The organism is Chloroflexota bacterium (genome assembly GCA_016235055.1).
Lineage (GTDB): Bacteria > Chloroflexota > Anaerolineae > JACRMK01 > JACRMK01 > JACRMK01.
Genome location: JACRMK010000066.1, coordinates 1 through 55,553, shown reverse-complemented (window position 1 = coordinate 55,553; position 55,553 = coordinate 1). Strand labels below are relative to the sequence as shown.

Annotated in this window: 57 protein-coding genes, 1 tRNA gene and 1 pseudogene (1 of these 59 running past the window's edge); 28 read left to right on the top strand and 31 right to left on the bottom strand. The window is 64.8% G+C overall.

The genetic code is table 11. The annotated features are described in order from the left end of the window. On the top strand, nt 1-204 hold the end of the coding sequence (locus HZB53_16665) for a ClbS/DfsB family four-helix bundle protein (protein ID MBI5879281.1). The gene continues 309 nt to the left of window position 1, outside the view; 204 of the gene's 513 nt are visible here — the last part of the coding sequence; its start codon lies beyond the left edge, outside the window; the stop codon is at nt 202-204. A 9-nt stretch (nt 205-213) separates the two neighbouring features. On the opposite strand, the gene HZB53_16660 is transcribed toward HZB53_16665, so the two are convergent. Next, nucleotides 214-1,356 carry a cation transporter gene (locus HZB53_16660; protein ID MBI5879280.1) on the bottom strand — a complete coding sequence of 381 codons (1,143 nt, stop codon included), beginning with the start codon at nt 1,354-1,356 and terminating at the stop codon, nt 214-216. Between the two features lie 238 nt (nt 1,357-1,594). Here HZB53_16660 and arfB point away from each other — a divergent pair, with 238 nt between their 5' ends. Next, nucleotides 1,595-2,023: an aminoacyl-tRNA hydrolase gene (gene arfB / locus HZB53_16655; GenBank protein ID MBI5879279.1), complete on the top strand. Its 429-nt coding sequence runs from the start codon at nt 1,595-1,597 to the stop codon at nt 2,021-2,023. A gap of 118 nt (nt 2,024-2,141) precedes the next feature. Continuing rightward, nucleotides 2,142-2,561, top strand: coding sequence for a VOC family protein (locus HZB53_16650; protein ID MBI5879278.1), 420 nt, complete (start codon nt 2,142-2,144; stop codon nt 2,559-2,561). A gap of 467 nt (nt 2,562-3,028) precedes the next feature. Here HZB53_16650 and typA read toward each other — a convergent pair whose 3' ends face one another. Next, on the bottom strand, nt 3,029-4,870 hold the full coding sequence (typA, locus tag HZB53_16645; protein MBI5879277.1) for a translational GTPase TypA: 1,842 nt from the start codon (nt 4,868-4,870) through the stop codon (nt 3,029-3,031). Nucleotides 4,871-5,264: 394 nt separating this feature from the next. On the opposite strand from typA, the gene HZB53_16640 reads away from it, so the two are divergent. From HZB53_16640 to HZB53_16620, 5 genes are all read left to right on the top strand, one after another. Further along, nucleotides 5,265-5,516 (top strand): hypothetical protein, encoded by a 252-nt coding sequence (locus HZB53_16640; protein ID MBI5879276.1) that lies wholly within the window; start codon nt 5,265-5,267, stop codon nt 5,514-5,516. 72 nt (nt 5,517-5,588) lie between these two features. After that, nucleotides 5,589-6,797, top strand: coding sequence for a DUF262 domain-containing protein (locus HZB53_16635; GenBank protein ID MBI5879275.1), 1,209 nt, complete (start codon nt 5,589-5,591; stop codon nt 6,795-6,797). An 847-nt stretch (nt 6,798-7,644) separates the two neighbouring features. After that, nucleotides 7,645-8,118 carry a MaoC family dehydratase gene (locus tag HZB53_16630; GenBank protein MBI5879274.1) on the top strand — a complete coding sequence of 158 codons (474 nt, stop codon included), beginning with the start codon at nt 7,645-7,647 and terminating at the stop codon, nt 8,116-8,118. Further along, nucleotides 8,115-9,014, top strand: a complete 900-nt coding sequence (locus HZB53_16625) for a CoA ester lyase (GenBank protein ID MBI5879273.1) — start codon at nt 8,115-8,117, stop codon at nt 9,012-9,014. Before HZB53_16630 ends, HZB53_16625 begins: the two co-directional genes overlap by 4 nt. Nucleotides 9,015-9,414: 400 nt before the next feature. Continuing rightward, on the top strand, nt 9,415-9,660 hold the full coding sequence (locus HZB53_16620; GenBank protein MBI5879272.1) for a DUF4926 domain-containing protein: 246 nt from the start codon (nt 9,415-9,417) through the stop codon (nt 9,658-9,660). A 93-nt stretch (nt 9,661-9,753) separates the two neighbouring features. On the opposite strand, the gene HZB53_16615 is transcribed toward HZB53_16620, so the two are convergent. The 8 genes from HZB53_16615 to HZB53_16580 form a co-directional block, all read right to left on the bottom strand. Continuing rightward, entirely contained in the window at nt 9,754-10,251 is a 498-nt protein-coding gene (locus tag HZB53_16615) for a biotin/lipoyl-binding protein (GenBank protein MBI5879271.1), read from the bottom strand. Further along, nucleotides 10,251-11,756, bottom strand: a complete 1,506-nt coding sequence (locus HZB53_16610; GenBank protein ID MBI5879270.1) for an acetyl-CoA carboxylase biotin carboxylase subunit — start codon at nt 11,754-11,756, stop codon at nt 10,251-10,253. Before HZB53_16610 ends, HZB53_16615 begins: the two co-directional genes overlap by 1 nt. Before the next feature lie 23 nt (nt 11,757-11,779). After that, nucleotides 11,780-12,184, bottom strand: coding sequence for a HEPN domain-containing protein (locus HZB53_16605; GenBank protein MBI5879269.1), 405 nt, complete (start codon nt 12,182-12,184; stop codon nt 11,780-11,782). Beyond that, nucleotides 12,171-12,506: a nucleotidyltransferase domain-containing protein gene (locus tag HZB53_16600; protein ID MBI5879268.1), complete on the bottom strand. Its 336-nt coding sequence runs from the start codon at nt 12,504-12,506 to the stop codon at nt 12,171-12,173. The genes HZB53_16605 and HZB53_16600 overlap by 14 nt, the downstream gene beginning before the upstream one ends. Before the next feature lie 63 nt (nt 12,507-12,569). Next, nucleotides 12,570-14,180 (bottom strand): methylcrotonoyl-CoA carboxylase, encoded by a 1,611-nt coding sequence (locus HZB53_16595; GenBank protein ID MBI5879267.1) that lies wholly within the window; start codon nt 14,178-14,180, stop codon nt 12,570-12,572. Between the two features lie 60 nt (nt 14,181-14,240). Beyond that, nucleotides 14,241-14,612 (bottom strand): transcriptional regulator, encoded by a 372-nt coding sequence (locus HZB53_16590; protein ID MBI5879266.1) that lies wholly within the window; start codon nt 14,610-14,612, stop codon nt 14,241-14,243. A gap of 6 nt (nt 14,613-14,618) precedes the next feature. Further along, entirely contained in the window at nt 14,619-14,912 is a 294-nt protein-coding gene (locus tag HZB53_16585; GenBank protein ID MBI5879265.1) for a type II toxin-antitoxin system HigB family toxin, read from the bottom strand. 145 nt (nt 14,913-15,057) lie between these two features. Further along, nucleotides 15,058-15,852, bottom strand: coding sequence for a cyclase family protein (locus tag HZB53_16580; protein ID MBI5879264.1), 795 nt, complete (start codon nt 15,850-15,852; stop codon nt 15,058-15,060). 19 nt (nt 15,853-15,871) lie between these two features. Between HZB53_16580 and HZB53_16575 the strand changes: the two genes are divergently transcribed. Next, nucleotides 15,872-16,042 (top strand): hypothetical protein, encoded by a 171-nt coding sequence (locus HZB53_16575; GenBank protein MBI5879263.1) that lies wholly within the window; start codon nt 15,872-15,874, stop codon nt 16,040-16,042. 5 nt (nt 16,043-16,047) lie between these two features. Here HZB53_16575 and HZB53_16570 read toward each other — a convergent pair whose 3' ends face one another. The 4 genes from HZB53_16570 to HZB53_16555 form a co-directional block, all read right to left on the bottom strand. Next, nucleotides 16,048-16,347 (bottom strand): GIY-YIG nuclease family protein, encoded by a 300-nt coding sequence (locus HZB53_16570; GenBank protein ID MBI5879262.1) that lies wholly within the window; start codon nt 16,345-16,347, stop codon nt 16,048-16,050. A 357-nt stretch (nt 16,348-16,704) separates the two neighbouring features. Further along, nucleotides 16,705-17,298: a cysteine hydrolase gene (locus HZB53_16565; protein MBI5879261.1), complete on the bottom strand. Its 594-nt coding sequence runs from the start codon at nt 17,296-17,298 to the stop codon at nt 16,705-16,707. A gap of 132 nt (nt 17,299-17,430) precedes the next feature. Beyond that, nucleotides 17,431-18,300, bottom strand: a complete 870-nt coding sequence (locus HZB53_16560) for a DMT family transporter (GenBank protein MBI5879260.1) — start codon at nt 18,298-18,300, stop codon at nt 17,431-17,433. Further along, entirely contained in the window at nt 18,297-18,623 is a 327-nt protein-coding gene (locus HZB53_16555) for a nuclear transport factor 2 family protein (protein MBI5879259.1), read from the bottom strand. The genes HZB53_16560 and HZB53_16555 overlap by 4 nt, the downstream gene beginning before the upstream one ends. A gap of 72 nt (nt 18,624-18,695) precedes the next feature. Here HZB53_16555 and HZB53_16550 point away from each other — a divergent pair, with 72 nt between their 5' ends. Both HZB53_16550 and HZB53_16545 read left to right on the top strand, forming a co-directional pair. Then, the gene (locus HZB53_16550; GenBank protein ID MBI5879258.1) at nt 18,696-19,949 is read left to right on the top strand and encodes an MFS transporter; all 1,254 of its coding nucleotides are present in this window, start codon (nt 18,696-18,698) and stop codon (nt 19,947-19,949) included. A 7-nt stretch (nt 19,950-19,956) separates the two neighbouring features. Beyond that, the gene (locus tag HZB53_16545; protein MBI5879257.1) at nt 19,957-21,210 is read left to right on the top strand and encodes an MFS transporter; all 1,254 of its coding nucleotides are present in this window, start codon (nt 19,957-19,959) and stop codon (nt 21,208-21,210) included. A 103-nt stretch (nt 21,211-21,313) separates the two neighbouring features. Here HZB53_16545 and HZB53_16540 read toward each other — a convergent pair whose 3' ends face one another. Both HZB53_16540 and HZB53_16535 read right to left on the bottom strand, forming a co-directional pair. Beyond that, a complete protein-coding gene (locus HZB53_16540) occupies nt 21,314-22,189 on the bottom strand; it encodes a class I SAM-dependent methyltransferase (GenBank protein MBI5879256.1) in 876 nt (291 codons plus the stop codon). Next, nucleotides 22,186-23,091, bottom strand: a complete 906-nt coding sequence (locus tag HZB53_16535; protein MBI5879255.1) for an alpha/beta hydrolase — start codon at nt 23,089-23,091, stop codon at nt 22,186-22,188. Before HZB53_16535 ends, HZB53_16540 begins: the two co-directional genes overlap by 4 nt. Before the next feature lie 288 nt (nt 23,092-23,379). On the opposite strand from HZB53_16535, the gene HZB53_16530 reads away from it, so the two are divergent. Then, complete coding sequence (locus HZB53_16530) at nt 23,380-24,525, top strand: alanine racemase (GenBank protein ID MBI5879254.1); 1,146 nt, start codon at nt 23,380-23,382, stop codon at nt 24,523-24,525. Between the two features lie 180 nt (nt 24,526-24,705). Here HZB53_16530 and HZB53_16525 read toward each other — a convergent pair whose 3' ends face one another. From HZB53_16525 to HZB53_16480, 10 genes and pseudogenes are all read right to left on the bottom strand, one after another. After that, nucleotides 24,706-25,008, bottom strand: coding sequence for a DUF2442 domain-containing protein (locus tag HZB53_16525; GenBank protein ID MBI5879253.1), 303 nt, complete (start codon nt 25,006-25,008; stop codon nt 24,706-24,708). Nucleotides 25,009-25,270: 262 nt separating this feature from the next. Next, nucleotides 25,271-26,128: an aldo/keto reductase gene (locus tag HZB53_16520; GenBank protein MBI5879252.1), complete on the bottom strand. Its 858-nt coding sequence runs from the start codon at nt 26,126-26,128 to the stop codon at nt 25,271-25,273. 65 nt (nt 26,129-26,193) lie between these two features. Then, on the bottom strand, nt 26,194-26,610 hold the full coding sequence (locus HZB53_16515; protein ID MBI5879251.1) for a nuclear transport factor 2 family protein: 417 nt from the start codon (nt 26,608-26,610) through the stop codon (nt 26,194-26,196). 39 nt (nt 26,611-26,649) lie between these two features. After that, nucleotides 26,650-26,959: pseudogene (locus HZB53_16510) on the bottom strand (DUF86 domain-containing protein). A 41-nt stretch (nt 26,960-27,000) separates the two neighbouring features. Further along, the gene (locus HZB53_16505; GenBank protein ID MBI5879250.1) at nt 27,001-27,294 is read right to left on the bottom strand and encodes a nucleotidyltransferase family protein; all 294 of its coding nucleotides are present in this window, start codon (nt 27,292-27,294) and stop codon (nt 27,001-27,003) included. A 91-nt stretch (nt 27,295-27,385) separates the two neighbouring features. Then, nucleotides 27,386-28,186, bottom strand: coding sequence for a hypothetical protein (locus HZB53_16500; GenBank protein ID MBI5879249.1), 801 nt, complete (start codon nt 28,184-28,186; stop codon nt 27,386-27,388). Between the two features lie 16 nt (nt 28,187-28,202). Continuing rightward, a complete protein-coding gene (locus HZB53_16495) occupies nt 28,203-28,934 on the bottom strand; it encodes a hypothetical protein (GenBank protein ID MBI5879248.1) in 732 nt (243 codons plus the stop codon). Further along, the gene (locus HZB53_16490; GenBank protein MBI5879247.1) at nt 28,931-29,758 is read right to left on the bottom strand and encodes an alpha/beta hydrolase; all 828 of its coding nucleotides are present in this window, start codon (nt 29,756-29,758) and stop codon (nt 28,931-28,933) included. Before HZB53_16490 ends, HZB53_16495 begins: the two co-directional genes overlap by 4 nt. 108 nt (nt 29,759-29,866) lie before the next feature. After that, nucleotides 29,867-31,312, bottom strand: coding sequence for an amidohydrolase family protein (locus HZB53_16485; GenBank protein MBI5879246.1), 1,446 nt, complete (start codon nt 31,310-31,312; stop codon nt 29,867-29,869). A 305-nt stretch (nt 31,313-31,617) separates the two neighbouring features. Next, complete coding sequence (locus tag HZB53_16480; protein MBI5879245.1) at nt 31,618-33,069, bottom strand: amidohydrolase family protein; 1,452 nt, start codon at nt 33,067-33,069, stop codon at nt 31,618-31,620. Nucleotides 33,070-33,460: 391 nt separating this feature from the next. Between HZB53_16480 and HZB53_16475 the strand changes: the two genes are divergently transcribed. From HZB53_16475 to HZB53_16435, 9 genes are all read left to right on the top strand, one after another. Then, nucleotides 33,461-34,318, top strand: coding sequence for a GNAT family N-acetyltransferase (locus HZB53_16475; protein MBI5879244.1), 858 nt, complete (start codon nt 33,461-33,463; stop codon nt 34,316-34,318). Between the two features lie 47 nt (nt 34,319-34,365). After that, nucleotides 34,366-35,712, top strand: coding sequence for a M20/M25/M40 family metallo-hydrolase (locus HZB53_16470; protein MBI5879243.1), 1,347 nt, complete (start codon nt 34,366-34,368; stop codon nt 35,710-35,712). Nucleotide 35,713: 1 nt separating this feature from the next. Continuing rightward, the gene (locus HZB53_16465; protein MBI5879242.1) at nt 35,714-36,109 is read left to right on the top strand and encodes a RidA family protein; all 396 of its coding nucleotides are present in this window, start codon (nt 35,714-35,716) and stop codon (nt 36,107-36,109) included. Next, nucleotides 36,106-37,101, top strand: a complete 996-nt coding sequence (locus tag HZB53_16460; GenBank protein MBI5879241.1) for an LLM class flavin-dependent oxidoreductase — start codon at nt 36,106-36,108, stop codon at nt 37,099-37,101. Before HZB53_16465 ends, HZB53_16460 begins: the two co-directional genes overlap by 4 nt. 10 nt (nt 37,102-37,111) lie before the next feature. Then, entirely contained in the window at nt 37,112-38,653 is a 1,542-nt protein-coding gene (locus HZB53_16455) for a serine/threonine protein kinase (GenBank protein ID MBI5879240.1), read from the top strand. Between the two features lie 36 nt (nt 38,654-38,689). Then, nucleotides 38,690-40,177, top strand: coding sequence for a serine/threonine protein kinase (locus HZB53_16450; GenBank protein MBI5879239.1), 1,488 nt, complete (start codon nt 38,690-38,692; stop codon nt 40,175-40,177). Between the two features lie 31 nt (nt 40,178-40,208). Next, a complete protein-coding gene (locus HZB53_16445; GenBank protein ID MBI5879238.1) occupies nt 40,209-42,431 on the top strand; it encodes a glycoside hydrolase in 2,223 nt (740 codons plus the stop codon). Nucleotides 42,432-42,614: 183 nt separating this feature from the next. Then, on the top strand, nt 42,615-43,466 hold the full coding sequence (locus HZB53_16440; protein ID MBI5879237.1) for an SDR family oxidoreductase: 852 nt from the start codon (nt 42,615-42,617) through the stop codon (nt 43,464-43,466). Between the two features lie 111 nt (nt 43,467-43,577). Next, nucleotides 43,578-44,717, top strand: a complete 1,140-nt coding sequence (locus tag HZB53_16435; GenBank protein ID MBI5879236.1) for a hypothetical protein — start codon at nt 43,578-43,580, stop codon at nt 44,715-44,717. 129 nt (nt 44,718-44,846) lie between these two features. Here HZB53_16435 and HZB53_16430 read toward each other — a convergent pair whose 3' ends face one another. Then, on the bottom strand, nt 44,847-46,223 hold the full coding sequence (locus HZB53_16430) for a beta-glucosidase (protein MBI5879235.1): 1,377 nt from the start codon (nt 46,221-46,223) through the stop codon (nt 44,847-44,849). A gap of 202 nt (nt 46,224-46,425) precedes the next feature. Next, a tRNA-Arg gene (locus tag HZB53_16425) sits at nt 46,426-46,499 on the bottom strand. A gap of 236 nt (nt 46,500-46,735) precedes the next feature. On the opposite strand from HZB53_16425, the gene rpsB reads away from it, so the two are divergent. The 7 genes from rpsB (at nt 46,736) to HZB53_16390 (ending at nt 53,719) form a co-directional block, all read left to right on the top strand. After that, entirely contained in the window at nt 46,736-47,602 is an 867-nt protein-coding gene (rpsB, locus tag HZB53_16420) for a 30S ribosomal protein S2 (GenBank protein ID MBI5879234.1), read from the top strand. Nucleotides 47,603-47,676: 74 nt separating this feature from the next. Further along, complete coding sequence (locus tag HZB53_16415) at nt 47,677-48,531, top strand: elongation factor Ts (GenBank protein ID MBI5879233.1); 855 nt, start codon at nt 47,677-47,679, stop codon at nt 48,529-48,531. A 96-nt stretch (nt 48,532-48,627) separates the two neighbouring features. After that, complete coding sequence (locus HZB53_16410) at nt 48,628-49,341, top strand: UMP kinase (protein MBI5879232.1); 714 nt, start codon at nt 48,628-48,630, stop codon at nt 49,339-49,341. 47 nt (nt 49,342-49,388) lie between these two features. Beyond that, nucleotides 49,389-49,946: a ribosome recycling factor gene (frr, locus tag HZB53_16405; protein MBI5879231.1), complete on the top strand. Its 558-nt coding sequence runs from the start codon at nt 49,389-49,391 to the stop codon at nt 49,944-49,946. Between the two features lie 258 nt (nt 49,947-50,204). Then, the gene (uppS, locus tag HZB53_16400; protein ID MBI5879230.1) at nt 50,205-50,966 is read left to right on the top strand and encodes a di-trans,poly-cis-decaprenylcistransferase; all 762 of its coding nucleotides are present in this window, start codon (nt 50,205-50,207) and stop codon (nt 50,964-50,966) included. 29 nt (nt 50,967-50,995) lie between these two features. Continuing rightward, entirely contained in the window at nt 50,996-51,799 is an 804-nt protein-coding gene (locus tag HZB53_16395) for a phosphatidate cytidylyltransferase (GenBank protein MBI5879229.1), read from the top strand. A gap of 12 nt (nt 51,800-51,811) precedes the next feature. Next, complete coding sequence (locus tag HZB53_16390) at nt 51,812-53,719, top strand: hypothetical protein (protein ID MBI5879228.1); 1,908 nt, start codon at nt 51,812-51,814, stop codon at nt 53,717-53,719. A 176-nt stretch (nt 53,720-53,895) separates the two neighbouring features. Here HZB53_16390 and HZB53_16385 read toward each other — a convergent pair whose 3' ends face one another. From HZB53_16385 to HZB53_16375, 3 genes are all read right to left on the bottom strand, one after another. After that, complete coding sequence (locus HZB53_16385; protein MBI5879227.1) at nt 53,896-54,288, bottom strand: PIN domain-containing protein; 393 nt, start codon at nt 54,286-54,288, stop codon at nt 53,896-53,898. Further along, complete coding sequence (locus tag HZB53_16380; GenBank protein ID MBI5879226.1) at nt 54,285-54,533, bottom strand: hypothetical protein; 249 nt, start codon at nt 54,531-54,533, stop codon at nt 54,285-54,287. The genes HZB53_16385 and HZB53_16380 overlap by 4 nt, the downstream gene beginning before the upstream one ends. A gap of 357 nt (nt 54,534-54,890) precedes the next feature. Beyond that, nucleotides 54,891-55,367, bottom strand: a complete 477-nt coding sequence (locus HZB53_16375; GenBank protein ID MBI5879225.1) for a hypothetical protein — start codon at nt 55,365-55,367, stop codon at nt 54,891-54,893. Nucleotides 55,368-55,553 lie beyond the last annotated feature (186 nt).

The following is a 55,553-nucleotide window of genomic DNA, read 5'->3' as shown; positions in this document are numbered from 1 at the left end:
GCCGCCGACCTGGAAGCGCGTGTCGCCGCGCTGAGTTACGCCGATCTCAACGACGCCGAGGCGAGCGCCTGGTTTGTCGTGCCGCGCTGGGGGCGTCCGCAGGCGCTCTGGCAGTGCATCGTCAACGACTCCGTCGAGCATCGCCAGCAGCACCTGCCTGACATCGAGCGCTGGCTGGCTGCGCGCGGGAAGGCCAGTCGATAACTGCCTGCTCTACATAGGGGAAAGTGCGCGCTGCTCGTGGTGCGCGTTAATGGCGTGAGTGTCTTCTCCGCCGTGCCCGCATGGATCGGCATGCACATTGATGCCGGTCAAGCGCGCCTGGCTGTGGAACAACGCGTGGCGCACTTCCTCGACGATCCGATGAGCCTCTCGCGTGGTCAGGTCTTCATCGATAGCGACATGCAACTCAGTGTGCAGCTTGTGCCCGACCCACCGCACGCGTACGGCATGCACATCCTGGACGCCGGGCACCCCGGCGGCGGTCTGTTCAATCGCGCTCACAACGGCCGGATCCACCGCATCCATGAGCCGGCGCCACATGATGACCGCCGTGTCCTTGACGATCAGTAGAATCGTGGCCGAAATCAACAAGCCGATAAGCGGATCAGCCAGCGGGAAGCCCATCAGACTGCCGACCGCTCCGAACAGGACGGCCAGCGAAGTCAGACCATCAATGCGTGCATGCTGACCGTCGGCAATCAGTGCGGCCGATCCGATCTCGCGCCCAACGCGGATGCGGAAGATGGCCACCGCTTCGTTGCCGATAAACCCGACAATCGCGGCCACGATGACCCATTCGACGTTACGCAGCGGCTCCGGGCTGACAAATTTGAGGTAGGTTTCGTAGCCCGCGATCACCGCGCTGGCAAAGATCATGCCAACGATGATGACTCCCGCGATGTCCTCGGCGCGTCCGTAGCCGTAGGTATAGCGCCGGCTTGCCGCGCGGCGCCCCAGCACAAACGCAATGCCGAGCGGCACGGCGGTCAGTGCGTCGGAGAAGTTGTGAATCGTGTCCGCCAGCAGGGCGACGCTTCCGCTAATCATGACGATCACCACTTGGAATACCGCGGTGATGCCCAGGCCAACCAGCGAGACTTTGAGCGCCCATATGCCGCGCGCGCTCGTTTCGAGCGCATTGTCGATATTCACTTCGCCGTGGCTATGGCCGTGCAGAAACGGGATCGCCTCGCGCAGAGTCGCCAGCACGCCGTGTCCGTGCGAGTGGCCGTGATCATGGCTATGCTCATGCGGGTGAGGATGGCCTTCGTCGTGTGGATGGGCGTGGCCGCCATCGTGTGGATGAGCATGGCCTTCGTCGTGTAAGTGGCTATGCTCCGGCATGTCGGACATGTGGTTCTCCAGGCTGCAATGGTCATAGTGAGCCAGCGTCACGCGGCATCTTATCACAAAGAAAAACCCAGGTCAATCACCTGGCCCGGTATTTCCCCGCAGGTTTGCTTTATGCAAACACTTATGCTACGCTTCGCGTGTTCGACGCACTCAAGTAGTGACGGCTCCATCGAGCACCTTCACCAACACCTACCCGACATCGAGCACCGGCTGGCCGCGCGCCGGCCCATGGTATAGCATGACTGAACTGCTGGAGATCACACCCGCGCTGTCCCTGCCGGCAACCGAGTTGCGCTTTCGTTTTGCGCGCAGCGGCGGTCCCGGCGGGCAGAACGTCAACAAGACGGCGACGCAGGTCGAGTTGCTGTTCGACGTGGCGCATTCGCCGTCGCTGTCCGACACGCAGCGCGACCTATTGCTCCGCAAGCTGGCGAACCGGATCGACGGCGACGGCGTGCTGCACCTCGTCTCGCACGCGACACGCAGCCAACTGGAAAACCGCGCGGACGCGACGGCGCGCTTCGTCGCGCTCGTGGCCGCCGCGCTGAAGCCGGCGAGGAAGCGCCGCCCAACCGCGCCGACCGGCGCCTCGCGCGAGCGGCGCATACAGGCGAAGAAGGAGCGCGGCCAGATCAAGGCCCGGCGGCGCGCGGCAGCAGACGATTAGTCCCAGGGCAAGCCTTGGGCATATACCAAAAGCCAACACCAAGACACAAAGTCACCAAGAACATTTCAGATTTCTTTGTGCCTTTGTGGCTTTGTGTTGAAGACTTACAGGAGTATCGATGCCGAGTAAGGCCGTTTCCGCCAACATCGTTTTCGTCTACTACAAGGACCTGGCGCGTGCGGCTGATTTCTACGCACGCGTGATGGGACTCGATCTGACCGTCGATCAGGGCTTTGCCAAGATCTTCCGCGTGACCGACCAGTCGTACATCGGCCTGGTGGACAGCGAGCACGGCACGCTGAAGGCGTCGGACACCAAGCCGGTCATCATCGCGTTCGTGACCGAGGACCCGGACGGCTGGTACGATCACCTCGTGGCGAACGGCGTGACGATCTTCATGCCGAAGTACGACAGCGACCGCTCGCAGGTGCGCGGCTTTATGGCGCAGGACCCGGAAGGGTACGTGCTGGAGTTCGAGTGGTTCAAGGAAACGGAGCGGAACCGCCGGATACTGGAAATCCTGCGCGCGCGAGGGTAAGACATAGCGCAAACCACAGAGGCACGGAGGCACAGAGAGAATCAGGTGTGTTTCATGCGCGAAGCATCTCGATTGTGGCGCAGCGAGGTGCGGAGATGCCATGGCCGTTGCAGATTCGAGATCCTTCGCGCGCGAAGTGCACCGGATTCAGGAGGCCATGCTTTTGCGCTGCTCAGAAACTTCATCGCCACTGAGGGCATGATCGCACACTCCAATTCGTCATGCCGGCATGTCGTTAGCCGGCATCCACGCCGACATCTGGCGCGCTTACAGGCCGTGATGCGCGCGCCTGGATTCCGGCTTTCGCCGGAATGACGACTCGCATAGGCCATGCTTAAGTTTCTGCCGCATCGCATACCGTGGGGCCGTATGGATATTCTCAGAATGACAGGCTAAAGAACAACAGCCCTCGCGGGGTTGACCCGGAGGGCTGTTTGGGATTTGGACATTGGGAGTTGGGATTTCCGTCAGGCGTTTTCCTGCTGGCGCTCCTGGCGGATCTTGCTCTGCTTGCGGTCCTCGGCATCCAATTGCCGCTTGCGCAGGCGGATGTTCTTTGGCGTGACCTCGACCAGTTCCTCGCTCGTGATATACTCCAGCGCATCGTCCAGGCTCATGATGAGCGGCGGCGTCAGGCGTTCCTGGATTTCCGAGTTGGACGAGCGCACGTTGGTCAGGTGCTTGGGCTTGGTCGGGTTGACGACCAGGTCGGAACCGCGCGCGTTCTGCCCGATGATCATGCCCTCGTACACTTCCGTGCCGGGGCCGATGAACAGCGTGCCACGCTCTTCGATGTTGTGCAGGGCGAAACCCGTGGTGGCACCCTCATCACCGGAGACGAGCGAGCCCATGGCGCGCTGCTCGATGACGCCGGCCAGTGGCCGGTAGCCAAAGAAGACTGAGTGCACGATGCCGGTGCCGCGCGTTTCCGTCAGCAGGCGGCCGCGGAAGCCGAGCAGGCCGCGCGTCGGCACCAGGTACTCGTATTGCATCTCGTTGTCGGACAGCGTGCTCACGTTCTGCAGCTCGCCGCGCCGCTGGCCCAGCAGCGAGACGACCGCGCCGGCATTGGCGCTCGGCACGCTGACGGTCACGTTCTCCCACGGCTCCATCATCTGCTTGTCGATCTCGCGCACGATCGCTTCCGGCTTGCTGACGTGGAACTCGTAGCCCTCGCGGCGCATCGTCTCGATCAGGATGGCGAGGTGCAGCTCGCCGCGCCCGGAGACGTAGAACGTGTCGGCCGTCTCGCCGTCGGCGACGCGCAGGGAGATGTTGCGCTCCAGTTCGGCGTACAGGCGCTCGCGAATCTTGCGCGAGGTGCCGTACTGCCCCTCGCGCCCGGCGAACGGCGACGTATTGACCGCGAACGCCATGCGCACCGTTGGCTCGTCCACCGTGATCGGCGGCAGGGCGAGCGGCTGCTCCGGGTCGGCGATCGTCTCGCCGATGTTCACATCCTGCAAGCCCATCACGCTGACGATGTCGCCCGCGCTCGCCACGTCGGCCTTGACGCGGATCAGCCCCTCGAACGCTCCGAGTTCGGCGACCTGCTCGTCGTGCTGCTCGCCGTGGATGTCGATGCGCTTCGCGCGCTGGCCCGCCTTGAGCGCGCCCGCGAACAAACGGCCGATCGCGATGCGGCCCTTGTATGTATCGTAGCCGATGTTGCTGACGAGCATTTGCGTTGGCGCGTCCGGGTCGGTCAGCGGCGCGGGGATCGTTTGCAGGATCGCATCGAACAGCGGCTGCAGGTCCGTGCCGGGCGCGGCCGGGTCGGACGTCGCGGTGCCGCGCACGGCGTCGGTGTAGAGCGTCACAAAGTCGGCCTGCTGCTCGGTCGCGCCGAGGTCGACGAACAGGTCGAACGTGGCGTTGAGCACGTGCGTTGGGCGCGCATGCGGGCGGTCGATCTTGTTGATGACCACGATGGCGCGCAGGCCCATGCCGAGCGCCTTGCGCAGCACGTACTTGGTCTGCGGCATGGGGCCGTCAATCGCGTCGACCAGCAGCAGCACGCCGTCAACCATATTGAGCACGCGCTCCACCTCGCCACCGAAGTCAGCGTGGCCCGGCGTGTCGACCAGGTTGATCTTGACGTCGCGATAGTGCACCGACGCGTTCTTGGCGAAGATCGTGATGCCGCGCTCGCGCTCCAGCGCGTTGGAGTCCATGATGCGCTCGGCGACGGCCTGCCCCTCGCGGAAGACGTGCGCCTGCTTGAGCATGGCGTCCACGAGCGTGGTCTTGCCGTGGTCGACGTGCGCCACGATGGCGATATTTCGGATGTCGGAACGGTGCTGCAACATGGGAGCCTCAGTAGCCAGTCGTCAGAAGACAGTGAACAGTGAACGGTGAACAGCGCGTAGGGACGGGTCTCTGACCCGTCCGGGTTGGCAGGCACAGAAAACGGTCGTGGCGCAACTGCCCACGACCGCGAGCCTTCACTAGCCATAGAATAGCACCAAATGGCAGCGCCGACAAAACGGCGCTTCCCGCGCGCTTCGGTTTAGGCAGACCCGAAGGGTTCCTGAGGGACCAATCGCGATAAGGCCGTGCCGGCGAAACCCTTCGGGTCTCGATATTTTGAGGGCTACCGGCACTCTGCTGGTAGCCCCACGAACGGCGTAATAGTTTGAGCGCCGGCGCAAAACGGCGTATACTGCTTGCCAACGGCATCGCACCGTTTACCGGGAGGGCATGATGAACGTCGGCCAGCGCAGGAAGCCATTGATCTCCTGTCGCGTCCATAACTGCAAGCGCCGCGCACGGTTGCTGGCGTGGCTGATGGCCGCGCGCAGGCGCATGCAGCACGCCGAAGACCGCGAGATCGTGCGCGAATGGTTAGACACAATCGAAGCATCTGGCACGATCTCGCTGGACGACATGGAGAAAGAACTGATTGCCGAATCTTTATGCCGATCGAGATTGGCTTGTGATGACTGTCTCCAGTGATATTTCGGGCACTCAGATAGGCTTGGCAATAGTCTCGAATGCCGTGCCATTTCACATTCAAGGGGCGAAACAATGGGACTGACAACCAAAACACTTTGTGAACTTCTTGACTACAAAGATTCCGAACGTCTTCAGTTGCCAGAAATTCAACGAGATTTTGTGTGGCCTAAGCAGAGCGTCAAACTCCTCTTTGATTCGCTCTATCGCGGCCTGCCGATTGGCCAAATGCTAGTTTGGAAACCCAAAACCGAGGTGAAAGGTAAGGCGTTCCACGGACAGAAACGTCGGCGGACCCCCAGCAAGCTCGACGGATTCTATGGCTATTTGCTCGATGGACAACAGCGGCTTACGGCGGTTTCACAGGTGCGAGACGCTTGCGACGAGTATCCTTTAATGTTCAATTTGTGGACTGATGGTGAACGTGAAGATAGCCGGTTTTATTGGGACAAGTTTCTAGACGACTCAGATCCTTGGTATGTATCCGTCGCAGATGTGTTGTCGAAGGATTTCGACGTCACGGCGCACCTGCACCGTCTGGAAGAAGACGACTATTATGAGGATCGGCATGCTGAGACCGTGCGCAAGATGCTCGCACAACTTCAAAACGTTCTCAACTATGTGATAAGCGTCATCGAATATGAATCGGACGACTATAGAGATGCAACCGAGTTGTTCATACGGTTCAATTCGACTGGCCGCAAACTGAACAAGAGCGATCTTGTCCTTGCTGAGTTAGCCAATCGCGTTGAGGGGCTGACCTCCAAAGAGATGTCTGATGTTCTTAGCAAGTATCGACCGCATTTTCAATTCAGCCGCTCATTTCTTATGCAATGTCTCGCGGCTGTGCATACAAATCGAATGAATTTCAGCAAGCCTGAAAAGCTCTTTGGCGACTCAAGCCCAAGCGATATCAGAGCCTCGTGGCACAGGACTGTTCGTGGCTTGGAGGATGTCATCGATTTTGTGACTGGGACCGTAAGATGGGATTCAGGGGCATGGGTTCCATCATTTAACGCTTTGATCCCACTCGTGTATATCAAAGCGCAAAAACGCGGGTGGACAAAGGCCGAGCGTGAAGTTGCTCGTAAGTGGCTTCTTCTTGCTGGCGTTCGCACATACTTTAGCGGCTCAGTGTATTCTGAGCTTGATCAGATCCTACGAAAACTTGAAGCCAATGCATCTGTTGATCAGTTGTGGGACATAACGCGCCGTTATCTTCGCAAACTCAGTGTCGATGATTTTGATACTAAGGGTTTGACCGGAAACAATCTGCCCACTTGAGTGCGAAAACGCCCGGAAATAGGCGTGTTTCGATGGATCCAATTTGCAAACTGGGCAAGTTATTTCCGGTCAAAGTCTAACAGCCGTAGTGGCTCCATCATGGCATTGTTCATCTCGATGCTTCGCAACCAAAACGGAAGCGACTGGGTCAATAGCACGCCACTAGATGGAAGTGTGATTGGACAGAATGCGAAATTGCAGGTTCATCACTTCTTTCCACGCGCACTCCTCAGTAGGCACGGATATCAATCTGGGACCATTAATATATTCGGCAACCTCACAATCATCCGTGCGGACACAAATCTGGATATAAGTATGGAAGAGCCGGCAACCTATCTTGACCGACTTACTTACGATCGAACGGAGTTGGAGAAGCAGTGTGTTCCACTGGACAGAAAGCTATGGCATGTGAAGAACTTCGACAGGTTCTTGCAAGCCAGAGATCGTCTCTTGGTTGAAAAGCTCAATTCCTTTCTTGGAGTCTAATGCTACTGCCATCTGTATGTTATACAACTTCGTGTCATTCGCGTCCTATCGCGGGTTTCGGTTCCAAGCGATTACGCGAACGAGTCCCACCGGCTGATCTCGTTTCGTGGTCTTCATGTTCTTTCGTGATAATCATGTTCCAAACGGTTTTGCTGAAGGGGCGCACTGAACCATGCCCATCAAATCCTTTGACGAACTGGCGGTCGGCGACGCGTTCCAGCACGCGATGGGAAGAAGCATTGGACCACGAGCGACACGAGATGCCGCGAAGCACGCGAAAGGGGCGCGCCGTTTCGTGTCATTCGCGTTCTTTCGTGGTATTCGTGTTCCAAACGGTTTTGCTGAAAGGGCGCACTGAACCATGCCCGGCAAATACTTTGACGAACTGACGGTCGGCGACGCGTTCCAACACGCGATGGGGCGCACCGTCTCCGAGATGGACAACGTGCTGTTCTCGTCGCTGACGATGAACACGCAGCCGTTGCACCTCAATGAGGACTTCGCCGCGCGCACGCCGTTTGGCCGCCGCATCATGAACGGCATCTTCACGCTCGGCCTGGCGGTCGGCATGACGGTGCCCGACCTGACCGAGGGCACGATCGTCGCGAACCTGTCGTACGAGAAGGTCGTTTACCCGCACCCGGTCTTCCACGGCGACACGCTCTACGTCTCCAGCGAGGTCGTCGAGAAGCGCGAGTCGCGCTCGCGGCCCGACTGCGGCGTGGTGCGCCTGCGCCACTTCGGCCGCAACCAGCACGGCGCGATTGTGCTCGAAGTCGAGCGCATGGTGCTGTTCTACAAGAAGCCCCGATCAACCGCAACGGACCTGCCATGACCCCACTGCCTGCCGTTCCCGCCGCCCGCCGCCCGCGCCGCTGCGTGCTGTTTATGCCGGGCGACGACGCGCACAAGATCGCCAAGGGCGCCGCGCTCGGCCCCGATTCCGTTATCATGGACATCGAGGACGGCACTGCGCTCAACCGCAAGCAAGCCGCGCGCGACACGATCCGCTCCGCGCTCGGCAGCGTGGCGTTCGGGCGCACCGAGAAACTGGTGCGCGTCAACGCGTTCGACACCGGCTGGACGCGCGAGGACATCCTGAGCACCGTCGCGGGCAAGCCCGACGGCTACGTTGTGCCGAAGGTCGAGTCGGCCGAGACGGTGCAGGCTGTCAGCGAGTGGATCGGGCAACTGGAGGCGCTGCACGGCTTCCCAGCCGGCGGCATCCGCCTGATCGCGATGATCGAGACGGCGCGCGGGGTGCTGAACGTCGCGCCGATTGCGGAGGCCGACCCGCGCGTGGACGCAATTCTGCTCGGCTCGGAGGATCTGGCGGGCGACCTGGGCGCGACGCGCACGCGTGAAGGCTGGGAGGTGTTCTACGCGCGCAGCGCGGTTGTGACGGCGGCGGCGGCTAACGGCCTGCAGGCGCTCGACGGCGTGTACGTCGACCTGCAGGATACCGACGGCCTGCGCGCCGAGTGCGGCCGGGTGCTGGGCATGGGCTACGGCGGCAAGTCGGCGATCCACCCGCGGCAGGTGCCCGTCATCATGGATGCGTTCACGCCGACCGCCGAGGACGTGGCGCGTGCGCAGGCGCTGATCGCGGCGTTCGAGGCGAACCAGCGCGCCGGCGCCGGCGCATTCGCGTACGAGGGGAAGATGGTGGACATGCCGATGCTGCGCGCCGCGCAAAAGGTGATCGCGCGGGCGGGCGCGGGCACCGGCTAGTGGCATGGAACCCATCACGGACGCCATGATATAATTGCCTTGTGCCCGAACTACTGCCGAACGCCGAAAACGCAGTTATTGACTCTCGGAAATTGAGGGATTACGTTCTCAATCCCGAGCATGCGGTCGGCAGACACAAGGCTGCATTCTTTCGTGCGATGGGCTATTCGAGAGATCGGTGGCACGAACTCGCTGATGACATTCGATCGCAGTTGATTACGCGCGGCGCCGAGCCGGGTAGCCCATCACTATTTGGGCGTAAGTTTACGATCACAGGACCCTTAGCCGGACCCAATGGAGCCGTGCGCCAGGTGACGGTCGTGTGGATATTTCGAGGGGATAATGGCTACGCCGAACTGGTGACGATTGAACCGGCACCGCGGTCAGATGAGAGGGAGCAATGAGCGACCAAATAGCGCTGCTTGAAGTGATTGTGGCTACGATAAGCGCTCCGGCGGATGGCGTGCTGGCGGGCGATATAGGCACCGTGGTCGAGATCTACACCGTCCCGACGCGGGCCTACGATGTTGAGTTTGTCAATCCCGATGGCTCCACGCGCGCGCTTTTGACGCTCGCGCCCGAGCAGGTGCGGCGGTTGTCTGCAACCGATGTGATGACGACACGTCCGATGGCGCTTGCGGTATAGAACTCGCCGCATCCGACACAAATATCTGCCCGGTGCGAAGGCACAAGGAACAGGTTTTCTTTGTGCCTTTGTGTCTTGGTGTTGTCATTTCTTCTAATCAAGCTCCACCAGCACCTGCCCTCGCTCGACGACCTGCCCAACGCTGACGAGCACCTTCTGCACCGTGCCCGCGCGCGGCGCGACGACCCGCATCTCCATCTTCATCGCTTCGAGCACGACGAGCGTCTGGCCGTGCGTGACCATGTCGCCCTCCGCGACATGCACGGCGACGACCTGCCCCGGCATCTGCGCCGTCAGGTCGCCCGCGCCGCCGGCGGCCTGCGCCCGGCGCGAGCCGCTGCGCTCCGCGAGCGCGAACTCAAACACGTCCGAGCCAACGGCCGCTAAGCGCCGGCCCCCATCGCGCACGACGTGCACGCGCCGCCGCGATCCGTAGAGGTCGAGCTCGAGTGTGGAACCCTCCATGTCGGCCATGCGCACCGCGACATCCTCGCCGCCGTCGATTGACACACGGTAAGCGTCGCCGTCGCGCTCGACGCGCTCGACGCGCACGACGCGCACGGTATCCACGACCTGGTAGCGGTATTCCATTAGCTGCCCCGCCCCAATCGGAAGCCGTCACTGACGCGCCATGGATTGTAAGCGTCGCCTTCGGCGGTCGCTGGCACTGCGGCTGGCCGCGCCTGCAACTCCGCGATGGCCGCTGCGATCAGCACCTCGTCGGGCAGGGGGGCGGCGGGCAGCGTCCAGTTGGCGAACTGCTCGTCGACGAACTGTGTGGTCGTCTCGCCGCGCCGGAACGCCGGATGGGCGAGCACGGCGCGCAGGAAGCGGATGTTGGTCGTCACGCCGATAATCGCATAGTCGGCCAGCGCGCGCTGCATGCGCGCCAGCGCGCCATCGCGTGTCTCGGCGTGCGCGATGACCTTGGCGATCAGCGGGTCGTAGAAGCGCGTCACGGCACGGCCGGTCGCGACGCCCGCATCGACGCGGATGCCGGGGCCGCGCGGCTCCTCGGCCAGCCGCACGTCGCCGATCGACGGCAGGAAGCCATTCGCGGGGTCTTCGGCGTAGACGCGGCACTCGATCGCGTGGCCGCGCCCGCGCACGTCGTCCTGCGCGAACCAGAGCGGCTCGCCCGAGGCGATGCGCAACTGCGCCTGCACCAGATCGATGCCGGTGATGGCTTCGGTGATCGGGTGTTCGACCTGCAGGCGCGTGTTCATTTCGAGGAAGTAGAAGCGCCGCTCGCTGTCCACCAGGAACTCGATCGTGCCGGCGTTGACGTAACCGCAGGCGCGCGCCGCCGCGACCGCCGCCGCGCCCATCTGCGCGCGCAGTTCCGGCGTCAGCAGCGGCGACGGCGTCTCCTCGATGATCTTCTGGTGGCGGCGCTGCACGGAGCACTCGCGCTCCAGCAGGTGCACGATGCCGCCGTGCGCGTCGGCCAGCACCTGAAACTCGACGTGGTGCGGCGCGACGAGCAGCTTCTCAAGGTAGACCGCCGCATCGCCGAACGCGTTGAGCGCCTCGCGGCGCGCCGATTCGAGCGCATCGGCCAGTCCGCCGGCGTCCGCGACGGTGCGCATGCCTTTGCCGCCGCCGCCGGCCGAGGCCTTGACGAGCACGGGGTAACCGAGCCGTTCCGCGGCCTCAACGAAGTCGCGGTCGTCGTCACGAGGGGCGGCGCGCTGGTAGCCGGGCACGGTCGGCACGCCGGCTGCCTGCATGAGCGCGCGCGCGCTGGTCTTGTCGCCCATCGCGCGGATCGCGGACGCAGGCGGCCCGACGAAGATCAGCCCGGCGTCGGCGACGGCCTGCGCGAACTCGGCGCGCTCGGCGAGGAAGCCGTAGCCGGGGTGGACCGCGTCGCAGCCACTGTCGCGCGCGGCCGCGATGATGCGCTCGATCTGGAGGTATGACTGCGCGGCGGGCGGTGGACCGATCAGTACCGCTTCGTCGGCGTGCGACAGGTGGAGCGCGTCGCGGTCGGCCTCGGAGTAGACGGCGACCGTCGCGATGCCCATTTCGCGGCAGGCGCGCGCGATGCGGACGGCGATCTCGCCGCGATTGGCAATCAGGAGCTTGCGGAACATGTGAGGTTGCGGCGCGCGCGACATCAGGGTGCAGCGGGAGGCGTTTTACGTCGGATCAGATCAGCGAGGTCGTTCACGATAGCGAAATCGGCGGCAAGTTGAGCAGACTCAAATGATGTCAGTACCCCGAGCGGATATCGTGATTCGATGTAGTATTCCGTGATGCGCTGGCAGGCGATCAGAAAGCGATCGAATTCCTGGTCGCGCGCGATCGCGTCCTGAACAAGGATTTCGAGATCGTGAGTCCGCCGCAGATTCCAGCCATGCGCCAGTAAGTAGCCCTTGAGGTATTTCTCTGCCGTTTGCTGGATTAGGAACGCAGAGACCGGCAAGCTTTCGCCCGCCGCCAGCAAAATCTCGGCGGCACGGAAGTCAACGTCGCCTTGAGCGTACCAACTGCCTGGAACGGCTGGATCAGCGTCGCTCATACAGGACGATGCCGCTGCGAAGAATGTCGGCGTAGAACGCGTCGCGCGCCGCGATGCGCGATGCCAACTCGTCCGGCGTCAACACCAGCGGCGAGAAGGGTACGCGGCGGTGAGCATCGGCGGCCAGCCGCCGGACATGCACCCGGCGTTCCAACGGCGGCTCGGTGGTATCCTTGACAATCAGCATGTCAACATCGCTATCGTCGTCAGGGTTACCGTGCGCCATGGAGCCGAACAGGATGATGCGCTCCGGTTGATAGGCGTCCACAATCCGGCGCACCAATTCGTCCAGCAGTGATTGGCGTTGGGTGAGCGTATACATCCGATGTTCTCTCGGGCCGATTGTAGCACGAGCGGCGCTTCGCCCCAAAGCGACATCGCAAGGTTACATCCGGAACACGCCGTAAGTCGTCGGCGCGATCGGCGCGTTGAGGCAGGCCGACAGCGCCAATGCCAGCACGCGGCGCGTCTCCGGTGGGTCCAAGATGCCATCGTCCCAGAGCCGCGCGGTCGAGTAGTACGGGCTGCCCTCGCGCTCGTACTTTTCGAGGGTCGGCCGGCGGAACTCGTCGGCCTCGGCGGGCAGCAGCGGCGGCTGGCTGCGCCGCGCCAGTTGATCCTGCTTGACGGTCAGCAGGACGTTGGCGGCCTGCTCGCCGCCCATGACGCTGATACGGCTGTTCGGCCACATCCAGAGGAAGCGCGGATCGTAGGCGCGGCCGCACATGCCGTAGTTGCCCGCGCCGAACGAGCCGCCGATCACGACCGTCAGCTTCGGCACATTGGCGTTGGCGACGGCATGCACCATCTTCGCGCCGTCGCGGGCGATGCCGCCGACCTCGTACTCCTTGCCGACCATGAAGCCGGTGATATTCTGCAGGAAGAGCAGGGGGATGCCGCGCGTGGTGCACAGTTCCACGAAGTGTGCGCCTTTCAGCGACGACTCGCTGAACAGCACGCCGTTGTTGGCAACGATGCCGAGCGGGTAGCCGTGGATGCGCGCGAAGCCGCAGACGAGCGTCGTGCCGTAGCGCGCCTTGAACTCGCGGAAGCGCGAGCCGTCCACCAGCCGGGCGATCACCTCGCGCACGTCGTAGAGCGCCTTCGGGTTGCGCGGCAGGACGCCGTACAACTCCTGCGGGTCGTAGCGCGGCTCCTCCGGCGGCGCGAGGTCGAGCGCGACCGGCTTGCGCGTGTTGAGTGTGGCGACGATGGCGCGCGCGATCTCGAGCGCGTGCGCGTCGTCCTCGGCGAAGTGGTCGGCCACGCCGCTCAGGCGCGTGTGCACGTCGGCGCCGCCCAACTCCTCGGCGCTGACGTCGACGCCGGTGGCGGCCTTCACCAGCGGCGGCCCGCCGATGAAGATCGTGCCGGTGCCTTTGACGATGATCGTCTCGTCGCTCATCGCCGGGACGTACGCGCCGCCTGCCGTGCAACTGCCCATCACGACCGCGATCTGCGCGATGCCTGCCGCCGAGAGCCGCGCCTGATTGAAGAAGATGCGCCCGAAGTCGTCGCGGTCGGGGAAGACCTCGTCCTGCATCGGCAGGAACGCGCCGCCCGAATCGACCAGGTAGAGGCACGGCAGGCGGTTCTGCGCGGCGACGTCCTGCGCGCGCAGGTGCTTCTTGACCGTCAGCGGGTAGTAGGTGCCGCCTTTGACCGTGGCGTCGTTGGCGACAATGACGACCTCGCACCCGGAGACGACGCCGATGCCGGTGACGATGCCGGCGCACGGCGCGTCGCCATCGTACATGCCGTCGGCGGCCAGCGGCGAGAGTTCGAGGAACGGCGCGCCGTCGTCGAGCAGGCGGTCGATGCGCTCGCGCACCGGCATTTTGCCCTGCTCGCGGTGTCGGGCATGCGCGGGGGCGTCGCCGCCCCGGCGCGCCTGCGCCAGCCGGTCGCGCAGTTCAGCGGCCAGCGCGCGGTGGTATGCCTCGTTGGCAACGAACTCGGCGTCGTCACTGCGGAGCGCGGAGGTGAGGAGATCCATGGGTCTACCGTTTAACGCCGTGCAGCACGATTGGCGAGCGCGTCCCCGTCAGCGCCCTTATCAGCGCAGATCGTATGGCTGTATCAGGACGTCGGCCGGGATGCCGAGTCCCCGTTTCAGCCGGCGAATCATGGGCAACGTCAGCCGCCGGCGGCGCGCCAGCACTTCCGATACGCGCGCGCGCGAGCCAAAATATGGCTCGAGATCGCGGCGCGTCAGGCCCCGGCTTTCCAGATAGTGCTGGATCGCTTCGATCGGATCGGGCGGTGGCACCGGATGATGCTCATCTTCATATACCGCGACCAGTGTCGTCAGCACATCAAGCGCGTCGCCGCGCGGTGTCCCGGGTGCGGCGTCCCACAGCGTCTCAATGGCGTGCAGAGCAGCATCGTAGTCTGCCTCATCGCGGATCGGGTGAATTTTCACTGTCATACGGCCTCAAATCTTGCCTGCATCAATCCGGTCATAATCGGCATGGGTGCCAATAAACCGAATAAACACGATGCCATGCTGGTAATTGAGCATGGTAACCAGGCGGTAGCTGTTTCCCTTGATATTAAATATGACGCGCTGATTAGCCAGCAGGCTGGCATTGCGGTAGTCATTTTTCACGTCCGCGGGCGTGCGCCAGACGGCGCTGCGCACCTGCGCATACCAGGCGCGCAATGGCTGTTCGGCGGCCGAGTGTCGTTGCCAGAATTCACGCAATGTCCTGCGTGCAATAATCCGCATGCCACCATTATATCGTGTTCCCAAAATGGGAACAAATCGCACAACGCGCTGATTGCACAGATCGAGACGCACGCGTGCACCGAGACACGAACGGTGTACAGCAGGGTATTTGCTCTGCGAGGCGCTTTCGCCAAACCATTCGGGTCTACGCCTGCTGGACGATCGCCACTGGCCGCACGGGCGAGCCGGTCGCGCCGCGAAACTTGAGCGGCAGGCAGACGCACACGAAAGAGTAAATACGCTCGCGGCTCAGGTCGTCGAGGTTGAGGTTCTCGATGATGTAGATGCCGCGCCGGGCCAGCAGTTCGAGGTGCCCCGGCAGGAGGCCGACCTCCGGGTCGCGTGCGCCGATCACGTCCCACGCCATGTTGTCCGCGCCGACGGCGACGACGCCGCGCTCCGCCGCCCAGAGCGACGCATCGCGCGCCATGCCGGCGCTGGCGAGATAGGCCGGTTCGTCGCCCCAGCGCCGCGCGTTGCCGACGCGCACCAGCAGGACATCGCCGCGCGCGACCGAAACGCCCTGCCGGGCAACGCACGCCTGCAGCTCGTTCGCATGCACCTCTTCGCGCGCGGGCAGTTCGTCCACGCCGCGCTGGGCGGCCACGTCGAGCAGGACGCCGCGCGCGACGATCGGCGCGATCTCCTCGACGCCGCCGCGCGTGAAGCCGGCCGGCGTTTGCACCTGCGGCGTGACGGCGATGCCGCCGCACAACGTCAGCGAGTCGGCCTGGTGCGCGTGCGCGTCGATGTGCGTGCCGGTGTGCTCCATCATCGACAACATGCCGGAGGCCGACGAGCGCGGCCCGTCGCGCTCCGGTGCGTAGGTGTCCTGGTGCCGGCGGTAGAGCGTGTAAAGGTAGCCCGGCTTGTGCGACGGGTGGACCGGCATACCGGCGTGGCGCGATTGTTCGAGGTCGAACACGCGCGCGCCCTGCATGAGGGAGATCAGGTCGGACATGGAAGTGTTCCTTGTGTATTCTTCGATTGATGGCTATGCGACATGGGTGATTGTAAGGTTGCGCGAATCACCAACCTGTCATCCTGAGCGCGAAGGCAACGCGCTGCCGTTCAAGAACGCCTCGCGCGCGAAGGACCTGAAATCTGCGAATGGCCGAATCTTCCCGTAACGGGCTCAGCCTTCATCGTCCAGCCACTCGACGCTCAAATCCTTCCACTCCGGATTGTTCGATTCGATCAGGGCGATCTTCTTTGCTCGCAGCCACCTTTTGATCTGTTTCTCGCGCGCGATCGCCGTTGCAGCGTCCTCGGCAATCTCGTAGTGAACCAGGTAGGTCGCGTTGTACGCGTTCGTATAACCCTTGATGAGTTTGCCCTTGTGCTCGCTGATCCGGCGCTTCAGGTCGTTCGTCATACCAACATACAGCGTCGTATGCGGCGGGTTGGTCATAATGTAGACGTAGTAGTTGCGCATGGCTGCAAGCTAATTCTACTCAGTGTGGTGCTTGGCTGAGAAGATTTTAGGTCCTTCGCGCGCGTGGCGGATGTGTAAAACAAGGTGTTGCCTTCGCGCTCAGGATGACACGATGGCGCGCGGCGGGTTGGTCATGATGTAGACGTAGTAGCTGCGCATGGCTGCAAACCAGTTCTACTCAGTGTGGTGCTTGACTGCGACGATTTTAGGTCCTTCGCGCGCATGGCGTGTTGGTAAGTGTGTCGTGCTGCTTTCGCGCTCAGGATGACAACCCGGCGCGTGGTGCTCGGCTCCTTCGCGCGCGTGACGCGGCTGAAAGTCGCGGTGCTGCCTTCACGCTCAGGATGGCGATCGTTTCTACTCGATTGTGAAGACGGCCGCGCGCTGCACGACGCCGTCGAGGTCGTTCACTACGTCGTCGGTCGTCACCGTCTGGAACGAGAGCCGGTCGTACATCTGCAGGGTCACGGCGTGGCGATCGGCGCTGTCGCCGCAGGCATCGCGCACGACCAGCGGCACGATGCGCCGCAGGTACGCCGAGGTCGCCGTGAACAGCACGCAGACCGAGGTCTCCAGCCCGGCGATCAGCGCGGCGCGGATGCCGTGCTGTGCCAGCAGGTCCGCGAGGCCGGTGCCGGCGAAGCCGTCGAACGTCTGCTTCTGGATGACCGGCTCACCGGGCAGCGGCGCGGCGAACGGCTCGAACGCGACCCCCGGCGTGCCGGCGATGCACGGCACCTGGCCGCGCCCCTCCGGGCGGTAGAACAGCATCCAGTCGCTGCGGTCGGGCTGGAAGATCGCCTGCGTGTGCACGACCAGCAGGCCGTGCCGCCGCGCCGTGGCGAGCAGAGCGTGGACGTTCTCCGGGAATACCGTCAATCCCGGCTCGTGCGCCAGCGGCTGCCAGAAGTCTTTCTGGATGTCGATCACGATCAGCGCCATGCGGGTCATTTGATCTTCTCCACGAAGGAACACGAAATCACACACAGAACACGATGCCCCACATACACATGGGCGATAGGGGCGCACGGCCGTGCGCCCCAACATGTTTGCCCAACCTGTGCGCCCCGACCATGCGCGCTTCTACGCGCGGCCGGTGGTGACGATGGCGACGCCGATCAGGACGGCCGCGCCGCCGGCCGCCTGCACCAGCGTCGGCTGGATGCCGAACAGCCCGAGTGACCAAAGAATCGCCACGACCGGGCTCAATGTCAACACCAGCGAGAAGACCGAGACCGGCATCCGCCGCAGCGTCAGGTAGTACAGCGACCGGCTGACGACCACGTCCAGCGTGCCGGTGAACACGACGAGCCCCCAGCCGGCCGGCTCGGCGGGTCCGCGCACGATGCCCTGCGCCAGCGCGCCGATGAAGAGGAACGCCGTCATCGTTGTTACGCGCCACAAGAAGAACTCGACGAAGTCGATGGGGCCGCCGTAGCGCTTGGTGATCGCGGCGTGCAGCGCATACAGGAACGTGCTGACGAGCACGAGCATTGCGCCTGCGCGCAAGTAGTCGCCCGGCTGGAAGGTGATAATGCCGACGCCCACGAGGCAGACCAGCGCACCGATCACCTGCCGCCATGCCAGCTTTTCGCGCAGCCAGATGACGCCGATCAGCACGCCGTAGATCACGGCGGTCTGCTGCAATAGCGAGGCGGTGCCCGGATCGATATAGAACACGGCCGTGTACGAGAGCGCGGTGCTCAGCGCCGGGAGCGAGCCGATCGTGAGGAAGAATCCGAGGTGCTTGCGCAACGTCTGGATTCGCAGCTTGCCCTGCGAAGCGGCGTAGACGATCATGATGACCGATGCGGTGCCGGTCACGAGCATGGCAGACGTCGTCGCCGGCAGGATGCCGGAGAGCGCGCGCGCGAACACGAAATGCAGGCCATCCACGGCCAGCAGGGCGGTGACCAGCAGCGGGACGGTGCGGTTGACAGTCGGGGAGTTCATCGGGACGTTCCGTTCTCGTTGGATGCGTGCAGGTGAAGGATGCGCCATGCGTCGCCGTTGCGGCGCAGGACGAAACTGCGGCGGCCGAGGCGCGCATCGCGCAGGTGGCACGTGACGAGCGCGGCATCGCCCCAGCTCTGCGCCTGCACGTCGGAAACCGGCAGGTCGATGTGATCAAGCCCCCGCGCGCGGGCGCGCTCGATCACGCGCGCGAATCCGGCGCGGATCGCGTCGCGGCCGGCCAGCCGCTCGGCGTGGTGCGCGGTCGGAAAGAAGCTGGTGGCATCCGCGTCAAAGCAGGCGATCATCGCGTCGAGATCCATACGCGCGAAGGCTGCGAGGAAACTATCTACGGTCGTTTGTGCATTCATGCCGGATTGTGTACACTTTCACACATGCAATTCGCGTCTGCGATTTCGCGCGGGGCGCGCGACTACCTGTCGCACGTGCGCAACTTCAGCCCCAATGCGCGCTACTTCCTCATCGCCAGCCTGTTCAACGGGCTGGTCTACAGCGTCTACAGCCTGCTGTTCAACTTCTACCTGGTCAGCCTCGGCTACCAGCAGGACTTCCTCGGTCTCTCGGCCAGCTTGAACCAACTGGTCGTGCTGCTGGCCTCGCTGCCGGGCGGCATGCTCGGCAACCGGATCGGCCGCCGCAACACGCTGCTGATCGGCATGGCCGGGAACATGCTCTCGTTCGTCGGCATGGTGCTGTTCACCAGTCAGGCCGGTTTGCTGCTGTCCAGCAGCCTGTATGGCGCGACCTTCGCCATCCTGATCGTGATGGGTTCGCCGTTCCTGATGGACAACAGCCGCCCGGCCGAGCGCCAGCACCTGTTCAGCATCTACGCCGCGATCAGCGCCGCGGCGGGCATGCTGGGCGGCTTCATCGGCGGCAACTTCCCGTCGCTGGCCGCTGGGTTCCTCGGCGTCGGCGCGCAGGCGCCGCAGGCGTATCAATCGGCGCTACTGGCCGTCATCGCGCTGCAGATGGTCGGCGTGCTGCCGCTGCTGCGCGTGCGCACAGTGGCCGGCGGCGAGAAGCGTGTGATGGCGAGCCCGCTCTCAGGCATACGCCAAGAACGGCGCCTGTTGCTGCGCCTGTTCTTGCCGGTCTTCGTGCTGTCGATCGGCGCCGGCCTGCTGATGCCGTTCGCCGGCGTCTTCATCCGCTCGCAGTACAATGCCAGCGACGCGCAGGTCGGACTGGTCTTCTCGCTCACGGCGGTCGTCTGCAGCACGGCGATCGCGTTCGGGCCGCTGACCGCTGCGCGCTTCGGCAAGATCCGCGCCGTCATCATCGAGGAAGCGCTGAGCGTCCCGATGCTGCTGCTGGCCGGCTTCTCGCCGTGGTTCGAGCTCGGCGTATTCGGCTGGCTGATGCGCATGGCGTTCATGCAGATGAACGGCCCGATCTTCAACACCTACCTGATGGAAGTGCTGCAGCCGGAAACGCGCACAACCGCCGCCAGCCTGAACCACATGATCTGGACCTTCGGCTCGGTGGTCTGCCCGGTGTTCGCCGGACTGATCCAGGTGCGCTATGGCTGGTCGCCGCTGGTGCTCGGCATGGCCGCGCTGTACGTGACCGGCATCGCCCTCAACTACAGCTTCTTTTGGAAGAGCGGCGCCGAACCGGCGGCCTGATGTGCGCATGAGCAATCTGTCCGCCGCCGTGTCGCGCGGCCTGCGCAACTACGGAATGCATCTGGCCGGGTTCAGCCGCAATGCGCGACTTTACCTGCTGGGCGCGTTCATCACCAGCATCGGCCTGCGGATCGTCGATGTCGTCTTTAATTTCTACCTGGTCAGCCTGGGTCACCGCGCGGATTTCGTCGGGCAAATGGCCAGCCTGCTGCAAGGCGTCATCTTCGTCATCGCGCTGCCCGCCAGCATTATCGCGGTGCGCATCGGGCTGCGGCGCGCGCTGGCCGTCTCGACCGTACTGATCGCGGCGGCGTTGTTCGGCCTGACGCTCGTCGTTGCGCCGGAAGGGATCGCGCTGATGTTGGTGCTGTACGGCGCGGGCCTGGCGATCATGGTCGTCGCGATGCTGCCGTTCCTGATGGAGAACAGCACGCCGGCCGAGCGCACTCACCTGTTCAGCATGAACCAGGCGGCCGTGATCGGCGCGGGCTTCGCCGGCGGATTCATCGGCGGGAACGCGCCGCAGTGGGCCGCGTCGCTCGGCGGCTTCCACGCCGACTCGCCGCAGGCGTATCAGGAGGCGCTGGCGGTGGCGGCGTGCTTCGTACTCGTCTCGCTGGGCGGGCTGGTGCTCATGTCGCCCGGACATAGCGGCCGCGCACAGGTGGCGCGCCGCGCCTTCTCCGGCGTGCGGGCCGACTGGCGGCTGATCGTCAAGATCCTGATCCCTAACCTGCTGATCAGCCTCGGCGCGGGCCTGCTGATCCCGTTCAACAACCTGTTTGCGCGCACCCGCTATGCGCTGACCGATGCGCAGGTCGGCACCATCTTCGCGCTGATGTCGTTGATGGGCGGCATCGCCATTGTGACCGGGCCGGTGCTGGCCAACCGCTTTGGCCGCATCCGCACGGTAGTGTTGACACAGGCGGTCAGCGTCGTGATGCTCGTGCTGCTCGGCTTCTCGCCGTGGGCATGGCTTGGCCTGCTGGCCTTCATGCTGCGTCCGGGACTGATGCAGATGAGCGGCCCGTTGTTCGATGCGTTTAGCATGGAGCACGTGCACGAAGACGCGCGCGCCTCGCTGTCCAGTTTAAACCAGATGATGTGGACATTCGGCATGATGGTCGCGTCGCCGCTGTCCGGCCGCGTGCAGCTTGAGTACGGCTGGGAGCCGATTATCGCCGTGATGACCGCAGCGTACGTGCTCGGCATCGGCCTGCAGTACGTTTTCTTCGCCCGGCAGGACACGCGCACGGCCTGAGTCGAAACCCAACACCCAACACAAAGTCACAAAGGCACCAAGAGCACCTTAACACAGGTTTTTCTTTGTGTCTCCGTGTCTTTGTGTTGGGTTTGTTTGAACTCTACGGCTTCGCCATCCAGCGCGCTACGATGGCGGTCGAGAGCGTGCGGCCGCCGGACTGCTCGGCCAGCGTCAACTCGCTCGGCCAGATATGCCCGCCGCGCTTGCGGCCCATCGCGTCGTTGAGCAGGTTCGCCAGCGTCACCGATGAGACGTCCATCGCATAGCCGGTGATCGTGACGAACAGCGGCGTGTCCGACAGCAGCGCGACGCTCGCTTCGAGCAGCGCCGGGAAGTCGTCGGCGAACTTCCACACCTCGCCCTTGGGGCCGCGCCCGAACGATGGCGGGTCCATCACCAGCGCGTCGTAGCGCACGCCGCGCCGCGCTTCGCGCCGCGCGTACTTCAGCGCGTCTTCCACGATCCAGCGCACCGGCCGGTCGTCGAGCCCGGAGGCGGTCTGGTTCTCGCGCGCCCAGTCCGACGCCCACTTCGAAGCGTCCACATAGGTCACGCTGGCGCCGGCGGCCGCGCACGATAGCGCGGCGAGGCCGGTGTAGCCGAACAGCGTCAGCACGTTGATCGGGCGGGCGGCCGCCTCGATCTGTGCGCGCATCCAGTCCCACAGCGCGGCCTGCTCCGGGAATACGCCGGTGTGCTTGAATGGCGTCAGCCGCGCGTAGAAGACGAGATCGCGGTGACGCAGCGCCCACTGCGCCGGGAGCTTCTTGCGCGTGTGCCAGCGCTCCTTCTCCTCGCCGTGCTGGTAGGTGGCGTCGGCCTGCGCCCAGGCGGATTCGGGCAGGCGCCGATGCCAGATCGCTTCCGAATCGGGGCGCGCCAAGGTGTGCGGACCGAAGCGCTCCAGCCGCATGCCCTCGCCGGAGTCAAGGAGCGCATAGTCGCGCCAGCCGTCCGGTGACAGGAGCTCGATCATCCGAGCGCCTGCCGTAGTTGCGCGACGGAGTCGGGCAGGGCATCGGGGCCGAGGAATCCGTGGATCATGCCGATGTAGCGCTTCTGCACGACCGGCACGCCGGCCTGCTTGAGCCGCTCGGCGTACTGCTCGCCCTCGTCGCGCAGCGGGTCGAGCTCGGCAGTCTGCACGAACGCGGGCGGCAGCCCGGCCAGGCTCTGCGCGCGCAGCGGAGAGGCGTACGGGTGCGCGCCATCGGCCGGATCCTTCAGATAGCGCTCCCAGAACCACTTCATCGCGGCGGTCGTCAGCATGTAGCCCTCGGCGTTGTCGCGGTACGAGGCGGTGCTGAAGAAGTGATTGGTGACCGGCACGATCAGCAGTTGGAACTTGAGCGCGGGGCCGTTGCGGTCGCGCGCCATCTGGCAGACGACGGCGGCCAGGTTGCCGCCCGCGCTGGCGCCCGCCACGGCGATGCGCGATGCATCGCCGCCGAACGACGCGGCGTTGCGCGCCACCCAGACCAGCGCGGCGTAGCAGTCCTCGGGGGCGGCCGGGAAGCGATCCTCGGGGCCGTGCCGGTAGTTGGACGATACGACGATGTAGCCGCTGGCGTTGGTCAATGCGCGGCAGTAGAAGTCCACCACGTCGAGGTTGCCGAGCACCCACCCGCCGCCATGATAGTACACGACGACCGGGAACGGGCCATCGCCGGCCGGGCGATAGATGCGAATATCCACCTCGGCATCGTGGGTCTTGATCGTGCGGTTTTCGACGTGCGCGACCGGCTCGCCGGGGCCGAGCAGCTTCGTCACGCGCATGGACTGTTCGCGCGCCGCTTCGGGCGTCAGTTCGTTGGTCGGTATGACGCCCCACGCTTCACGCTGCTTCATGAATGCGGCGGCATCGGGATGCAAGGGCATATAGTCTCCTCTATTTGGAATCAGCCGTGGTATCCCGCCCATTATACCTGAAACGGATGGCGCGGCGCGTGCATGGGCGCTTGGGGTACACCCAAGAACTGTCAGGATCACGTAGGGGCGCACCGGCGTGTGCGCCCGCCTGACACGCTGCGGGCCGACACGCAGGTCGGCCCCTACCATATACGCACGGGTCCGACTTGGCAGGTATTCCCCGAGTGCTTCAGCGTCTTGCCGCCGCGCGCATTTGCCGCTATATTAGGCGCATCCATCCAACCACAGGAGAGTTCCATGCCGGACATTCCGCTCAACGAATATCGCGTCGCCAACGAGGCCGAGTTGGCCACGCCCGCGTTGCTGATCTACCCGAAGCTGGTCGAGCACAACGTCAAGGTCACGCTGAAGTTCTGCGACGGCGACGTCAACCGCTGGCGCCCGCACGTCAAGACGGTCAAGCTCGGCTCGGTGATGAAGCAGTACCTGGGCCTCGGCATCCAGCAGTTCAAGTGCGCGACGACGCTCGAACTGGAGACGCTGTGCAAGGTCGGTGCGCCCGACGCGCTGCTCTCGTTTGCCGTCGTCGGCGCCAATGCGCGGCGCGTGCGCGCGCTGGCCGAGCAGTATCCGCAGACGCGCATTAGCGTGCTGCTCGAATCGGAGGCGCAGGTCGCGCAGTGGCGCGGCGCGCACGTCGGCGTGTTCATCGACGTGAACCCGGGCATGAATCGCAGCGGCCTGGCGGTCGGCCTGCGCGGCCAACTGGAGCCGATCATCCGTGCGGTACGCAACGCCGGATTGGAGTTTCGCGGCCTGCACTGGTACGACGGGCACCGCAACCAGAAGGATATGGCCGAACGCGAAAAGCTGGCGCATGCCGACTACGACGCGCTGCTGGGTCTCGTCGCCGGGCTGGAGCGGTCGGGCATCACAATTCCGGAAGTCATCACGGCGGGCACACCGGCGTTCCCGGTCTCGCTCTCGTACAAGCCGTTCGGCGACGCAACGTTCGTGCACCGCATCTCGCCGGGCACGGTCGGTTTCCACGATACAACGACGATGGAGGTCCTGCCGCAGTCGCTTGGCTTCGACTATAAGCCGGCCGCGGTCGTGATGGCGGCGGTCATCAGCCGGCCGACGCCGACGCGCGTGACGGCCGACGGCGGGCACAAGGCGGTCTCGGCCGACGCGGGCGTGCCGACCTGCGCGGTGATCGGGCACGGCGCGTGGAGGCCGGCCGGTCCCAGCGAGGAGCACCTGCCGATCGACTTGCCGGAAGGCGAGAAGCTGCCGGAGATCGGCGAGAACCTCTACCTGGTGCCGCGCCACGTCTGCCCGACGGTGAATCTGCACGACTACGCGCTGCTGGTGGTGGACGGCAAGGTGACGGGCATGGAGCGCATGGCCGCGCGCGGCCACGACGCGCCGCTGCCGGGATAAGGCACTCGGAAACTCACCACAGAGACACAGAGGCACAGAGACACAAAGGAAAACCAATCTGATTTCTTTGTGCCTTTGTGTCTTGGTGTTTTGTTCTGAATCACAAGAAAGGCCCTCTGGGTTTCGACAACCCGGAGGGCCTTTCCGATATTCCGTGCGGCCGGTAGGTGTAGCCACCTGCTATTCTGTACCGCGCGCTGGCTCGAGGTAGTCTATGATGCGCAACTCGTCGTTGATACTGCAATGCGCCGGATTCCAGACGAGCATGCTTCGACTGCGGTCAATCTCGTATTTCTCGCGCTCTTCGGCTGGCGCATTGAAGAGTGTCGGTATCCACCAAAGCGGCATAGAGATACGGCGACCGTCGGTCAAATCGACGTGGATGTATTCCGCGTCAAATTGCACAGCATGAATGTGCGCTTCGCGTGGAAACGTGTAGGCCGAAACCGGGTATTGCGCGTGGTAACGTGTTCCGTCTCTCATGGTGCCATCGCAATTCGGATTGAGCGAGCCATGCTCGCTAGAAATGTCATGCTGAACGCGAAGGTCGCACGATCGGCCTATGGCACGCCTCACGCGCGAAGCATCTGAATTGCGGCATACAAGATGCTTCGCGCCACCGGCGGGTTGTACGCCGCCGGTCTTGCCTCCGCGCTCAGCATGACAACCCTTTTCAGGCGCGCACGCGTTACGACAATGCTAGCCCCTTTTCTGCGTTCTCCGCGTCCTCTGCGGTAGAACTTTCCTATGCGAACAGGTTCTCGTACTGCGCCGACTGCTTCAGCATCTCGGACTGCTCGAACAGGTTCATCGGCATGAACGTCTCGGCGGCGTTCAGGATGTTGTCAATCAGCCGCACGTCGCCCGCGCTGCACAGGCCGGTCACGCCGTTCTGCGAGAGCGCAAAGCGCATGACATCCCGCTGCGTCGGCGCGTCGTCGAACGGCTCGTACCAGGTGTGGTAGCTGCGCGCGCGCGCGCCCCACGGCCCCTTCGTCCACGCCTTGATGCACATTACGCCGAGGTCGCGCGTGCGCGCCGTCTCCAGCAGGCGCTCGGCGTCGGCGCGGTACGTCTCGTTCGCCCACAGCACCGGGTTCAGCGGGAACAGCACCGAGTCGAAGTCGAAGCGGCTGAGCGCGTGCAGGTGCGTCGCGGCGATGTGCAGGCCGTGGCCGGTGACGCCGAGGTACTTCGTCAGCCCCTGCGCCTTCGCTTCGAGGAACGCCTCGAGCGCGCCGCCGGGGCCGAGCGCCTCGTCGGCGTCCGCGATGCTCTTGAGCGAGTGCATCTGGTAGAGATCGAAGTGGTCGGTCTGCAGGCGGTCGAGCGAGCGGCGCAGTTCGTCCCACGCGCCCTGCTTCGTGCGCTCAGTGGTCTTGCAGCCCAGAAACACGTCTTTGCGGTGTGTCTTCATCCACGGGCCCATGCGCAGTTCGGCCTCGCCGTACGACGGCGCGATGTCGATGTGGTTGACGCCGTGCGCGACCGCCGCCTCGATCGCGCGGTCGGCGTCGGCCTGCGACACCTCGCCGAGCGCTGCTGCGCCGAAGATGATGATCGAACTCTTGTGGTTAGTGCGTCCGAATCGTCGTTTGTCCATGTGTGTCTCCTTGTGTTTAGGAGACCTCACAGGTCCCCCAAGACCTGTGAGGTCTTGATTCCGTGCTACATCTTCCCGGTCAGCCGCCACTGCAAGCGGGTGAGGCCGCCAATCATGCCGGGAATACCCGGCGGCGGGTATGGTACGTACGACTGCAAGCGCGTCACCAGCCCGTCGCGCGTCTCGATCACGAAGATCTGCGGGAACTTGAGCTCCATGCCGCCTTTGAGCACGTGGTGCGTGTCGACCTCGATCACGGCCTTGTCGCCGTCGATCCAGCAGTTGCGGATCGGGAAGCCGAACTTCTGCATGCTGCCCATGCCCCATTCCAGCCCGCGCCGGATGGCGGCCTTGCCGCGCATCTCCGGCTGGGGGTAGTGCGGGTCGTACAACAGCGCGTCGTCGGCGAAGACGGCCATCACCGTCTCCAGGTCTTTGGCCGCGACGGCGGCGAATACGCGTTCGATATAGGTGCGGTCCATGCTGTTGTTCCCCTTGGTTTCTCTGCAGGCGATCGTCGCCTATTTCTCTGTTCGTTGTACGTCGATCAGAACCTGCTCCACGCGCGGCATGATCGCCGGTATGCGATCTGCGATGACCAACCACACCGTCTCCACGTCCACGGCAATGTAATCATGAATCAGCTTGTCACGCATACCCGCCATTTCCCTCCAAAGGGATATCCGGATAGCGATCCCTGATTTCTTGAGGAACGTGCTTGGTCGCCTCGCCGATAACTTCAATCGAGCGCAGAACGGCATACAGCGTCTTTTTGTCGCGCTCGAAGCGCTCCCTGGGCATGCCGGTCACGAACTCCTCCGTATTCCGCATGTTCTCGAGAATGTCTCGTAAGTAAAGCGAAATCTTGCGGTTCACAGCGCCACCGCCTCGTTGATAATGATGTCTCGCAGTTCTGCCCGCAGGCTCCGCTTCGGCACCAGGTCAACCTTCATGCCCAGCAGGTCGCTCAAATACAGCTCTGCGCCAACCAGTTCGAACAGGCTGATGGGACGCACGATGTCCGCCAGGAGGTCCACATCACTGTCAGTCCTCGCTTCACCGCGAACCTGTGATCCGAAGATGCCGACGACCGCGACCCCGTACCGCTCGGCGAGTAGGCCGCGTTGCTCTCGCAAATCCCTCTTGATTTCATCCAGGGTCTTCATTTTTTCGCCAATGTGTTATGCAACTTGTCGCAAGGCCAGCTTTCGCTCTTGGTCGCCATGCTTGCCCTCGTACTCTATTATGCAGTCAATCTCAATTCTGATACCAGTCCGCCACAAAATAGTTGCGTGTGCCCGGCTGCCCGCACTTGTCCGCCCCGGACGAAACGCCAGCCAGATCGGACGAGATCGGGTCGTCGCTATTCTTTGCGCTGATGAAGACGTGCCACTCGAAGTCCTGCGCGCGTTTCGGAAAGTCGGCGTCCCATTGCCCGTCCGACCATTGCGGGAAGTCCCGATAGAGTCCTGGATAGGCGTACGGGCCGCCGCCGTCGCCTTTGATCCAGAGGTGCATGATCGCGGCCTTGGCCTGCCCGGTCACCGGCGTGCCGTCTTTGTGGCGTACCATCCCGACGATGTGCGTGCCGTTGAGCCACGTGCATTCGTTGGCATCGAACGGACGGCCGCTGTTGACCCAGCGCGCGACGAGCGGGAACGGCGGCACCGGCGTGTTCGTGGGGACGGGCGTGTTGGTCGGCGGACGCGGTGTGGAGGTGAGCGTCGGCGGGCGCGGCGTAAACGTCAGCGTGGGCGGCCGGCGCGTGAAGGTTGCCGTTGGGGGCCGGCGCGTCGGCGTGCTGGTGCCGGTTGCGGTGGCGGCCGGCGTTTGCGTCACCGTACTGGTGGCGGTCGGCGTGCTGGTGCCCGTGGCGGTCGGCAGCGGCACGAGCGTGAGTGTTGCCTCGACGGTCGGCGTCGGCAGTGCCCGCACGATCTCGGTCGGGCGCGGGCGCGGCGGCGTGGCCGTGGGCCGCAGCGAGGCGAGGTCGTCCGGCGTGCAGGCCGTCGCCAGCACGATGACCGTCCACAGCAGTACCGTCAACCAGCGATGCATCGCCTGCTTCCTTTCGTTAGCGCGTGACCCAGTCAACGACAAAGTAGTTCTTCGTGCCGGGTTGCCCGCACTTGTCGACCGCCGAGGCGACGGCGCTCAGATCGCTGGAGATGCTCGCGTCGCTACCCTTAGCGCTGATAAAAATGTGCCACTCGAAGTCCTGCGCCCGTTTTGGGAATTCGGCGTCCCAGCGGCCGTCGTTCCAGTTTGGGAAGTCGCGGTACAGTCCCGGGTAGGCGAAGATGCCGCCGTTGTCGCCTTTGATCCAGAGGTGCATGGCGGCGGTGCGGATCGCGCCGGTGACCACGCTGCCGTCGGCGCGCTTGACCTGCCCGCCGATGTGCGTGCCGTTCGGAAAGGTTGCGCACTCGTTGGCGTCATACGGGCGGCCCGCGTTGACCCAGTTGTGGGTCAGCGGGAATTCGGGCACGGGTGTATTGGTCGGGGCAGGCGGCGCGGTCGCGGTGAAGGTCAGCGTCGGCGGGCGACGTGTGAACGTCGCGCTCGGCACGCTGGTATTGGTCGCGGTCGGCGGCACGCTGGTTGGCGTCGACGTGCCGGTGGCGGTTGGAACCGCTGTCGGCGTCTCGGTCGGCGTGGGCGTCTCGGTCGGAGTCGCCGTGTTGGTCGGCCGCGGCCGGCGCGTCGGTGCGGGCGTCGGCTCCGGCGCCAGCAAGCCGCCGAAGGAGCAGGCGCTCATGAACAGCATCACACAGGCCAATATCAGATAGGAATTACGTGGTGTCATGGTTGCAGCCATTCCCGCACGGCTGCTTCAAACTCCGCCGGGCGATCCATCGGCACGGAATGACCCGCGCCGGGGATTTCGACCAGCGTGCAGTGCCGGTTCGTTTCGGTCATCTTCTGCGCCGTCTCGGGCGACAGCAGGTCGGACAGGCCGCCGCGCACGAGCAGGGTCGGGCAGGCGATGTTCTGCCACATGCGCCACCAGTCGGCGGTGGTGATCAGCGCATGCGGCGCGTGCTGGCCGCCGGGCGTGCGCAGCTTCTTGTCGTACTTCCACGTCCATTGGCCGTCGGGCAACTGCTTGAGGCTGTGATAGACGCGCGTGCGGTGGTGCTCCAGCGGCGGGCGCTGGTTGACGGCGCGCAACTGCGCGAACGCCTCCTCCGGCGAATCGAACACGTCCTGAGAGTTCTGCCAGCCGTCGCGGATGCGCGTGCCGCCGGCCGTGCTCAACTCCGGCCCGATGTCCACGATCACAAACTTCGCCACCCGCGCCGGCTCACGGTTCAGGTAGACCATGCTGTTGCGCGCGCCCATCGAGTGCGCGACGAGCGTGATCTGGTGCAGGTCGAGCGCGGCGATGAACTCGCGCAGATCGCTGACCGAGTGCTCCGTGCCGTACTCGTCGGCCCAGTCGCTGTCGCCGTGGCCGCGCTGGTCGAGCGCAATCACGCGGAAGCGACGCGCCATCGATTCGGCGAACACATCCCAGGTCAGCGCGTGCCCGCTGAAGCCGTGCACGAGCAGCATGACCGGCGCACCGTCACGCGGCCACTCCAGATAGTGAAAGCGCAGGTTGTTGATGCGGATGAAATGATCGATCACGTAAAAATCCCAAATCTCAAATCCCAAGCCCCAAAAACACCGATCCCGGCGAGCAGAGCGCGACGCTTGAAGCGTTTGGGATTTGGTGTTTGGGATTTGGAGGTTCCATTAGGCGGCGTCCCAGTAGTCAAAGCTCTGCGGCGTTAGTTCGTCGGCTTCGCGCTCGGCCCAGTCGCCGGCCGGGATGTTGCGCCACATGCGCCCGCCGGCTTCCTGCAGGCGCTGCGCCATCTGCTGGATGCTCGGCGCGTTCGGGATGACGCCGTCGCGCATGACGACGCGCCCGTTGACGATAACCGTCTTGACGTCCTCGGCCTGCGCGTTGTAGACGATGTTCTTGGCCGGATCGCGCAGCGGCGACATCCAGAGGCTTTCGGCCTCCCAGATGACGATGTCGGCCTTGGCCCCGGCGCTGATGCGCCCGAGGTCGTCGCGGCCGACGGCGCGCGCGCCGCCGAGCGTCGCCGCGTTGAACATATCGGCGGCGGTGGCGATTTCGGTCTGGCGGTCCATGATCTTGCTGATCACGGCCGCGAACTTCATCGCCTCGATCATCGACTGCGGCGCGGTGTCCGTGCCGAGCGTCATGTTGATGCCCGCCTTCAGGTAGCGCGCGAACGACTCCATAGCGATGCCGCGCCGCGCGAACACCCACGGCGCGTGCGCCACCGAGACGCCGTGCCGCGCCATGATCGCGATGTCGTCGCCGGCAAACTGCGCCCACGCGCCGCCCGCCACGATGATCGCGTGCCCGAGCGAGACGTCGGGGCCGAGGAAGCCGATGCTCTCCAGCCACTCGATCGGCGACAGGCCGTGCCGGTTGACCATCTCGCGAAACTCGTTGACCGACTGCGAGGTGTGCATCTGCACCGGCACGCGCATGCGGGTGGCCGCCTCGCGCGTGCGCTTCAGCAGCGCCTCGCTGCACGTGTCGACCTGCGCCGGTGAGAGGAAGCCCTTGACCAGCCCGCCGTGCGTGCCGTCGTTCTCCTCGATCCACTTGACCGCGCGCTCGAACGCCGCCGTGCCCGCCGCCTCGTCCCAGTGGTACTTGACGGTCTTGCCGTCGTCGGTGTACCAGCGGCCGGAGCGGTACATCGGCCCGATGTAGGCGCGCACGCCGAAGCGCGCCGCCTGCGCCGCCGTGTAGTCGTGCACGTTGCCCATCTCCAGCGCGGTCGTCGTGCCGGTGTGCAGCAGTTCCATCATCGAGAACTCGACGCAGCACTCGGAGGCGGCCTGGTCCTGCGCCGCGCCGCGCGCCGGCAGCATCTCGAACAGGCCGCTGTTGAAGAAGTTGCGCTTGCCGTGGTCCTCGATGAACGATTTGTCGAGCGGCGAGCCGCCCATGTGAATGTGTGTGTCGATGAGGCCGGGCGTCACGAGCTTGCCGGTCGCGTCGATCAGGTGGTCAAGCGTGCCGTCGAATTTCCGGCCGACGTGGATGATGCTGTCGCCCTCATAGACGACGACGCCGTCCTTCAGATAGCGGTGCTGTTTGCCGTCAAAGGCGATGATGTGCGATGCTTTGATCAGTGTGCGTTCGGGGGCCATCGGGTCTCCATGTTAGAGCAAGGCGAGAGAATGACAAGAAGACAAGATGACAGGATGACAGGATGACAAGGTGACGATGCCCGTCAAGAAACGGGGCGCCAGCGATAGCCTGATGCTCACCTAGTCACATTAGATCACAGATTCGAGATCCTTCGCGCGCGCACCGCCCCAAAAGCACAGCGTCTTGCCTTCGCGCTCAGGATGACAAGCCATTGGACTGGCGACTCTGTGATCTCTTGTGTCACCCTGTCACCAAGGCGCCTTGTCATCCGGTCATCTTGTCATCTTGTCATCGTGTCATCTTGTCACGCGCCGTCCCACTCAGCGTAGCTCATCGGCGACATCTGGTCGACGGTGCGGTGGCCCCAGTCGCCCTTCTGCATCGCCGGCCACATGCGCTCGCCGGCAGCCTGCATGCGCTGCGCCAGCGCCCGCATGTCCGGCGCGCCGACCACCACGCCGTCATGCATGACGACGCGGCCATTGACGATCGTGGTGCGGATGTCGCTTGCCTGTGAATTATAGACGATGTTGCGGATCGGGTCGCGCAGCGGGGCCATCGAGTGGCTCGCGCCCTCCCAGATCAGCAGGTCGGCCTTCGCGCCGGGGGCGATCCGCCCGAGGTCGTCGCGGCCGAGCGCCCGCGCGCCGCCCAGCGTCGCCGCGTCGAAGACGTGTGAGGCGCGCATGATCTCGGTCTGCCGCTCGATCAGCTTGGCGAAGATGCTGGCGTAGCGCAGCGACTCGATCATGTTCTGCGGCGCGCTGTCGGTGCCGAGCGTCATGTTGATGCCGGCCTGCATGTACTTATAGAACGACTCCATCGTCACGCCGCGCCGCACGAACACCCAGGGCGCGTGCGCGACCGACACGCCGGTTGACGCCATGATGCCGAGGTCGTCGCCGGCGTAGTTGGCCCACGAATGGCCGCTGATGATAATGGCATGGCCGAGCAATACATCCGGGCCGAGGAAGCCGATGTCGCGCAGCCACTCGATCGGCGTGCAGCCGTTGCGGCGGATCATCTCCTGGAACTCGACCACTGACTGCGAGGTGTGCAGGGTGACCGGCGCCTTCAGCCGGTTGGCCGCCTCGCGCGTGCGCTTGAGCAGCGCTGCCGAGCAGGTGTCCACCTGGCGCGGGGCCAGCAGGGCGTTGACCAGGCCGCCGCGCGTGCCGTGGTTCTTCTCCAGCCACGCGACGCCGTCGTCCATGTCGCGTATGCCTTGCGCTTCGTTCCACTCATACTTGACCGCCTTGCCGTCGTCGCTGTACCAGCGGCCGGAACGGTAGCCCATGCCGACGTAAACGCGGACGCCGTAGCGCGCGGCGGTGTCGGCGGTGTAGTCGTACAGGTCCTTTGGCCCCATCTCGACGACGGTCGTCGTGCCGGTCTGCAAGAGTTCGGCGAACGAGAAGTCGAGGCAGATCTGCATCATCTCCTCGTCCTCGGCTCCGCTGCGGCCGGGCAGCATATCGAATAGTGCGCTGTTGTAGAAGTTGCGCTTGCCGGTGTCCTCGACGAGCGAGCGATCGAGCGGCGACTCGCTCAGGTGCGTGTGTGTGTTGATCATGCCGGGCGTCACCACGCGGCCGGCGGCGTCGATCGTCACGTCGGCGGCGCCGGTCCACGTTTTGCCGACGTGGATGATGCGGTCGCCTTCGATCACGACGACGCCGTCCTTGAGGTGGCGGTGGCGCTTGCCGTCATAGGCGATGATGTGGGAAGCCTTGATGAGGGTGCGGGTGGGGGGCATACGGTTCCTTTCGGGCGAAACAGGATATGTGCCGGGCGTCCTGGGCAGGCTGCTGCTTCGCGTCCATTGTATGCCGCGCGGATGGGGCGTCAAGTTGAAGTGGGCGCGGGCCTGCGATCTGCTACGGGATCGCCAGGCGCGTGCAATGCGCCCCTACGGGCGCCACGTCATGCCGAGGTAGAGACAGGTCTGTGAAGCGCGTTATGACGCCACGCACACGTGAACAGGTCAGAGACCTGTCCCTACGCCCTAAGCAATGGTTGGGCGTGGGTATGCAAGACGCTGACACCCACCGGCGGATGCCGGTGACGAACACGCTCCTCTATTGTAGAATACATTCAGCGAAACCTTCTGGCGTGCCAAAACCGGCCGCCTCTGCTAAACTACGCCTATGCCATTCACGTTTACCACCGCCGCGCAGGTGACTTTACGGGCCGTTGTCGACGCGCTCTGCCTGGTGTACCCGGATGACGGCGAGACGCTGGATGGGTACTCCGCCATGGTCGCCGCGCACAATGTTGACCTGGCGCGCTCGCCGATTACGCTCGACGAGACGGGCGCCGTGGCGGGCATGGTGCTGCTCGGTATGCGCGACCGGCGCGGCTGGTGCTGCGACGTGGCGGTCGTGCCGAGTCATCAGAATCGCGGGCTGGGGCAGGCGCTGATGCGCCGGGCCGATGCCGAGGCGGCGCGCGCCGGTCTGCGCGCGCTGCAACTGGAAGTGCGCGACGATAATGCCCCGGCGCGCCATGTGTACGAGAAGAACGGCTATCGCTACACCCGCCGCCTGCCGTGCTACATCGCGACGCTGGATGGACTCGGCTGGCGCTATATGCGCAGCCCGTCGGGCCTGACCGTTGCGCGCGACGAGTCGGGTGATGCGGTGCGGCGCTGGCACGGCACCCGCTTCGTCGCCGCGCCCCCCTGGGAGCGCGAACTGCCGTCTCTGCTGGCCCGGCGCAACCGGGCCGCGTGGACCGCGCTGTCGGATGGCCGCGAAGTGGCGTGCCTGGCGTGCAGTTGGCCCGACGACCGGCGGCGGCTGAATATCGACCTGCTCGCCCTGACGAACGACACGACCCATACCGATGTGCGCGTGCTGGCTGCCGCCGCGATGCGCGAGACCGGCATCGAGACGCTGCGCATGGGGTTGGAGCCGGCCGACAGCCGCGCGGCCGTCATGCTGCGCGAGTTTGGCTTCCGCGTGGACAAAGATCTCTGGGAAATGATCAAGAACGTGCCGGAATAGTGTACAATCACTGTCTGCGGCCATGGCCGGTATCCAAGGAGCATTCCATGCAAGATATCTACAAGTACATTGACGAGCATCGCAACGACTTCATCGGCCGCGCCCAGAAGCTGGTGCGCCAGCCATCGGTGGCGGCGCAGGGCGTCGGCGTCAAAGAGACGAGCGCGATCGTCATCGCGATGATCGAGTCGGTCGGCGCGAAGGCGCGCCGCATCGAAACCAAAGGCCAGCCGGTCGTGTACGGCGAGTTGGCGGCCAACATGCCGCGCACGCTGTCGCTGTACAACCATTACGACGTGCAGCCCGCCGAGCCGCTCGACCTCTGGCAGCATGACCCGTGGCGCGCCGAAATGCACGACGGCAAGATCTACGGGCGCGGCATCGCCGACGACAAGGGCGACTTTGTGGCGCGCATCTGCGCGATCGAGGCGATCCAGAAGCTGCGCGGCCACATGCCATTGAACATCAAGTTCATCGTCGAGGGCGAAGAGGAGATCGGCTCACCCAATCTCGAGCAGTTCGCGGACGCGAACGCTGCGCTGCTCAAGGCTGACGCGTGCATGTGGGAGGGCGGCGGCAAGAATGCCAACGAAGTGCCGGAGATCGGCCTCGGCGTGAAAGGCATCGCCTACTTCCAGTTGAGTGTGCAGACATCGAACGTCGATATTCACTCGGCGTATGCGGCGATCATCCCGAACGCCGCATGGCGGCTGAACTGGGCGCTGGCGACGCTGAAGGACCAGAAAGAGCGCGTGCAGATCAAGGGCTTCTATGACAAGGTCGTCAAGCCGACGCGCGCCGACCGCGACGCGATGAAGCGTATCAAATCCTCCGAAAAACAGCTCAAGAAGCTGTGGGGCTTCAAGGATTACGTGCTCGGCGTGAAAGGCGACGCGCTGCAAGAGCGGCTGACGTTCCAGCCGACCTGCACCATCTGCGGCGTCTGGAGCGGTTATGCCGGCGCGGGCGTCAAGACGGTGCTGCCCAAAGAGGCGTTTGCCAAGGTCGATTTCCGTCTCGTGCCCGACCAGGACCCGGAAGAAGTCGGCAGACTGCTGCGGCGGCACCTCGACGGCCGCGGCTTCAAGGACGTTAAGGTCGAACTGCTGGCCGCCGAAAGGCCGGCGCGCACGCCGATCGACGCGCCGTTCGCGGCGGTCTGCGCCGAGGCCGTCAAGAAGGTCTGGAACGTCGCGCCGGTCGTCAACCCGATGGTGGCCGGCTCCGGCCCGATGCACGCGCTCGGCGCAAAGTTCGGCATTCCGACGGTCATGCCGGCCGGCATCGGCTATGCCGGGTGCAACGTGCATGCGCCGAACGAAAACGTGCGCGTGGACGACTACATCGCCGGCATCAAATATTTCGCGACGATCTTCATGGACTTCGCGCATTAGCATGAGCGAGCGCCAGCGCATTTCGACCGGCACGCCGTGGGAGTCGATCGCGGGCTACGCGCGTGCCGTGCGCGCCGGCAACCTGATCTGGGTGTCGGGCACGACGGCCAGCGACGAGTCCGGCCGCGTGGTTGCGCCTGGCGACCCGGGCGCGCAGGCGCGCACCATTCTCGACAAGATCGAGCGGACGCTGGCGGCGGCCGGCGCTCGCCTGCCCGACGTGGTGCGCACGCGCATCTATGTGACCGACTACGCGCACTGGGAGCCGGTGGCGCGAGCGCACGGCGAGCGGTTCGCGCAGTACCACCCGGCCAATACGCTCGTCGTCGTGCGCTCGCTGGTGCCGTCCGAGGCACTCGTCGAGATCGAGGCCGACGCATTGATCGGCGAGCCATGAAGTTCAGCATCCGCCTGAACAACGACCTGCCGGTCGAGCGCACCGTCGCGCTGGCGCAGGCGGCCGAGCAGTACGGCTTCGACCAGTTCTGGGTCAGCCACGACCTGTTCCTGCGCTCGGCGTGGGTCATCCTGTCGGCGGTCGCGCAAGCGACGACGCGCATCCGCATCGGCACCGGCATCGTCAACCCGTACACGGCCAACCTTGGCGAGATCGCCATGGGCGCGGTCACGCTCGACGAGTTGTCGGGCGGGCGCTTCAACCTCGGCATCGGCGCGGGGGCGGCCGACTTCCTCGGATGGGTCGGCATCGTCCAGGATGCGCCGCTGACGGCGATGCGCGAATCGCTGGCGGTGCTGCGCCGCCTGTTTGCCGGCGAGCGCGCGGCATACGACGGCCGTTTTGTGCGCGGCTGGACCGACGAGGCGTATCTGCGGGTACCGGCGCGGCCCGTGCCGATCTACGTCGGCGCGATGAGCCCGCGTATGCTCGAACTGATTGGCGAGGCGGCTGACGGCGGCCTGCCACTATTGTTCCCGCCGGAGCACTACGCCAATGTGCAGCCGTTGGTGGCGGCCGGAGCGCACCGCGCCGGGCGCGATGTGGAACAGGTCGACCTGGCGGCGTGTATCTGGTGCTCGGTGTCCGCGGACCGCGCTGCGGCGCTCGACGCGCTGAAAGAGAAGGTCGCCTACTACGGCCATGCGCTAAGCCCGACGATCTACGCGCAGCTTGGGCTGTCGGCGGCCGACTTCGCGCCGATTCGCCAGGCGGTCGTCGTCGAAGATGACCTGCGCAAGGGCAAGCAACTGGTCACGGATGCCATGCTGCGCATCGGCGTCGTGGGCACGGCCCGCGACGTGATTCAACGCCTGGAACGGTTGGCGGCGTTGGGCGCGCGCCATTTCAGTTTCGGCCCGCCGCTCGGCCCCGACCCGCTGGAAGCGGTCGCGGTGATCGGGCGCGAGGTCATACCATATTTTCGCGGTTGAACGGGGCGTCGTGGAGCTGCTCGGAGAGAAACTCGGCAATTACGAGATCGTGCAGTTGATCGCGCAGGGCGGCATGGCGGCGGTGTACCGCGCCAACCAGGTCGCGCTGAATCGCTCGGTCGCGATCAAAGTGCTCTCGGGTCTGAGCGCGGGCGATGAGGTCTTCCGGCAGCGTTTCGACCGGGAGGCCAAGGCCGTCGCGCAACTGAGCCATCCGAACATCGTGCCGATCTACGATTTTGGCAGCGACGATGCGCGCGGCTTGTGGTACATTGTGATGGAGTATGTGCCGGGCGGCAGCCTGCGGGATCTGGTCAGCGGGGCGCCCGGCATCGACGAAGCGACCCGCCTGATCGCGCAGGTGGCCTACGGGCTGGACTATGCGCACACGCACGGCATCATCCACCGCGACATCAAGCCGGGCAACATCCTGCTGACCGAGTTGCACCGCCCGATGCTGACCGACTTCGGGCTGGCGAAAATGGACTCGCACCCGCAGTTCACCGAGGCGGGGCTGACGATCGGCACGCCGGCCTATATGTCGCCGGAGCAGGTGATGGGCGGCGACCTTGACAAACGCAGCGATATCTACTCGCTGGCGATGGTGCTGTACGAACTGCTGACCGGCCGGGCGCCGTTCCGTTCCGACACGCCGCTGGCGCTGCTGCACCAGCAGGTGTACGAGGCGCCGGAGCCGCCGCGCCGGGTGAACCCGCGCATCCCGCGCAAGCTGGAGAAGGTGCTGATGCGCGCGATGAGCAAAGACCGCGAGGGCCGCTACGCGAGCGCCGCCGAGTTCGCCGCCGCGCTGGAGCGCACGCTGGGAGGCAACACCGTCTCGCTGGCCAGCGTGGCCGGCACGCGTGCCATCCCGCCGCCGCCGAAGCACCGGCTGCCCTGGCTGGCCGCGCTGCATCCGGCGCGCATGGCCGCCGCGGCACGCACCGCCGGGGCGCAGGCGGCCGAATGGCTGATGCCGCGTGCGCGGCGTGTCCTCAGCCGGTTGTGGCGCTGGACGTGGCGGGCGGCGCTCGTCGCGGCGATTGTCGCTGTGGCGGTCACGGCTGGCTTGGTGCTGCTGCTCTCGAACTACGCCGAGCGGACGATCAGCGCCAGCCGCGCCGACTGGGGCATCATCGGCGGCGATCAGCCGGTGCTGATGGACCGCGCGCGGGTGGAAGGCGCGGTCGAGCAGTACATGGCGCGCAACGGCCTGACGCTGCTGATGAATAACCCGCAATTGCAGTTAGCCGGCGATGACGCGGCGACCTTGAGCGGCGATGGCATCCTGGGGCCGCTCCGGGTGGATGGACGGGTTTTCGTCATGGGCGGCGCCGTGCAGGTGGAGATCGAGCGCGTCAACGGCTATATGCCGTACGTGTACGGCACGCTGATCTCCGACGGCATCAATCGCGGGTTGCGCACGCTGTTCGCGTCGGGCCCGGTCCGGCTGGAGCATATCGAGGCGGCGCCCGGCACGCTGATTTTTTTCCCGAAGCACCGGACGGCCACCGACCCGGCGCTGGCGCCGTCGCCCACGCCGCGGCCGTAGGATGATGCACCTTCCGGACGATCTGATGAGACGCGCATGGAACTGATCGACAAGCGGTTCGGCAACTACGAAATCGAATCCACGCTGGGGCATGGCGGCATGGCGACCGTCTATCGCGCGCGCCAGGTATCGCTGAACCGCGCGGTCGCGTTCAAGGTGCTGGGCACTTCATTTGCAATGGACCAGACGGTGCGCAAGCGTTTCGAGCAGGAGGCGCTGGCCGTTGCGCAGTTGAGCCACCCGAATATCGTGCCGGTCTACGACTACGGCGACGACGCCGAACTCGGCATCCTGTATATCGTCATGGAGATGGTGACGGGCGGCAGCTTCAGCGGCTTGCGCCACCGGCGTCTCTCACCCGCCGAGATCGTGCCGGCCGTCGCGCAGATCGGCCGCGCGCTCGACTATGCGCACCGGCAGGGCATCGTGCATCGCGACGTGAAGCCGGGCAACATACTGCTGAACAACGACGGCCGGCCGATGCTGACCGATTTTGGCCTGGTGCGCTGGGAGAGCACGTCGCTGCACACGGAGACGGGCATCACGGTCGGCACCCCGACCTATATGTCGCCGGAGCAGGCGCAGGGCGGCGAGTTGGACGGCCGCGCGGACGAGTACTCGCTGGCGATGGTGCTGTACGAGCTGTTGGCCGGCCGGCCGGCCTTCGAAGGCAGCACGGCGGTGGATGTCATGCACCAGATCGTGTATGATCCGCTGCCGCCGCCGCGCCAGTTCAATGCGGCCATCCCGCGCGAACTCGAGAGTGTGCTGCTGCATGCGCTGGCGCGCGACCGGAAGGATCGCTACGCGACCGCCGCCGAGTTTTCCGAGGCGCTGGACAAAACGCTCAAGCGCGCTCGCCCGGCCCCGGTGAACCTGTCCACGCTGGCGGCAGCCAGCCACGCCGAAGAGCACACGATCGGAACCGGCACGCCCTCCACCGCTATCGACGAGCAGACGACGCCATCGACGCCGACCGTGCGCGGCCGGATGCGCCGGGCGGGGGGGCGCGTGCTGGGCGGCGCGGGGCGCGCGCTGCGGATTGCGTTGCTGGCCGTGTTGGCGTTCGGATCGGCGGGCGCGCTGATCGCCGCCAACCTCGGCGCAGGCACCGCCGAGCGGACCCTGGGCGAGTACGGCTGGCCGTGGGGCGACACGCGCGGCGAGCAGCCGAAAGTCTGGGACGAAAGCGAGCTGCTGGCGCAGATGGATCCGTGGCTGGCGGCCAACGGGCTGGGCGGCCTGAGCAACCGACAGGTGCGCATCCTGCCAAACAATGCGATCTTCGTGTATGGCGAGACGCCGTATGCCGCGCTCAGCGTCGAACTGCAGTTGTACGTCATCAGCGGTGCGCTGCAGGTGCGCTGGGAGCACCTGAATGGCGTCACGCCGTTCGTGATCGGCGACATCGTGGCGGCCGGCGCCAATCGCGGCCTGCAACGGGCGTACGCCGGTGCGCCGGCGGCCGTCGAGCGGGTCGAGACGACGTCGGGCCAACTGCTGATGTATTTCAAATCAAAATAGGGATGGGCACGCACCGCGTGGTTAAATCAACATGAATGTGGACATCCTCGATCGCCGGCCGCCAGCGCCGGCGCGCAGCACAGTGACCTGTCTCGATGGCGCGTGGGAACTGATCCCGACGCCGTCGTTCCGCGGCAACTACTACTCCGACGAACAGTGGCTGACCGTCAGCGTGCCGGGGCACTGGCAGCAGCATCCGCAGTTGGCGACGTACACCGGCAAGGTGGTTTACCGCAAGCGGTTCACGCTGACGCCGGAAAAAGGCAAGCGCTACCGGCTGCGCCTGAACGGCGTCTTCTATTTCTATGTTGCGTACCTCAACGGCTTCCGGCTTGGCGAGAACGAGGGCTATGCCTTCGGGCGTGAGTTTGACATCACGCCACACCTGAACGCGCGGACGCCTGACAACGAGTTGCTGATCGAGGTGGAGTGCGCGGACGAGTCGAACAAGTCTGCCAAGCGACAGATCACCGGCGTCTTCTCGCACTGGGACTGCCTGGACCCGGCGGCCAACCCGGGCGGCATCTGGCAGTCGGTTGAGATCGTGGAGACCGGGCCGGTCTATATCAGCGATTTCCGGCTGACCCCGGTGCGCAATGACGATGTGATCCGGCTGGCCGATGAGAACCCGCCGGACACGCTCGAGCTGCGTGCGGACATCGTTGCCAATTCGCTGGCGCCGTCGGCGCCGGTCTACCGCGTCACCTTCACGCCGCACAACTTCGAGGGCAAGCCGTTCAGCATCGCGTGGCGCGCCAACTGCGCGCCGGGCGACAACACGGTCACGCGCTTCTTCAAGCTGGAGCACCCGAAGCTGTGGTGGACGCACGACCTACTCGATCCGAATCTCTACACCGTGCGCGTCGAGACGTTCGGCGACGAGCTGCTGCGCTCGCGCTACGATGCGTGGGAGTTCCGCTGGGGGCTGCGCACGTTCGAGATGCACGACTTCGTGCCGTATCTCAACGGGCACCGCTTCTTCCTGAAGGGCAATAACTACCCGCCGGGCGACACGCGCATGGCGACGATGACGCGCGAGCGGTACGCGCAGGACCTGCAACTGGCGAAGGACGCCAACATGAATTTCCTGCGCGTCCACGGCCACGTCGAGAAGCGCGAGTTCTACGAGGTTGCCGACGAGCTCGGCATCCTGATCTGGCAGGACTTCCCCCTGCAGTGGGCGTACGATCACTGCATCGTGCCGCAGGCTGAGCGGCAGGTGCAGTTGATGATCAACACGCTGTATAACCACCCGTCGATCGGTATCTGGTGCATGCACAACGAGCCGATCGGCCTGGTCGACACGAGCCATTACAACCCACTGGCATTGCTGCGCGCCGGTTTCTCGTCGTACATCTATTCGTGGGATCGCAACGTGCTCGACACGCGCCTGAAGCGGGTCGCCGAGCGCGTCGACCCGACCCGGTTTGTGCTGCGCGCCTCGGGCAAGTGGGCGCTGCCGTGGATGAGCGACACCGACTCGCACTTCTACTTCGGCTGGTACAAGACCGGGGACGGCCCCAAGCGCCGGTTCGAGACGCTCACGCGGATCTTTCCCGGCACGTTGCAGTTCGCTACCGAGTTTGGCGCGCAGTCGTTCCCGAACCTCGAATCGGCGGTCAAGTTCATGGACGCCGACATCCAGAAGATTGACTGGAAGCTCATGCAGGAACGCTATCACTTCCAGCCCGACCAAATGGCCGACTGGTATGACTGGCGCTCGGCGCGCAGCCTGCCCGACCTGATCGCCATGTCGCAGGAGTACCAGATCGACCTCAACCAGTATTACGTGGACTGGCTGCGCTACCACAAGTACCGGCCGTGCGGCGGCTTCGCGGCGTTCGTATTCCTTGACAGCAACCCGGCGGTGCAGTGGTCGCTGGTGGACTACTGGCGCGTGCCGAAGCGCTCGTACGACGCGATGAAGACGGCGCTCAACCCGGAGTATGCGTTCGCGCAGTTCAAGCAGGATGCGTACCGCGCGGGCGAGGCGATCACGGCGTCCATTTTTGCCGTCAACGACTCGCTCTGGTCGTACGAGCGCGTGACCGTCGCGGCGCGTGTGCTGGACGAGGCCGGGCAGACAGCCTGGCAGGCGCCGGATATGACCACGGCGCTGGGGCCCGACTGCCTGGCGCAGCACGTGCAGGACGTGACGTTCCAACTGGCGAGGGCGGGCAGCTACCGGCTGGAGCTTACGCTGCGCTATGGCGAATCGGTGCTGGTCAACAGCTATCGTGTGCGCGTATTGTAGCGTTGCGCTCGAACGAACTCAAACGCCCGGCGAAAAACGCCGGGCGTTTTTTTTATGAGCGGCGTTGACGCGCCGCCCAGGTCGCAGCGGTTCCCACATGGTTAAAGACGGCGGCTCGTCTGTTTTGCCCTTGCGTGATCGGCGGCCCGCTGCAATTGTGGTATGATGCGTCCGGAGGCTATGATGAGCCATACAGGCAATACCGTATTGAAAGAGCGTGTGGTACTGGTGACCGGCGCTGGCCGGGGACTGGGCTGGGGCATCGCGCGCGCATGTGGACTGGCCGGCGCGTGCGTGTGCGCCACGGATATCGACGCGGCTGAGCTGGCTCGCACGGGCCGCGATCTGCAGGCCGACGGCGGCACCGGCGCGACCGAGCTGCTGGATGTCAGCGACCCGGCGGCGTTTCAAGCGGTTGTCGAACGGGTGCTTACGCGCTGGGGACGGCTCGACGTGCTGGTGCACTGCGCCATCCTGATGCCGCTGGTGCGCTTCGAGGACACAACACTCGACCTCTGGTGGCGGCAGTTGCACGTCAGCCTGGGCGGGCTGTTCAACGGCGCGCGGGCCGTCTGGCCGGCGATGAAACGGCAGGGCGGCGGTCACATCATTGGGGTCGCCAGCGGTTCGAGCTTCCGTGGCTTCAAGGACGAGGTCACCTACTGCACGGGCAAGCACGCTCAGGAAGGGTTCGTGAAAGCGCTATCGCTCGAAGCGGCGCCCGACCGGATCGCGGTCAACACCATGGGGCCGGGTAAGCCGATCAAGACAACCCGCATCACATGGAATGAGTTTGACCATCTGCCGACTGAGGAGAAGGCGCGCTGGGCGGACCCGGTCGCGCTGGGCGCGGGGTATGTCTGGCTGGCGGCTCAGCCGCCCGGGCGCTTCAGCGGTTATCGTTTCGATGCCGGCCCGATCTGCGACACGATTGCCCGCGAGGGCTTCGATTTCGAGTTCGCACCCGCCAAGGTCACGCTCTATCCGGATGATTTCGAGGCGCGCCGGGAGTGGTACGCGAGCTACCCGGACTGAGCCGCCGGGCGCAGTCCGGCATTGACAGCCGGCCAATTTTCACATAGATTCATTGCATTCGGTGAGCGGCGCGGAGCGCCGCCGCAGTGACAGACTACCGGAGGAGCCATTATGCCCAACTGGAAACACAACCCGATCAGCCATGAGGCCGGCGGCCCGGCCGCGACTGGACAGCCCGGCGCCTATGCATGGGAGGCTGATCACACACAGCACGTCGTGTATAAGGGCGTGGACAACCAGATTCACGAGCTGTGGTTCAAGAAGGGTGGCCGCAACCCGAAGTGGACCTATGGCGGCGCGCTCAGCACGATTGCCGGCGCACCGGCGGCTGCGGGCGACCCGCACGGTTTCGCGTGGGAACATGACGGGACTCAGCACGTCGTCTATCGCGGGACGGACAACGAAATCCACGAGTTGTGGTTCAAGGCCGGCGGGAACAACCCGAAGTGGCAGTACGGCGGCGCGGTATCGCAGAAGGCCGGCGCGCCGGCTGCGGCAGGCGACCCGTTTGGCTTCACGTGGGAAGACGACCATACGATGCACGTCGTCTACCGCGGTGTCGAGGGCAACGTGCACGAGTTGTGGTTCACCAAAGACGGCGGCGGCCAGTGGAAGTATGGCGGCGCCATCAACGCCACGATCGCGTCACCCGCGGTGGCGGGCGACGTCGCGGGCTTCGTTTGGGAGCATGACCACTCGCAGCACATCATCTACCGCGGCACCGACAACGATATCCACGAACTCTGGTTCACCAAAGGCATGCGCGGCGGCGAGTGGAAGCGCGGCGGCGCGATCAACGGCAAGGCCGGCGGCTCAGGGGCGGCCAGCGATGCGATGGGCTTCGCCTGGGAAGCCGACCACACCCAGCACGTGATCTACCGGGCGCCGGACAACCAGATCAACGAGCTCTGGTTTACCAAGTCATCGGGCGGGCAGTGGAAGAACGGCGGCGCGATCAGCGCCAAGACCGGCGCGCCACTGGCCGACGGCATGCCGTGGGGCTATTCCTGGGAAAACGACAAGACAATGCACATCGTCTATCGCGGGCAGGACAAGCAGGTGCACGAGTTGTGGTTCTCGAAGGGGATCACCGGCGGATCGTGGAAGTATGGCGCAGCGATCAACCGCATGGCGGGCGCGCCGGCCGCCGACAGCGATCCGGTGGCCTTTGCCTGGGAAGGCGACCACTCGCAGCACGTCGTGTACCGCGGCGCGGACAATATCATTCACGAGTTGTGGTTCAAGAAATAACCGGCGCACAGCGCAAGCGCGGCCGGATGAGCCGCTGAAATGCACAGGCCTCCCGCCATACGCCTTGTCGGCGTATGGCGGGAGGTTTGCTTTGGCGTGTCGCGCGCCGGCGTGGGCGACCCGCGCGATCTACCCGGCCGGCGCTTGCTCGCTGCGCGGATCAACGCCACCCTGCCACATGACCTGCGCATACCACAGCGCGCTGTCCTTGAGAATGCGCGCCTGCGTCGCATAATCGACGTACACCAGCCCAAAGCGTTTGGCGTAGCCGAGCGCCCACTCGAAGTTGTCCATGAGCGACCAGACCACGTAGCCGCGCACCGGCACGCCGTCCGACATGGCGCGATGGAGTTGCACGACGTGATCGCGCAGGTAGCGGATACGGCGTGTATCGTGGACGCGCCCGTCGGGCTCGAGTCGATCCGGCACGGCCGCGCCGTTTTCCGTGATCACGATATCGACCGGCGGGTAATCGCGCCGGACGCGCATCAGCAGGTCGTACAGGCCCGTCGGGTAGATTTCCCACATCTCGGTGTACTCGTTCTCTTTCGGAAAGACCGGCACAGACTGCACGATCGGCGCGTAGCGCATGACGGTGCGGTAATAGTAGTTGATGCCCAGGAAATCGATCGGGACCCCGATCGTCTTCAGGTCGTCCGGCTGGATCACGCCGCGCGTCAGCCAGCGCCAGATGCGCGAGCCGGTGAAATCGCCGGGATACTGCCCCTTGAGCACCGGTTCGAGCGCGAGGCGGTTGAGGAAGTTGTCGCTGAAACGCATGGCCTTCCGGTCCCGGCCGCCGGGGCTGGCGGGATAGACCGGGGTCAGGTTCAGTGCGATGCCAACCTTGACTGGCCGGCGCACGGCGCTGCGGATGGCCGGCACGGCGTAGCCATGCGAGAGCAGCAGGTGATGGAGTGCCGCCAGCGCCGCGAACGGGTTGCGCCGGCCGGGCGCGTGCTCGCCGTACAGGTGGCCGACCAGAGCGTGCACCCACGGCTCGTTCTGCGTGATCCAGGTTTCCACGCGGTCACCCAGCCGCGCGGCGACCACCGTGGCATAGTCGGCGAAGTAGCGCGCCGTGTCGCGTTTGGGCCAGCCGCCCGCGTCCTGCAGCGGCTGCGGCAGGTCCCAGTGGTACAGCGTCAGCAGCGGCTCGATGCCGGCCGCCAGCAATCCGTCGACCAGCCGCTCGTAGAAGTCGAGGCCGGCCGCGTTGACGGCGCCGCGCCCCTGAGGCAAAATGCGCGGCCAGGCGACCGAAAAACGGTACGCCTTAAGACCGAGCCGCTTCATTACTTGAATGTCGTCGGCCCAGCGGTGATAATGGTCGCAGGCAGCGTCGCCCGTTTCGCCGTTGCGGACGCGGCCGCGCCGGCGCGCGAACGTGTCCCAGACGGACGGCGCGCGCCCGTCCTCTCGCGCCGCGCCTTCGATCTGGTACGCCGAGGAACCGGCGCCCCACACGAAGTCCCTGGGGAATGAGAGGAGTTGTGGCTCAGTCATGGAGACACCGGCCTTTTCAGTAATTGTGCGGCGGCGCCGAAAACCTGCGATCGTCCAGTGTGGTTATTCTACCACCGGCTGGCGAGCCGCAGGCAAGGCGATCCAGGGGGAGAACGCACACGAATGTGCACCGGCGCATCCGAGGTCGCAACGGAGGGAAAGCAAACGGCGCTACCGGAAAACCGGTAGCGCCGCTGCGCGATGCGCCCGACAGAACTCGAATCTGTGGCCTTTGGGTCCGCAACCCAACGCTCTATCCAACTGAGCTACGGGCGCATGCGGACATGCGAAAAGTATTATATCTGTGACCGGGCAGATGTCAAAATCGCGACTAGCTGCTAGCAACTAGCAACTAGCGACTAGCCGCCATTTGGGGATTCGCCCCTTGATCTATATAATCACCGTTCGGCAGATCATTTCTCACACCGCCACGCATCCTTGTCGCCTCGTCCCGCACCCCGGGACAGTGCGCCATGTGGGGTGGAGGACCAAAACAAGGAGACGGAGTACCCATGCCTGTTACATCCATGAAGTCGCTGCTCGAGGCGGGCGTCCACTTCGGCCACAAGACCGGCCGCTGGAACCCGAAGATGCGCACCTACATCTTCACCGAGCGCAACGGCGTCCACATTATCGACCTGCAGCAGACGATGTCGCGTCTCGACAAGGCCTACGAGGCCGTGCGCGACACGATTGGCAAAGGCGGCACCGTGCTGTTCGTTGGCACGAAGAAGCAGGCGCAGGATATCGTGGCCACCGAGTCCACCCGTGCGTCCATGCCGTACGTCAGCCAGCGCTGGCTCGGCGGCACGCTGACCAACTTTGTCACCATTCGCAAGCGGATTGACCACCTGATCAATCTGGAGACGCGCAAGCAGCTTGGCGATCTGGAGCGCCTGACCAAGAAGGAACAGTTGCTGATCGAGCGCGAGATGACGCGCCTGAACATGCGCTTGGGCGGCATCAAGACGATGACGAAGCTGCCCGACCTGCTGTTTGTGATTGACACGCGCCGCGAAGTGCTCGCCGTCAAGGAAGCCAAATCGCTCGGCATTCCGGTCGCGGCGATGGTCGACACCAACTCGGACCCCGATCCGATCGACTACGTGATTCCGGCCAACGACGACGCCATCCGCGCCGTGCAGTTGCTGTGCGGCAAAATGGCCGATGCCTGTATCGAGGGCACGCAGATGCGCGCCGCCGTCGCGCCGGAGCGCGACCAGACGCCCGCGGCCGAGGCCGCCGCAGCCGTCGCCGAGGCCCAGGCCGCCACCAGCGAGACGCCCGCGGCCGAGGGCGAACCGGCCGTGGCGGGCAGCCGCACCTACGGCACCGTGTTCGAACCGGACCCCGAAGACGTAGCCGACGACCTGTCATAAGCGAAATCACAGCGAGGGGCGTAGAGTACTACGCCCCTCATGGTGAGTGCCAAACATTAGAGGAGTAGCCCCCGATGGAAATTACGACGGAGATGGTCAAGGAGTTGCGCCAGCGCACCGGCGCGGGCATCCTCGACAGCAAGAAGGCTCTGCAGGACACACAGGGCGATATGCAGCGCGCCATCGACCTGCTGCGCGAGAAGGGCCTGGCGCGCGCCGCCAAGAAGGCGGAGCGCGAGGCCAAAGACGGCGTCATCGAAGCGCGCGTCGGCGCCGACGGCAAGCGCGGCGTGCTGGTCGAAGTCAACTGCGAAACCGATTTCGTGGCGCGCACCGACGCTTTCCGCGCCCTGGCCGCCGATCTGGCCGGGCAGGTGTTTGACGCCAACCCGCCGTACGCGACAGCGGCCGACATGCCGAACGTGGAGCAGATCAAGTCCGCGATCGCCCAGCTCGGCGAGAATATCCAGGTGCGGCGCATCGCCCGCTACGACGTGGGCGAGGGCGCCAGCGCGCTGGAAGTGTACGTGCATGCGGGCGGGCGCGTGGCCGTGCTCGTCGAGCTGAGCGCGCAGACCAGCGAGAAGGCGCAGTCCGCCGCGTTCAAGGCGCTGGCGCACGACATCGCGCTGCAGATCGCGGCGATCAAGCCGGTGTATGTGCGCCCGGAGGACGTGCCGGCCGGCGTGATCGAGTCCGAGCGCGCCATCTACCGCGCGCAACTGGCCGAGGAGAAGAAGCCGGCGAACGTGATCGAGCGCATCATCGATGGCAAGCTGCAAAAGTTCTACGAGGACGCGTGCCTGCTCAACCAGCCGTTCATCCGCGACGACAAGGTCAAGATCGCGGCTCTGATCAAGCAGGCGAGCGGGCAGTTGGGCGAGGCGGTGCAGGTCAAACGCTTCGTCCGTTTTGAACTCGGCGACTGAGATGGCCCTGGGGCCTGCCGGGTCACGGGTACAGCGGGGCGCCATGCTCCATCTGGCCGGTGGCCCGTTTTTTGCGCTTGCGCGCGAGGAGTCCGTGTGCGTGAACTAAAATACAAGCGAATCCTGCTCAAGCTGGGCGGCGAGGCGCTGGCGGGCAAGGGCGGCTTCGGCATCGATCCGGAGAGCGCGCGTCGCGTCGCCAACACGATCAAGCACATCTGCTCGCTCGGCGTGCAGACGGCGATCCTGATCGGCGGCGGCAACGTCTGGCGCGGCAAGGACGGCGCCGCGCTCGGCATGGACCGCGTCCCGGCCGACCATATCGGCATGCTGGCTACCGTGATGAACGCGCTGGCGCTGCAGGACGCGCTCAACCAGTTCGACGTGCCCTCGCGCGTGCAGACCGCGATCGAGATGCGCTCGGTGGCCGAGCCGTACATTCGCGGCCGCGCCATCCGCCACCTGGAGAAAGGGCGCGTGGTCATCTTCGGCGCGGGCACCGGCAACCCGTACTTCACCACGGACACGGCCGGCGCGCTGCGCGCCAACGAGATCAAGGCCGACGTGTTCATCAAGGCAACCAAAGTGGACGCCATCTATGCGGAGGACCCGCGCATCAACCCGAACGCGCAGCGGTTCGAGCAGATGTCGTATATGGACGCGCTCAACCTGCGCGTCGGCGTGATGGACGTCACGGCGATCTCGCTGTGCATGGAGCACCAGATGCCGATCATCGTCGTGGACCTGTGGGAGCCGGGCAGCGTGGACAAGGTTGTTTTTGGCGAAAAAATCGGAACCCTTGTATGCTAGGGACACGGGCCGACCTGCGGGGGGGCCGAATGTGACCGGAGGAGACGATGATCAAGGACCTGGTACGCGAAGAAGAAGCCAAGATGAAGAAGGCGATCGACTCGCTCAAGCACGACCTCACGACGATTCGCACCGGCCGCGCGTCGCCGGCGCTGGTCGAGGAGCTGGCGGTCGAGGCGTACGGCGCGACCGCGCCGCTGATCCAACTGGCGACCATCTCCGCGCCCGAGGCGCGCATGCTGACGATCCGGCCGTTTGACGCCAGCACGTTGACGGCGATCGAGCGCGCGATCTTGAAGTCCGACCTCGGGCTGACGCCGGCCAACGATGGCAAGATCATCCGCCTGCCGATCCCGCCGCTGACTGAGGAGCGCCGCCGCGACCTCGTCAAGCGCGTGCACAAGCGCATCGAAGAGGCGCATATCGCCATCCGCAACATCCGACACCATGCGATGGACGACCTGAAGGAGATGGAGAAGGAAAAGATGATCTCCGAGGACGACCACCGCCGCGGCCGCGAGCAACTGCAGGAGATTACCGACCGCTTCATCGCGCAGGCCAATGAGGTCGGCAAGGACAAAGAAAAGGAACTGATGGAAGTCTAGGGGGAAAACCCCAACCCCCAACCCCCAACTTCCAAATCCCAAAACCCAACGACAACTCCCAAGCCCAAATCCCAACCGGGAGAGCGGGTGCGCCGGGAACAGCAGTGCGGGCGTTGAGTTTGCGGGTTAAGCGAGAGCAGGAGGTGGCAGCGAGTCTGCCACCTCCTGCTTTGTTTGTGGCCCGGTCGCCGCCGGAAAGCGGCCAAAGCGTTTGACCGTTCATCTGTTGAGTGGCATAATGGCTGACGAGGTGAGACGATGGCGGACAACCAGCCTACATTCTCGCGCGTCCCGCATCACGTCGCGATCATCATGGACGGCAACGGCCGCTGGGCCCAGCAGCGCGGGCGCATCCGGCTGGAAGGCCATCGCGCGGGCACAGAGAATATTCGCGGCGTGCTGGAAGCGTGCGCGGAATTCGGCATCCAGACGCTGACGCTCTATTCGTTTTCCACGGAAAACTGGAGCCGGCCGTCCGACGAGGTGCAGGGCTTGCTGGGCATCCTCGAAATGATGCTCAAGCGCGAGGTGAACGACCTGCACAAGAACGGCGTGAGGCTGTGGCATATCGGGCGGCTGGAGGGCCTCGCGCCGAACCTGCAGGAGCAGGTCAAAGCGGCGATCGCGCTCACCCGCAACAACACGCGCATCACGCTGAACGTGGCTTTCAACTATGGCGGCCGCACCGAGATCGTCGACGCCGTGCGCCGGATCATGGCCGCGGGCATCCCGCTCGAGCAGATCAGCGAAGAGACGATCAGCAGTCACCTGTACACGGCCGGCCAGGCCGATCCGGACCTGGTGATCCGCACGGCCGGCGAAATGCGGCTGAGCAACTTCCTGATCTGGCAGGCCGCGTACGCCGAGTTCTACAGCACCCCGACCTACTGGCCCGATTTCAACCGGGCCGAACTGATCCGCGCGCTTGAGGCGTTCGACCAGCGGGTGCGCAAGTTCGGCAAGACGCAGGAACAAATCCTCGCCGGCGCGCCCGCCGAGCCTGTTAACCGCAAGCTCTGACCGCTGCCGGCCCGACAGAAAGGACAGCGTTGGACCTGCGGCGGTATATCAGCGGCGCCATCCTCATTGTGCTGGTGACCGTCCCCGCATATTTCGGGGGCGTCCCGTTCTTCGTGCTGGTGCTGGGCGCGGCGGGCATCGCCGCGTTCGAGTATGACGGGCTGGCGCGCCACGGCGGGCATCAGACCCAGCGCCTGCTCGGCGCGGGGCTGATCGCGCTGATCCTGGCGGACACGGCGTTCCCCGGCTATCATCTGGTCGAGTGGGGCCTGCCGCTGGCGGTGATGCTGTCGCTGGTGCTGCCGATGCGCCGGGCCGACCTGAGCGGCGCGTTGAGCGGCTGGGGATTGACGCTGGCCGGGGCGCTGTACATCGGCGTGCTGCTGGCGCAGGTGCTGCGGCTGCGGCAACTCGAACCGGTCGGACTGCCGCTGGTCGCGCTGGCGGCGTTCGTGACCTGGATGAACGACTCGGCGGCCTATGTGGTCGGCGTGCGCTGGGGCCGGCGGCGGCTGGCGCCGCGCATCAGCCCGAAGAAGTCGTGGGAAGGCGCGCTCGGCGGCGGCGTGGCGGGCGTGCTGGTCGGCCTGCTGACCGGCTGGCTGTGGCTGCCGGGCATCCCGCTCTGGCATGTCGTGCTGATGAGCCTGCTGGTCGTCGTCGCCGGCGACTTTGGCGATCTGGCCGAAAGCCTGATCAAGCGGCAGGTCGGCGTCAAGGACGCCGGCTACACCATTCCCGGGCACGGCGGCGTGCTCGACCGGATCGACAGTATGATGTATGCGTTCCCCGCCGTAACGCTGTACGCCCTCTGGGTGCTCGGCCTGCGGTAGCCGGCGCCACCCATGTCTGAAATCACGCTTGCGTCGGTGCTGGTCGTCGTCAATCTGCTGACGTCGGCCGCCAACGTCATTATCGCGTTTGCGCTCTTCGTCTATATCGCGGTGCGCAACCCGCGCAACGCCGTCGCGCGCGGGTTCGGCGCGCTGATGCTGTTCGTCGCGATCGTGTACGCCGGCGACGTGCTGCTGGCGCGCGTGCGCGACGTGCCGACGACGGTGCTCTGGCTGCGCTTCCAGTGGATCGGCATTGCGCTGGTGCCGGCCGCCTACCTGCACTTCTCCGAGGCGCTGCTGCGCACCACCAACATCTTCTCGCCGTGGCGGCGCGCCATCACTTTCGTCGCGTACGGGATCGGGCTGGCGTTCTTCCTGGCGGCGGTCAATACCGACCTGATCGTGCGCGACGAGGTGTACGTGCCGGTCGCGCCGCAGTTTGCCGCCGGCCCGTACTTCGGCGTTTTCCTGCTGTACTTCGTGGCCACCTTCGCCGGCGGCGTGTTCAACACGCTCTGGGCGCGCGTCCGCTGCCTGACGGCAACCTCGCGGCGGCGCATGACCTACCTGCTGATCTCGTTCGCCGCGCCGGCGCTGGGCGTTTTCCCATACCTGCTGCTGGCCGGCACCCCGGCGACGGTGTCGCCCGAATGGGTGCTGATCCTGTCGCTGGTCGGCAACACCGGCGTGGCGACGATGATGATCATGATGGCGTACGCGGTCTCATACTACGGCTCAATTGAGCCGGACCGCGTCGTCAAGCGCAACCTGATCCGCTACCTGATCCAGGCGCCGCTGATGGGCACCGGCGCGATTGGCCTGATCCTGTTCGTGCCGCGCATCGAAGTTTTGTTCGGACTGCCGCAGGACTCGCTGGTCATCTTCGCGGCGATCGTGTCGATCGTCATGTTCCAGGTGATCGTCTCGCTGGCGAAACCGATCCTCGACGTCGTCTCGGACTGGGAGGACCGCCGCGAGGTGGCCTGGCTGCAGCGGCTGGACGAGCGACTGCTGACGCGCAGCGACCAGATGCAGTTGTTCGAGAACATCCTGGCGTCGTTCTGCGATGTGCTGCGCGCGCGACAGGGCTTTGTGCTGGTGCTGGGCGCGGAGGGGCTGGAACTGGAGGCGTACGTCGGCGCGCGCGTGGCAGTGCAGGCGCTGGTGCGCGATGACCAGATCCAGGCCGCCCTGCAGGCGCCGCGCGCCGAGTTCAGCGCGCAGGCCGGCGTCTGGCTGCGGCCGCTGTTCGACCGCGACCGCAACGGCATCACCGGCATGCTCGGCATTGCGGCGCAGGGCGCACCGGCCGATCTGTCCGGGCGGGAGCAGACGATCCTGCAGGAGCTGGTGCGGCAGGTGGAGCGCACGCTGGAAGACCGGCGCATGCAGTCGGTCATCTTCAGCGCACTGCAGGAACTGCGGCCGGAGATCGAGTCGCTGCAGCGGGCGCGCAGCCGGATCACCTACCCCGGCTCGACGCAGGCGGCCGGCGCCGACGGCGTGCTGAAGGCGTCGGAGTTCCCGCAGTGGGTGCGCGACGCGCTGACGCACTACTGGGGCGGCCCGAAGCTGAGCGAGTCGCCGCTGCTGAACCTGCAGGTCGTGCACGTGGCGCTGGACAGCCACGAGCAGTCGCCGACCCAGGCGCTGCGCTCGGTGCTGCTGGAAGCGATCGAGTTACTGCGCCCGGCGGGCGAGCCGGACCTGCAGGCGCGCGAGTGGATCCTCTACCAGATCCTGCACATGAAGTTCATCGAGGGCAAGCGCATCCGCGAGATCGCCGAGCGGCTGGCGATGTCGGAGTCCGACCTGTACCGCAAGCAGCGCGTGGCGATCGACGAGGTGGCGCGCACGCTGGTGGCGATGGAGCAGAAGGCGGGCACGAACGGGAATGGGGATGCGGCAAGTCACTAGCTACAAGTCACTGGTCGCTAGTTGCTTGCCGGCCTGGCGGCCCCTGAGCCTGTCGAACAGTGGTCAGCATGCACAAAGTATAGCGCACTGCTGCACGATTGGCGCACCCCCGCACCACAACAAAGAAGCTCGCTGTTGAAGCGAGCTTTTTCTTTTGTCGCGTCTGATGCAACGCCTCAGACGCGAGCGAGGAATTGCCTGGGCGCGAGTGGCGGCACCGGTGATCGGCGATAATGCGCGAGGTTGCGCGTCACGATGAAGTCGGCGCCAAAGGACAACGCGGCAACGGCCTGCAACGCATCTTCGAAATCACGAAGCGGCAGGGCCAGTGCCTGGCGGGCCTGGTCGGTCGACACCGACGCTACCTCACAGAATTGAAGCAAGCCGCGGATGAACTGTCGTGCGTCGGGGCGCAGCAGGTAGGCGAGATTGGATAATGAATGCCATGCCACCGCCGTATGACCGGGCGCCGCCTCGGCCCAGTCGAGCACGCGCGCACTGTCGTCGAAGAAGGCGGTGCGCCGCAAAGCGACGTCCAGCAGGATGTCGGTATCGAGCAGAGCCTTCACTGGTCATCCAGGTGATAGCGGGCTTTCAGCGCTGCCAGGCGCGCGTCCGGTTTGGCGGACGCGGCCACGCGAAACTTGCCGGCCCACTGCTGCACAAACGATGAGCCGGCCGCGCCGGGTTCGTCAGGCGCCGCGCGCACGAATTCCTCGACCAGCGCCGAGACGCTTGTGCGGCGCACGTGGGCTATGCGCTTGGCGCGGCGCACGATTTGGGGATCAATCGTTAGCGTAATGCGTGTTTTCATAGTATGCATTATAGGGAATCGTATGCATACGTCAAATCGGGTGCGCATTGTGCAGGATGCCGCATAGTACGTCTTCGTGATGCGCTGCGTGCCGGTGAGCGTTACTTCGATCCCGCCGACGTAGGCGATGCGCGTGCCGTCGGGGAGCGTCTGGAGGACGCGCCGGCGGAGCCGCCCGGCGTGCGGACGGCGTTCAATCGTGCGGCGGGCTGGTCGTTGGTGTTACGGTGGGCGCGGCGGGGCGGATATCACAACCGACCAGACCTGCTTGAGATAGATAGCTACATCAAAATCGCAAACTGCAATTGTACACGTTGTCTTGGAGCAAAAAACGTTTCTACCATGTGCCATACGAGCTCACTTCAAATCAATATCAGCATACGCAGCAATCGGTTGACGTGCTGCCGGATTCGTCCATCCAACGACGGCAAGTCGCAGGGCTCCCTTCTCCTCAAAAGCTGAGCGAATAAAGAGCCCATGAGGGAAACGCGCCGGATCACCCGAGGGTACGACGATGTTTTTCTCAAACACTCTAAGGCTTACATTGACGCGCCGCCATTCCCTTTGGTCATCGTAGTACTTGTATGCGCGAAGCCCGAGCGTATCATCTTCGAAATAGACAGAATTACCCGTGTAATTGTCGACTATATACAGGACGCCCACGTTAGGTTGGGTGTCCGGGACCTCAACCTTGAGATACAATCGAGGATGCGTGGGCACCTGAAAAATAGCCAAAAACTGTGAATCTCTAGACGCCGCGGCAGTGGTACCACAGCCGGATGCCAACAACAGGATAAGAAGTCCCAGTGCATAGCCGAATGTGTTCACATTCATGGTTTGTACCCTCACATGTCGTCGGGCGTCCGGAGCGTGGTAAATTAGACTCAGTAGATCCAAAATTCATAAGCGCGGGGCGACGGTAGCGTGAATGACGTTGACGACGCCATAGATCGCTTCCAGTTCGCGCCGGATGAACCGGAGAAAGCGTGTCAGTTGGAAGCGCTTGGTATCGAGCCAACG

Excerpts from the sequence above, each read along its gene's own strand:
- HZB53_16430 (MBI5879235.1), bottom strand. The coding sequence starts at position 46,223 with ATGACTGAGCCACAACTCCTCTCATTCCCCAGGGACTTCGTGTGGGGC.
- HZB53_16620 (MBI5879272.1), top strand. The coding sequence starts at position 9,415 with ATGAGCGACCAAATAGCGCTGCTTGAAGTGATTGTGGCTACGATAAGC.
- HZB53_16585 (MBI5879265.1), bottom strand. The coding sequence starts at position 14,912 with ATGCGGATTATTGCACGCAGGACATTGCGTGAATTCTGGCAACGACAC.
- HZB53_16505 (MBI5879250.1), bottom strand. The coding sequence starts at position 27,294 with ATGAAGACCCTGGATGAAATCAAGAGGGATTTGCGAGAGCAACGCGGC.
- HZB53_16470 (MBI5879243.1), top strand. The coding sequence starts at position 34,366 with ATGCAAGATATCTACAAGTACATTGACGAGCATCGCAACGACTTCATC.
- HZB53_16595 (MBI5879267.1), bottom strand. The coding sequence starts at position 14,180 with ATGGATCTCCTCACCTCCGCGCTCCGCAGTGACGACGCCGAGTTCGTT.
- HZB53_16575 (MBI5879263.1), top strand. The coding sequence starts at position 15,872 with ATGGAAGTGTTCCTTGTGTATTCTTCGATTGATGGCTATGCGACATGG.
- HZB53_16375 (MBI5879225.1), bottom strand. The coding sequence starts at position 55,367 with ATGAATGTGAACACATTCGGCTATGCACTGGGACTTCTTATCCTGTTG.
- HZB53_16635 (MBI5879275.1), top strand. The coding sequence starts at position 5,589 with ATGGGACTGACAACCAAAACACTTTGTGAACTTCTTGACTACAAAGAT.
- rpsB (MBI5879234.1), top strand. The coding sequence starts at position 46,736 with ATGCCTGTTACATCCATGAAGTCGCTGCTCGAGGCGGGCGTCCACTTC.
- HZB53_16440 (MBI5879237.1), top strand. The coding sequence starts at position 42,615 with ATGAGCCATACAGGCAATACCGTATTGAAAGAGCGTGTGGTACTGGTG.
- HZB53_16515 (MBI5879251.1), bottom strand. The coding sequence starts at position 26,610 with ATGGACCGCACCTATATCGAACGCGTATTCGCCGCCGTCGCGGCCAAA.
- HZB53_16525 (MBI5879253.1), bottom strand. The coding sequence starts at position 25,008 with ATGAGAGACGGAACACGTTACCACGCGCAATACCCGGTTTCGGCCTAC.
- HZB53_16435 (MBI5879236.1), top strand. The coding sequence starts at position 43,578 with ATGCCCAACTGGAAACACAACCCGATCAGCCATGAGGCCGGCGGCCCG.
- HZB53_16380 (MBI5879226.1), bottom strand. The coding sequence starts at position 54,533 with ATGAAAACACGCATTACGCTAACGATTGATCCCCAAATCGTGCGCCGC.
- HZB53_16560 (MBI5879260.1), bottom strand. The coding sequence starts at position 18,300 with ATGAACTCCCCGACTGTCAACCGCACCGTCCCGCTGCTGGTCACCGCC.
- HZB53_16500 (MBI5879249.1), bottom strand. The coding sequence starts at position 28,186 with ATGCATCGCTGGTTGACGGTACTGCTGTGGACGGTCATCGTGCTGGCG.
- HZB53_16520 (MBI5879252.1), bottom strand. The coding sequence starts at position 26,128 with ATGGACAAACGACGATTCGGACGCACTAACCACAAGAGTTCGATCATC.
- HZB53_16550 (MBI5879258.1), top strand. The coding sequence starts at position 18,696 with ATGCAATTCGCGTCTGCGATTTCGCGCGGGGCGCGCGACTACCTGTCG.
- HZB53_16535 (MBI5879255.1), bottom strand. The coding sequence starts at position 23,091 with ATGCCCTTGCATCCCGATGCCGCCGCATTCATGAAGCAGCGTGAAGCG.
- HZB53_16615 (MBI5879271.1), bottom strand. The coding sequence starts at position 10,251 with ATGGAATACCGCTACCAGGTCGTGGATACCGTGCGCGTCGTGCGCGTC.
- typA (MBI5879277.1), bottom strand. The coding sequence starts at position 4,870 with ATGTTGCAGCACCGTTCCGACATCCGAAATATCGCCATCGTGGCGCAC.
- arfB (MBI5879279.1), top strand. The coding sequence starts at position 1,595 with ATGACTGAACTGCTGGAGATCACACCCGCGCTGTCCCTGCCGGCAACC.
- HZB53_16605 (MBI5879269.1), bottom strand. The coding sequence starts at position 12,184 with ATGAGCGACGCTGATCCAGCCGTTCCAGGCAGTTGGTACGCTCAAGGC.
- HZB53_16530 (MBI5879254.1), top strand. The coding sequence starts at position 23,380 with ATGCCGGACATTCCGCTCAACGAATATCGCGTCGCCAACGAGGCCGAG.
- HZB53_16445 (MBI5879238.1), top strand. The coding sequence starts at position 40,209 with ATGAATGTGGACATCCTCGATCGCCGGCCGCCAGCGCCGGCGCGCAGC.
- HZB53_16485 (MBI5879246.1), bottom strand. The coding sequence starts at position 31,312 with ATGGCCCCCGAACGCACACTGATCAAAGCATCGCACATCATCGCCTTT.
- HZB53_16660 (MBI5879280.1), bottom strand. The coding sequence starts at position 1,356 with ATGTCCGACATGCCGGAGCATAGCCACTTACACGACGAAGGCCATGCT.
- HZB53_16555 (MBI5879259.1), bottom strand. The coding sequence starts at position 18,623 with ATGGATCTCGACGCGATGATCGCCTGCTTTGACGCGGATGCCACCAGC.
- frr (MBI5879231.1), top strand. The coding sequence starts at position 49,389 with ATGATCAAGGACCTGGTACGCGAAGAAGAAGCCAAGATGAAGAAGGCG.
- HZB53_16475 (MBI5879244.1), top strand. The coding sequence starts at position 33,461 with ATGCCATTCACGTTTACCACCGCCGCGCAGGTGACTTTACGGGCCGTT.
- HZB53_16580 (MBI5879264.1), bottom strand. The coding sequence starts at position 15,852 with ATGCAGGGCGCGCGCGTGTTCGACCTCGAACAATCGCGCCACGCCGGT.
- HZB53_16590 (MBI5879266.1), bottom strand. The coding sequence starts at position 14,612 with ATGACAGTGAAAATTCACCCGATCCGCGATGAGGCAGACTACGATGCT.
- HZB53_16460 (MBI5879241.1), top strand. The coding sequence starts at position 36,106 with ATGAAGTTCAGCATCCGCCTGAACAACGACCTGCCGGTCGAGCGCACC.
- HZB53_16495 (MBI5879248.1), bottom strand. The coding sequence starts at position 28,934 with ATGACACCACGTAATTCCTATCTGATATTGGCCTGTGTGATGCTGTTC.
- HZB53_16390 (MBI5879228.1), top strand. The coding sequence starts at position 51,812 with ATGTCTGAAATCACGCTTGCGTCGGTGCTGGTCGTCGTCAATCTGCTG.
- HZB53_16625 (MBI5879273.1), top strand. The coding sequence starts at position 8,115 with ATGACCCCACTGCCTGCCGTTCCCGCCGCCCGCCGCCCGCGCCGCTGC.
- uppS (MBI5879230.1), top strand. The coding sequence starts at position 50,205 with ATGGCGGACAACCAGCCTACATTCTCGCGCGTCCCGCATCACGTCGCG.
- HZB53_16640 (MBI5879276.1), top strand. The coding sequence starts at position 5,265 with ATGAACGTCGGCCAGCGCAGGAAGCCATTGATCTCCTGTCGCGTCCAT.
- HZB53_16600 (MBI5879268.1), bottom strand. The coding sequence starts at position 12,506 with ATGTATACGCTCACCCAACGCCAATCACTGCTGGACGAATTGGTGCGC.
- HZB53_16415 (MBI5879233.1), top strand. The coding sequence starts at position 47,677 with ATGGAAATTACGACGGAGATGGTCAAGGAGTTGCGCCAGCGCACCGGC.
- HZB53_16610 (MBI5879270.1), bottom strand. The coding sequence starts at position 11,756 with ATGTTCCGCAAGCTCCTGATTGCCAATCGCGGCGAGATCGCCGTCCGC.
- HZB53_16545 (MBI5879257.1), top strand. The coding sequence starts at position 19,957 with ATGAGCAATCTGTCCGCCGCCGTGTCGCGCGGCCTGCGCAACTACGGA.
- HZB53_16465 (MBI5879242.1), top strand. The coding sequence starts at position 35,714 with ATGAGCGAGCGCCAGCGCATTTCGACCGGCACGCCGTGGGAGTCGATC.
- HZB53_16570 (MBI5879262.1), bottom strand. The coding sequence starts at position 16,347 with ATGCGCAACTACTACGTCTACATTATGACCAACCCGCCGCATACGACG.
- HZB53_16450 (MBI5879239.1), top strand. The coding sequence starts at position 38,690 with ATGGAACTGATCGACAAGCGGTTCGGCAACTACGAAATCGAATCCACG.
- HZB53_16650 (MBI5879278.1), top strand. The coding sequence starts at position 2,142 with ATGCCGAGTAAGGCCGTTTCCGCCAACATCGTTTTCGTCTACTACAAG.
- HZB53_16540 (MBI5879256.1), bottom strand. The coding sequence starts at position 22,189 with ATGATCGAGCTCCTGTCACCGGACGGCTGGCGCGACTATGCGCTCCTT.
- HZB53_16565 (MBI5879261.1), bottom strand. The coding sequence starts at position 17,298 with ATGACCCGCATGGCGCTGATCGTGATCGACATCCAGAAAGACTTCTGG.
- HZB53_16480 (MBI5879245.1), bottom strand. The coding sequence starts at position 33,069 with ATGCCCCCCACCCGCACCCTCATCAAGGCTTCCCACATCATCGCCTAT.
- HZB53_16630 (MBI5879274.1), top strand. The coding sequence starts at position 7,645 with ATGCCCGGCAAATACTTTGACGAACTGACGGTCGGCGACGCGTTCCAA.